The sequence below is a fragment of the Ralstonia sp. Ralssp110 genome (genome assembly GCF_047325135.1).
Taxonomy (GTDB): Bacteria; Pseudomonadota; Gammaproteobacteria; order Burkholderiales; family Burkholderiaceae; genus Ralstonia; species Ralstonia mojiangensis.
In genome coordinates this window covers 1977392-2032701 of the sequence record NZ_CP168610.1, presented here as the reverse complement: position 1 = coordinate 2032701, position 55310 = coordinate 1977392, and the positions used below count along the sequence as shown (strand labels likewise).

Annotated in this window: 58 protein-coding genes (1 of these 58 cut by a window edge); 43 read left to right on the top strand and 15 right to left on the bottom strand. The window is 63.6% G+C overall.

Annotation, left to right across the window (positions count from 1 at the left end):
• The first annotated feature begins 114 nt into the window (after window positions 1-114).
• From ACEN9T_RS18420 to ACEN9T_RS18380, 9 genes are all read left to right on the top strand, one after another.
• On the top strand, window positions 115-891 hold the full coding sequence (locus ACEN9T_RS18420; RefSeq protein WP_092971393.1) for a ferredoxin--NADP reductase: 777 nt from the start codon (window positions 115-117) through the stop codon (window positions 889-891).
• 136 nt (window positions 892-1027) lie between these two features.
• Window positions 1028-2020, top strand: coding sequence for an asparaginase (locus ACEN9T_RS18415; protein WP_413706715.1), 993 nt, complete (start codon window positions 1028-1030; stop codon window positions 2018-2020).
• Window positions 2021-2113: 93 nt separating this feature from the next.
• A complete protein-coding gene (gene rpsF, locus ACEN9T_RS18410; RefSeq protein WP_027677553.1) occupies window positions 2114-2482 on the top strand; it encodes a 30S ribosomal protein S6 in 369 nt (122 codons plus the stop codon).
• 41 nt (window positions 2483-2523) lie between these two features.
• Complete coding sequence (gene priB, locus ACEN9T_RS18405; protein WP_024975888.1) at window positions 2524-2850, top strand: primosomal replication protein N; 327 nt, start codon at window positions 2524-2526, stop codon at window positions 2848-2850.
• Window positions 2851-2862: 12 nt separating this feature from the next.
• Window positions 2863-3141: a 30S ribosomal protein S18 gene (gene rpsR / locus ACEN9T_RS18400; RefSeq protein ID WP_037022304.1), complete on the top strand. Its 279-nt coding sequence runs from the start codon at window positions 2863-2865 to the stop codon at window positions 3139-3141.
• A 24-nt stretch (window positions 3142-3165) separates the two neighbouring features.
• On the top strand, window positions 3166-3618 hold the full coding sequence (rplI, locus tag ACEN9T_RS18395; protein WP_252692676.1) for a 50S ribosomal protein L9: 453 nt from the start codon (window positions 3166-3168) through the stop codon (window positions 3616-3618).
• A gap of 141 nt (window positions 3619-3759) precedes the next feature.
• Window positions 3760-5148, top strand: a complete 1389-nt coding sequence (locus ACEN9T_RS18390) for a replicative DNA helicase (RefSeq protein WP_027677550.1) — start codon at window positions 3760-3762, stop codon at window positions 5146-5148.
• Between the two features lie 149 nt (window positions 5149-5297).
• Window positions 5298-5924 (top strand): DUF47 domain-containing protein, encoded by a 627-nt coding sequence (locus tag ACEN9T_RS18385; RefSeq protein ID WP_092971390.1) that lies wholly within the window; start codon window positions 5298-5300, stop codon window positions 5922-5924.
• 15 nt (window positions 5925-5939) lie between these two features.
• On the top strand, window positions 5940-6950 hold the full coding sequence (locus tag ACEN9T_RS18380; protein WP_092971389.1) for an inorganic phosphate transporter: 1011 nt from the start codon (window positions 5940-5942) through the stop codon (window positions 6948-6950).
• 81 nt (window positions 6951-7031) lie between these two features.
• Here ACEN9T_RS18380 and ACEN9T_RS18375 read toward each other — a convergent pair whose 3' ends face one another.
• The 12 genes from ACEN9T_RS18375 to ACEN9T_RS18320 all read right to left on the bottom strand — a co-directional run bounded on the left by ACEN9T_RS18375 (window position 7032) and on the right by ACEN9T_RS18320 (window position 18912).
• Window positions 7032-7781, bottom strand: coding sequence for a C40 family peptidase (locus ACEN9T_RS18375; RefSeq protein ID WP_413706714.1), 750 nt, complete (start codon window positions 7779-7781; stop codon window positions 7032-7034).
• Window positions 7782-7922: 141 nt separating this feature from the next.
• Entirely contained in the window at window positions 7923-8348 is a 426-nt protein-coding gene (locus tag ACEN9T_RS18370; protein ID WP_092971870.1) for a hypothetical protein, read from the bottom strand.
• A gap of 118 nt (window positions 8349-8466) precedes the next feature.
• On the bottom strand, window positions 8467-10194 hold the full coding sequence (locus tag ACEN9T_RS18365) for a PhoH family protein (RefSeq protein WP_092971387.1): 1728 nt from the start codon (window positions 10192-10194) through the stop codon (window positions 8467-8469).
• A 468-nt stretch (window positions 10195-10662) separates the two neighbouring features.
• Window positions 10663-11127, bottom strand: coding sequence for a peroxiredoxin (locus ACEN9T_RS18360; protein ID WP_413706713.1), 465 nt, complete (start codon window positions 11125-11127; stop codon window positions 10663-10665).
• Window positions 11128-11225: 98 nt separating this feature from the next.
• A complete protein-coding gene (locus ACEN9T_RS18355) occupies window positions 11226-12119 on the bottom strand; it encodes a 4-deoxy-4-formamido-L-arabinose-phosphoundecaprenol deformylase (protein WP_092971385.1) in 894 nt (297 codons plus the stop codon).
• Between the two features lie 23 nt (window positions 12120-12142).
• Complete coding sequence (locus ACEN9T_RS18350; RefSeq protein WP_413706712.1) at window positions 12143-13201, bottom strand: bifunctional UDP-4-keto-pentose/UDP-xylose synthase; 1059 nt, start codon at window positions 13199-13201, stop codon at window positions 12143-12145.
• Between the two features lie 16 nt (window positions 13202-13217).
• Complete coding sequence (locus ACEN9T_RS18345) at window positions 13218-14159, bottom strand: formyltransferase (protein ID WP_092971383.1); 942 nt, start codon at window positions 14157-14159, stop codon at window positions 13218-13220.
• Window positions 14156-15151, bottom strand: a complete 996-nt coding sequence (locus ACEN9T_RS18340) for a glycosyltransferase (protein ID WP_413706711.1) — start codon at window positions 15149-15151, stop codon at window positions 14156-14158. The genes ACEN9T_RS18345 and ACEN9T_RS18340 overlap by 4 nt, the downstream gene beginning before the upstream one ends.
• A 7-nt stretch (window positions 15152-15158) precedes the next feature.
• On the bottom strand, window positions 15159-16319 hold the full coding sequence (locus tag ACEN9T_RS18335) for a DegT/DnrJ/EryC1/StrS family aminotransferase (protein WP_413706710.1): 1161 nt from the start codon (window positions 16317-16319) through the stop codon (window positions 15159-15161).
• 39 nt (window positions 16320-16358) lie between these two features.
• Complete coding sequence (locus tag ACEN9T_RS18330; RefSeq protein ID WP_004626520.1) at window positions 16359-16730, bottom strand: SMR family transporter; 372 nt, start codon at window positions 16728-16730, stop codon at window positions 16359-16361.
• Between the two features lie 126 nt (window positions 16731-16856).
• Window positions 16857-18527: a glycosyltransferase family 39 protein gene (locus tag ACEN9T_RS18325; RefSeq protein ID WP_413706709.1), complete on the bottom strand. Its 1671-nt coding sequence runs from the start codon at window positions 18525-18527 to the stop codon at window positions 16857-16859.
• Window positions 18528-18531: 4 nt separating this feature from the next.
• Complete coding sequence (locus tag ACEN9T_RS18320; protein WP_024975874.1) at window positions 18532-18912, bottom strand: Mth938-like domain-containing protein; 381 nt, start codon at window positions 18910-18912, stop codon at window positions 18532-18534.
• A gap of 296 nt (window positions 18913-19208) precedes the next feature.
• Between ACEN9T_RS18320 and ACEN9T_RS18315 the strand changes: the two genes are divergently transcribed.
• The 10 genes from ACEN9T_RS18315 (at window position 19209) to clpB (ending at window position 31594) form a co-directional block, all read left to right on the top strand.
• A complete protein-coding gene (locus ACEN9T_RS18315) occupies window positions 19209-20450 on the top strand; it encodes a pyridoxal phosphate-dependent aminotransferase (RefSeq protein ID WP_045204177.1) in 1242 nt (413 codons plus the stop codon).
• 113 nt (window positions 20451-20563) lie between these two features.
• On the top strand, window positions 20564-21883 hold the full coding sequence (locus ACEN9T_RS18310; protein ID WP_413706708.1) for a homoserine dehydrogenase: 1320 nt from the start codon (window positions 20564-20566) through the stop codon (window positions 21881-21883).
• Window positions 21884-21898: 15 nt separating this feature from the next.
• On the top strand, window positions 21899-23344 hold the full coding sequence (gene thrC, locus ACEN9T_RS18305) for a threonine synthase (RefSeq protein WP_413706707.1): 1446 nt from the start codon (window positions 21899-21901) through the stop codon (window positions 23342-23344).
• A gap of 4 nt (window positions 23345-23348) precedes the next feature.
• Window positions 23349-23966, top strand: coding sequence for a uracil-DNA glycosylase family protein (locus ACEN9T_RS18300; RefSeq protein WP_413706706.1), 618 nt, complete (start codon window positions 23349-23351; stop codon window positions 23964-23966).
• An 81-nt stretch (window positions 23967-24047) separates the two neighbouring features.
• Window positions 24048-25307: a gephyrin-like molybdotransferase Glp gene (glp, locus tag ACEN9T_RS18295; RefSeq protein WP_413706705.1), complete on the top strand. Its 1260-nt coding sequence runs from the start codon at window positions 24048-24050 to the stop codon at window positions 25305-25307.
• A gap of 12 nt (window positions 25308-25319) precedes the next feature.
• Window positions 25320-25577, top strand: coding sequence for a molybdopterin converting factor subunit 1 (moaD, locus tag ACEN9T_RS18290; protein WP_092971868.1), 258 nt, complete (start codon window positions 25320-25322; stop codon window positions 25575-25577).
• 16 nt (window positions 25578-25593) lie between these two features.
• Complete coding sequence (locus ACEN9T_RS18285; RefSeq protein WP_413706704.1) at window positions 25594-26115, top strand: molybdenum cofactor biosynthesis protein MoaE; 522 nt, start codon at window positions 25594-25596, stop codon at window positions 26113-26115.
• Between the two features lie 15 nt (window positions 26116-26130).
• Window positions 26131-26511 carry a fluoride efflux transporter CrcB gene (gene crcB, locus ACEN9T_RS18280; RefSeq protein WP_092971375.1) on the top strand — a complete coding sequence of 127 codons (381 nt, stop codon included), beginning with the start codon at window positions 26131-26133 and terminating at the stop codon, window positions 26509-26511.
• A 146-nt stretch (window positions 26512-26657) separates the two neighbouring features.
• A complete protein-coding gene (locus ACEN9T_RS18275) occupies window positions 26658-28835 on the top strand; it encodes a 3-hydroxybutyrate oligomer hydrolase family protein (RefSeq protein WP_413706703.1) in 2178 nt (725 codons plus the stop codon).
• A gap of 170 nt (window positions 28836-29005) precedes the next feature.
• On the top strand, window positions 29006-31594 hold the full coding sequence (gene clpB, locus ACEN9T_RS18270; RefSeq protein ID WP_413706702.1) for an ATP-dependent chaperone ClpB: 2589 nt from the start codon (window positions 29006-29008) through the stop codon (window positions 31592-31594).
• A 110-nt stretch (window positions 31595-31704) separates the two neighbouring features.
• On the opposite strand, the gene ACEN9T_RS18265 is transcribed toward clpB, so the two are convergent.
• Window positions 31705-32016 carry a hypothetical protein gene (locus ACEN9T_RS18265; protein ID WP_413706701.1) on the bottom strand — a complete coding sequence of 104 codons (312 nt, stop codon included), beginning with the start codon at window positions 32014-32016 and terminating at the stop codon, window positions 31705-31707.
• A gap of 89 nt (window positions 32017-32105) precedes the next feature.
• Between ACEN9T_RS18265 and ACEN9T_RS18260 the strand changes: the two genes are divergently transcribed.
• The 22 genes from ACEN9T_RS18260 (at window position 32106) to aceA (ending at window position 52425) form a co-directional block, all read left to right on the top strand.
• Window positions 32106-33113, top strand: coding sequence for a sulfate ABC transporter substrate-binding protein (locus tag ACEN9T_RS18260; protein WP_413706700.1), 1008 nt, complete (start codon window positions 32106-32108; stop codon window positions 33111-33113).
• A gap of 38 nt (window positions 33114-33151) precedes the next feature.
• Complete coding sequence (gene ssuE / locus ACEN9T_RS18255) at window positions 33152-33775, top strand: NADPH-dependent FMN reductase (RefSeq protein ID WP_004626546.1); 624 nt, start codon at window positions 33152-33154, stop codon at window positions 33773-33775.
• A 117-nt stretch (window positions 33776-33892) separates the two neighbouring features.
• A complete protein-coding gene (locus ACEN9T_RS18250; RefSeq protein WP_413706699.1) occupies window positions 33893-34885 on the top strand; it encodes a sulfonate ABC transporter substrate-binding protein in 993 nt (330 codons plus the stop codon).
• A gap of 5 nt (window positions 34886-34890) precedes the next feature.
• Complete coding sequence (locus ACEN9T_RS18245; protein ID WP_413706698.1) at window positions 34891-35922, top strand: aliphatic sulfonate ABC transporter substrate-binding protein; 1032 nt, start codon at window positions 34891-34893, stop codon at window positions 35920-35922.
• Window positions 35923-35942: 20 nt separating this feature from the next.
• Window positions 35943-37106 (top strand): FMNH2-dependent alkanesulfonate monooxygenase, encoded by a 1164-nt coding sequence (ssuD, locus tag ACEN9T_RS18240; protein ID WP_413706697.1) that lies wholly within the window; start codon window positions 35943-35945, stop codon window positions 37104-37106.
• 18 nt (window positions 37107-37124) lie between these two features.
• Window positions 37125-37931: an aliphatic sulfonate ABC transporter permease SsuC gene (gene ssuC, locus ACEN9T_RS18235; protein WP_413706696.1), complete on the top strand. Its 807-nt coding sequence runs from the start codon at window positions 37125-37127 to the stop codon at window positions 37929-37931.
• A gap of 19 nt (window positions 37932-37950) precedes the next feature.
• On the top strand, window positions 37951-38790 hold the full coding sequence (locus ACEN9T_RS18230) for an ATP-binding cassette domain-containing protein (RefSeq protein WP_413706695.1): 840 nt from the start codon (window positions 37951-37953) through the stop codon (window positions 38788-38790).
• 70 nt (window positions 38791-38860) lie between these two features.
• Window positions 38861-39076, top strand: a complete 216-nt coding sequence (locus ACEN9T_RS18225) for a TOBE domain-containing protein (protein WP_004626558.1) — start codon at window positions 38861-38863, stop codon at window positions 39074-39076.
• 40 nt (window positions 39077-39116) lie between these two features.
• Window positions 39117-39998 carry an EAL domain-containing protein gene (locus tag ACEN9T_RS18220; RefSeq protein ID WP_413706694.1) on the top strand — a complete coding sequence of 294 codons (882 nt, stop codon included), beginning with the start codon at window positions 39117-39119 and terminating at the stop codon, window positions 39996-39998.
• A gap of 8 nt (window positions 39999-40006) precedes the next feature.
• The gene (locus ACEN9T_RS18215; RefSeq protein ID WP_413706693.1) at window positions 40007-40681 is read left to right on the top strand and encodes an RBBP9/YdeN family alpha/beta hydrolase; all 675 of its coding nucleotides are present in this window, start codon (window positions 40007-40009) and stop codon (window positions 40679-40681) included.
• 119 nt (window positions 40682-40800) lie between these two features.
• Entirely contained in the window at window positions 40801-41715 is a 915-nt protein-coding gene (cysT, locus tag ACEN9T_RS18210; RefSeq protein ID WP_413706692.1) for a sulfate ABC transporter permease subunit CysT, read from the top strand.
• Between the two features lies 1 nt (window position 41716).
• Window positions 41717-42697 carry a sulfate ABC transporter permease subunit CysW gene (gene cysW / locus ACEN9T_RS18205; RefSeq protein WP_413706691.1) on the top strand — a complete coding sequence of 327 codons (981 nt, stop codon included), beginning with the start codon at window positions 41717-41719 and terminating at the stop codon, window positions 42695-42697.
• On the top strand, window positions 42694-43803 hold the full coding sequence (locus tag ACEN9T_RS18200) for a sulfate/molybdate ABC transporter ATP-binding protein (RefSeq protein ID WP_413706690.1): 1110 nt from the start codon (window positions 42694-42696) through the stop codon (window positions 43801-43803). Before cysW ends, ACEN9T_RS18200 begins: the two co-directional genes overlap by 4 nt.
• 41 nt (window positions 43804-43844) lie before the next feature.
• On the top strand, window positions 43845-44804 hold the full coding sequence (locus ACEN9T_RS18195) for a CysB family HTH-type transcriptional regulator (RefSeq protein ID WP_092970634.1): 960 nt from the start codon (window positions 43845-43847) through the stop codon (window positions 44802-44804).
• Window positions 44805-44940: 136 nt separating this feature from the next.
• Complete coding sequence (locus ACEN9T_RS18190) at window positions 44941-45252, top strand: 2TM domain-containing protein (protein ID WP_092970632.1); 312 nt, start codon at window positions 44941-44943, stop codon at window positions 45250-45252.
• Window positions 45252-46526 (top strand): sensor histidine kinase, encoded by a 1275-nt coding sequence (locus ACEN9T_RS18185; protein WP_413706689.1) that lies wholly within the window; start codon window positions 45252-45254, stop codon window positions 46524-46526. The genes ACEN9T_RS18190 and ACEN9T_RS18185 overlap by 1 nt, the downstream gene beginning before the upstream one ends.
• Window positions 46527-46529: 3 nt before the next feature.
• The gene (locus tag ACEN9T_RS18180) at window positions 46530-47366 is read left to right on the top strand and encodes a LytR/AlgR family response regulator transcription factor (protein ID WP_413706688.1); all 837 of its coding nucleotides are present in this window, start codon (window positions 46530-46532) and stop codon (window positions 47364-47366) included.
• A gap of 68 nt (window positions 47367-47434) precedes the next feature.
• Window positions 47435-49171 carry a thiamine pyrophosphate-binding protein gene (locus ACEN9T_RS18175; RefSeq protein WP_413706687.1) on the top strand — a complete coding sequence of 579 codons (1737 nt, stop codon included), beginning with the start codon at window positions 47435-47437 and terminating at the stop codon, window positions 49169-49171.
• 46 nt (window positions 49172-49217) lie between these two features.
• Entirely contained in the window at window positions 49218-49715 is a 498-nt protein-coding gene (gene rraA / locus ACEN9T_RS18170; RefSeq protein WP_027677514.1) for a ribonuclease E activity regulator RraA, read from the top strand.
• Complete coding sequence (locus tag ACEN9T_RS18165; protein WP_045204154.1) at window positions 49712-50131, top strand: gamma-glutamylcyclotransferase; 420 nt, start codon at window positions 49712-49714, stop codon at window positions 50129-50131. Before rraA ends, ACEN9T_RS18165 begins: the two co-directional genes overlap by 4 nt.
• Before the next feature lie 332 nt (window positions 50132-50463).
• Entirely contained in the window at window positions 50464-50727 is a 264-nt protein-coding gene (locus ACEN9T_RS18160; protein WP_092970624.1) for a hypothetical protein, read from the top strand.
• A gap of 393 nt (window positions 50728-51120) precedes the next feature.
• Window positions 51121-52425, top strand: coding sequence for an isocitrate lyase (gene aceA / locus ACEN9T_RS18155; protein ID WP_024975843.1), 1305 nt, complete (start codon window positions 51121-51123; stop codon window positions 52423-52425).
• 151 nt (window positions 52426-52576) lie between these two features.
• Here aceA and ACEN9T_RS18150 read toward each other — a convergent pair whose 3' ends face one another.
• A complete protein-coding gene (locus ACEN9T_RS18150) occupies window positions 52577-53011 on the bottom strand; it encodes a universal stress protein (RefSeq protein ID WP_147216580.1) in 435 nt (144 codons plus the stop codon).
• Window positions 53012-53095: 84 nt separating this feature from the next.
• Entirely contained in the window at window positions 53096-54025 is a 930-nt protein-coding gene (locus tag ACEN9T_RS18145; protein WP_413706686.1) for a LysR family transcriptional regulator, read from the bottom strand.
• Between the two features lie 218 nt (window positions 54026-54243).
• Here ACEN9T_RS18145 and ACEN9T_RS18140 point away from each other — a divergent pair, with 218 nt between their 5' ends.
• Both ACEN9T_RS18140 and aceB read left to right on the top strand, forming a co-directional pair.
• Window positions 54244-54942: a haloacid dehalogenase type II gene (locus tag ACEN9T_RS18140; RefSeq protein ID WP_413706685.1), complete on the top strand. Its 699-nt coding sequence runs from the start codon at window positions 54244-54246 to the stop codon at window positions 54940-54942.
• Window positions 54943-55015: 73 nt separating this feature from the next.
• Window positions 55016-55310: the 5' end (the start) of a malate synthase A gene (gene aceB, locus ACEN9T_RS18135; RefSeq protein ID WP_413706684.1), read on the top strand. 1286 nt of this gene lie beyond the right edge of the window; the window shows 295 of its 1581 coding nt (coding positions 1-295); the start codon lies at window positions 55016-55018; the stop codon falls past the right edge of the window.

Genomic DNA, 55310 nt, shown 5'->3' with positions numbered 1-55310 from the left:
TGCGCAATCCATGCAGGCGCGGCTGCGGGGAATCGCATAAAATCAAGGCCTTGACCGATTTTTGCATTGCCACATAGCCCGATTGAACTCCGTTGGGCTGGCCCGAACGTCACCATGTCCGCCTTCAATCAAGAGACCGTTCTGAGCGTCCATCACTGGAACGACTCGCTGTTCAGCTTCAAGACCACGCGCGATCAGGCGCTGCGCTTCCATAACGGCCACTTCGTCATGATCGGGCTGGAAGTCGAGGGCAAGCCCTTGATGCGCGCCTACAGCATTGCCAGCCCGAACTATGAAGAGCACCTTGAGTTCTTCAGCATCAAGGTGCAGAACGGCCCGCTGACGTCGCGTCTGCAGCATCTGAAAGTGGGCGACAAGCTGCTGGTGAGCAAGAAGCCGGTCGGCACGCTCGTGCTCGATGACCTGCTGCCTGGCAAGAACCTGTATCTGTTCGGCACTGGCACTGGCCTCGCACCGTTCATGAGCATCATCCAAGACCCGGACACCTACGAACGCTTCGAGAAGGTCGTGCTGCTGCACGGTGTGCGCCAAGTGAGCGAGCTGGCCTATGCCGACTTCATCACCCGCGAATTGCCGAATAACGAGTTCTTCGGCGATCAGGTGCGCGAGAAGCTGATCTATTACCCGACCGTCACGCGCGAGCCGTTCCGCAACATGGGCCGCCTGACTGACCTCGTCGAGAACGGCAAGCTGTCCGCCGACATCGGTCTGCCTCCGATGGACCCGGCCGTCGATCGCGCCATGATCTGCGGTAGCCCAGCCATGCTGGAAGACACTTGCAAGCTGCTCGATGCCCGTGGTTTCAAGATTTCGCCTCGCATGGGCGAAGCCGGTGACTACGTGATCGAACGCGCCTTCGTCGAGAAATAATCGACACTGCTTCCGTTCCAAACGCCGGCCTGAGTGCCGGCGTTTTGTTTTCTGGGCGCCCAGGGCAATCCCGCGTCGGCAAAGGCGGGGCGGGCGGATACAATGCGCGCCTTGCCCACAACGCATGTCTGCAACGATGTCCTTGCCTACCATCGCCATCCTCGCCACCGGCGGCACAATCGCTGGCTCTGCTGACGACGCTGGCTCCGCCGCGCGCTATCGCGCTGGCGCCGTCCCCATCGATCAACTGCTCGCGGCCAGCAAACTTGGTTTGGAGCGCATCGCCAACGTGCGCGCCGAGCAGGTCGCCCAGATCGACAGCAAGGACCTGACGTTCGACGTATGGGAAAGGCTGGTCGCGCGTATTCGTCACTGGATCGACGTCGAGCGCGTGGATGGCGTGGTCATCACGCACGGTACCGACACGCTTGAAGAAACCGCGATGTTGCTGCACCTGACGCAGCAGACGGATACGCCGATCGTCCTGACGGCGGCGATGCGGCCGTCGACGTCGCTGTCGGCGGATGGCCCTCTGAATCTGCTGAACGCGGTGCGATTGGCCGCCAGTTCGTCTGCGCGCGGGCGTGGCGTGCTGGTGGCGATCAACCAGCGCGTGCATGCCGCCCGCGATGTGCAAAAGGCGCACACTTACGCGGTCGAGGCCTTTGTTTCGCCGGATGTGGGGCCGCTGGGTTTCGTGCTCGACGCCCAAGTGCAGTTTCAGCGTGCTGCGCAGCGCGTGACTGCAGAGGAAGTTCTGCCGATGCCGCCAGCGGGACAGTGGCCATGGGTGGAAGTGGTGGCGAGCTATGTGCAACCCGATGCGCATGTCGTTGATGCGTTAGTCGCGGCGGGCGTGCAGGGGTTGGTAATTGCCGCAACAGGCGCGGGCTCTATCCATGCGAATCTCGAGGCGGCGTTGAACCGGGCGAGTCAGCAGGGCGTTTTCGTGCTGCGCTCCACGCGTACCGGGGCTGGCTTGGTGCCCGCGCAACCTAGTGGAGAGCGCTGGGCCTCGAGCGGATCGCTGAACCCATATAAGGCGCGTGTGCTCTTGACGTTGCTTCTGGCCTCGGGGCGCGCCCAGGCAGAAGTTGCCTCTCTGCAGCAAGTCATTGATCGATATTGAAAAAATCTCCAAGGCCTGCGTATAATGGTAGGCTAACCAACCTTGCTGCACCGGAGTGTGACGCCCGGGCGGCTTAATCCACAAGGAGCGTCAATGCGTCATTACGAAATCGTATTCATCGTCCATCCGGACCAGAGCGAGCAAGTGCCCGCGATGATCGAGCGCTACAAGAGCACGGTCACCACGCAAGGCGGCCAAGTGCACCGCGTCGAGGACTGGGGCCGTCGTCAACTGGCCTACATGATCCAGAAGCTCGCAAAGGCTCACTACGTGTGCCTGAATATCGAGTGCGGCAAGGAGACCCTGGCTGAGCTCGAGCATGCGTTCAAGTTCAACGATGCCGTGCTGCGTCACCTCATCGTTCAGACCAAGAAGGCTGAAACGGCGCCGTCGCCGATGATGAAGGAAGTCGCACGCGAAGAGGCCAAGAAGGCCGCCGCTCAGACCGAACAGGCCGCCTGATGCCGCGCGGTGCTGCGCAAGCCTGACCGCGCATCACCAGCATGAACGAAACCCACGGGGATAACGCTATCAATCGCCTGCAGCTCGTCGCTACTCTGGTCGAGCGCGAGGTGATGCGATACACCCCAGCCGGCGTACCGATCGTCAATTGTCTTCTGGCATACAGCGGGCAGGCGGTCGAAGCGCAAACAGTGCGGCAGATCGAGTTTTCGATGGAAGCGCTGGCAGCCGGCAAGATGGCTTCCGTTCTGGATCGCATCGCTCCGGGCACTGTCCTGGATTGCGTAGGATTCCTGGCTCGCAAGCACCGCAGCAGTAAGGCACTGGTCTTTCACATCTCCGGATGTAACGTATTCGTAAAGGATTGAATCATGGCATTCATGAACAAGAAGCAGCGCGACGCGAAGAACAAGAAGCGCTTCCAGCAGCAAAACCCGTTGTTCAAGCGCAAGAAGTTCTGCCGCTTCACGGTGGCCGGCGTTGAACAGATCGACTACAAGGATCTGGACACGCTCAAGGACTTCATCGGCGAGAACGGCAAGATCACCCCGGCCCGCCTGACCGGCACGCGCGCGATCTATCAGCGCCAGCTGGACACGGCCATCAAGCGCGCACGTTTCCTCGCGCTGATGCCGTACACCGATCAGCACAAGCACTAATCAGCGGGATAAGGAGAACTCACAATGCAAATTATTCTGCTCGAGAAGGTCGTCAACCTGGGTAACCTGGGCGACGTGGTGCGTGTGAAGGATGGTTACGCACGTAACTTCCTGATCCCGAACAAGCAAGCCCGCCGCGCTACGGATTCCGCCATCAAGGAATTCGAAGCCCGCCGCGCTGAGTTGGAAAAGCTGGCCGCTGAAAAGCTGGCTGCCGCGCAAGCCGAAGGCGAGAAGCTGAACGGTCTGACGCTGCAACTGTCGCAAAAGGCTGGTGTGGATGGCCGTCTGTTCGGCTCCGTCACGAACCACGACATCGCTGACGCACTGGTTGCGCAAGGCTTCAAGGTTGAGAAGGCGCAAGTGCGTCTGCCGAACGGTCCGCTGAAGACCGTGGGCGACCACCCGGTCGTCGTCTCGCTGCACACCGACGTGGCAGTTGACGTGAACGTGTCGGTGCTGGGCGACGCCGCCTAAGCACGCGCGCAGCACCTCGCGGCGCCCGGGTCACCGATCGACGCGAGTCAAGAAGGCAGGGACGAAAGTCTCTGCCTTTTTTGTTGTCCTTTGTATCAGGGGTCCAGATTGAAGACCGAGCAGCGCCGCTATAATCCCGCCATGAACGCGCCCTCCGATCCCCAGCTCGATTCCCTCAAGGTGCCCCCGCATTCCATCGAGGCCGAACAGTCGGTGCTTGGCGGGTTGTTGCTGGATAACGCCGCTTGGGATCGCATTGCCGATTTCATCAATGAGCACGATTTCTACCGCTACGACCACCGGCTGATCTTCCACAACATCGGCAAGCTGATCTCGCAGGCCAAGCCGGCTGACGTGATCACGGTGTACGAGCAGTTGCAGGCCGCTGGCAAGGCGGAAGAGGTGGGCGGCCTGGCCTACCTGAATGCGCTGGCGCAGAACACGCCGAGTGCTGCCAACATCCGTCGCTATGCGGAAATCGTCCGTGACCGCGGCGTGCTGCGCCAACTTGTGACGATCGCAGACGAGATTTCCGCCGGAGCCTTCAACCCGCAGGGCCGCGACGTACGCCAGCTGCTGGACGAGGCCGAATCCAAGGTGTTCGCGATTGCCGAAGAAGGTTCGCGCGGGCAGAAGGGCTTCCTGGAAATCCAGCCGCTGCTGACGCAAGTGGTCGAGCGCATTGACGAGCTGTACCACCGCGATAACCAGAGCGACATTACCGGCGTGCCGACGGGCTTCGTCGACCTCGACCGCATGACCAGCGGTATGCAAGGCGGCGATCTGATCATCGTGGCCGGTCGCCCATCGATGGGTAAGACGGCGTTCTCGCTGAACATCGGCGAACACGTTGCGGTGGAGCAAGGCCTGCCGGTGGCCGTGTTCTCGATGGAAATGGCGGGCACGCAGCTCGCCATGCGTATGCTGGGTTCGGTCGGGCGATTGGATCAGCACCGGCTGCGTACCGGCCGCTTGCTCGACGAGGATTGGCCGCGCCTGACGCATGCCATCCAGAAGATGAACGACGCGCAGCTCTTCATTGACGAGACGCCCGCGTTGAACCCGATGGAATTGCGTGCGCGCTCGCGGCGGCTTGCACGGCAGTGCGGGCAGCTCGGCCTGATCGTCATCGATTACCTGCAACTGATGTCCGGCTCGGGTGGTGGCGAGAACCGTGCGACCGAAATTTCGGAAATCTCGCGTTCGCTGAAAGGTCTGGCGAAGGAGCTCAACTGCCCGGTGATCGCGCTGTCGCAGTTGAACCGAAGCCTGGAACAGCGCCCGAACAAGCGCCCAGTGATGTCGGATTTGCGTGAATCCGGCGCTATCGAACAGGATGCCGACGTGATCTTGTTCATCTATCGGGACCAGGTCTACAACCCCGATTCTCCAGACAAGGGGACCGCCGAAATCATCATCGGTAAGCAGCGTAACGGCCCGATTGGTACCGTTCGTCTCACGTTCCTGGGGGAATACACGAAGTTCGATAACTTCACCGGGGGCAATGCGTTCTTTGACAACGATACGTAACCTGTAATTCGTGTCGGCCCGCCACAACGTGCCACGTATTTCGCGAGGCCGGTTCCGGTAAAATATTGCGTTTTAATGACAGCGCCGGCGGTGATCCCGTCCGGCGTTGTTTTTACGACTCCTGCTTTTTTCCGTTCCCAAGGATCATCATGTTCGGTCGCTTCATGCCCACCGAAGGCAAGTTTTTTGAGTACTTCAACCAGCACGCCGAGTGCGCCGTCAAGGCGGCCCATGCACTCAAGGAGCTGGTCAATGACTTGCCCAATGCCGAAATGCATGCACGCAATGTGCAGAACTTTGAAAAGAAGGCCGATCGCATCACGCATGACACGATCGAGTTGCTGCACAAGACCTTCATCACGCCGCTCGACCGCGACGAGATCCACAAGCTGATCACGACGATGGACGACATCCTCGACCTGATGGAAGACGTGTCGCTCACCATCTCGTTGTATGACGTGACCAACCTGACGGACGAATCGCGCCAGCTCGCCATGATCTGCGTGGCTTGCTGCGAGGAAGTCCGCAAGGCCGTGGCGCTGCTCAGTGACATGAACAACGGCCGTCAGATCCTCACCATCGCCCAGGAAATCGACCGTCTGGAGTCAGAGGCCGATCGCGTGATGCGTGCCGCCATGGCCAAGCTGTTCCGCACCGAAAACGACATCAAGCTGCTGATCAAGCTGAAGGCGATTTACGAGCAACTGGAGAGCGTCACAGACCGTTGCGAGGATGTTGCCAACATCATCGAAGGCATCGTGCTCGAAAACGCCTGACGAGACGACGCCCTCATGCATACGCTTCAGATCAGTCTCTGGGTGGTCGTTCTGCTGGTGGCGCTGGCCATCGTGTTCGACTTCATGAATGGCTTCCACGACGCGGCTAACTCCATTGCGACGGTGGTGTCGACCGGCGTGCTCAAGCCGCAGCAGGCGGTGGCGATGGCCGCAGCCTGCAACGTGATCGCCATTTTCATCTTCCACCTCAAGGTGGCAACCACGGTGGGGCGCGACACAATTGATCCGTCCATCGTTGATCATTACGTCATCTTTGGGGCGTTGGTCGGCGCTATCGCGTGGAACATCATCACGTGGTACTACGGCATTCCGTCCAGCTCGTCGCACGCGCTGATCGGTGGTCTGGTGGGCGCGGCTGTGGCCAAGTCGGGCACGGGCTCGCTGGTGGCCGGTGGCTTGCTCAAGACGGTGGCGTTCATCCTGATTTCGCCGTTGCTGGGTTTTATCCTCGGCTCGCTGCTGATGGTGGCGGTGTCCTGGCTGTTCTTCCGAACGCCGCCATCCAAGGTGGACCGATGGTTCCGGCGCTTGCAGTTGCTCTCGGCCTCGCTGTACAGCTTGGGCCATGGCGGCAACGATGCCCAGAAGACCATCGGCATCATCTGGATGCTGCTGATTGCGGGCGGCTACGCATCGGCCACTGCAACTGAACCGCCGATCTGGGTCATCGTGTGCTGCTATGTGGCGATCGGTCTCGGTACGCTGCTGGGCGGCTGGCGGATCGTGCGGACGATGGGTCAGAAGATCACCAAGCTCAAACCGGTCGGCGGTTTCTGCGCTGAAACCGGTGGCGCCATGACGCTGTTCTTGGCATCGGCGTTGGGTGTGCCAGTGTCGACGACGCATACCATCACCGGCGCCATCGTCGGCGTGGGATCTGCGCAGAAGGCTTCCGCTGTGCGCTGGGGTGTGGCCGGCAACATCGTCTGGGCATGGGTTTTGACGATTCCCGCATCCGCGTTCATGGCGGCAATTGCCTGGTGGATCGGCCGACACGTGCTGTAAGCCGACCGCAGGTCGACATCGAAAAAAACGAAACGCCCACCAAATCGGTGGGCGTTTTGCATTGGGTGAGCGCCGCGTTAGTTATTGCGTTGCGAAGCGCGCGATGGGGTCATCGTCCGCAGGAGCCGTCGCAGCGGCGGGCCCGCGCGTCGACATCAGGTTGTCGGTTTGAGCATCGCGTGCGCGGGCGAGGGTACCCAGGAGATCATCATCGATCGGACGGGGGGGGCTGACGGGTGCCGGAACCATCGGTGCGACGATCGGTGCTGGTGCATCCGGCAGGTTGCTTACGGTCACGACGCGGCGCGCGCCCATGTAGCGGCTTGCCCAGTAAGACTTGGTCATGTCTTCCAGGCGCACGGTGCCACCCGTGGCTGGTGCATGGACAAACCGGTTCTGGCCCACATAGATGCCGACGTGCGAGTTCGGCTGGCCGGTCGTGTTGAAGAAGACGAGGTCGCCCGACGCGACGTCGCGGCGATCCAATAACGTGCCGCGGCGGCCCATTTCGGCGGCGGTCCGTGGCAGATTCACAGAAGCAGCGCGCTGCACGACGTAGCGCACGAGCCCACTGCAATCGAAGCCGCTGTCGGGTGTATTGCCGCCGTAGCGGTAGGGGGTGCCGACCAGCGCCATCGCCTCAATGGAGATTTCTTCCAGACCGGCGCTGGGGTCGTGGATCGGGGCGCCGCGTGTGCGCAGGCCCGCGTCGCGCGAGGCGGTGGAGCGGGTAGGCGTTGACGAGCAGGCGGACAGCAGGCAGACCAGCGCAAGCAGAGCGGTGCCTGCTACTCGGGTATTGCCAAAGGAAGAGCTGTACCGCGTCAGCATGCGCCATCAGGAGAGTCTGGATAGCGAGCATGCTATGCGCGCCGCGTCAGAAAGCCAAACAGCGTGTTGGCGAGGCGCAACGCCAAGCGGGGTGCGGGTCTGCGGATTTTGCCCCGATGGCGTCGCGTTTTGCGGGCAGTTTTACCAGCGTAGCTGGACGCTGCGCGTGCTGCCGGTCTGCACCGTTGCGCGCTTGGTGGCGCCCTGGTACGTGGCGATGACGTTATAGCTGGCCGGCGGGGCCTTGATCAGGCAGCGTGGGCCATCGGCGCGAAAGCTTGCCACCTCCTTGCCGTGTCGCGTGAGCTGTACGTCGACGTCGGCGAGATACTCGCCGCGTGCGCCTTGCGTGAACAGCAGAGACAGGTTGTAGTTGCGCGCCTCGCTGTTCAGCGCCTGCTGCTCGTCCTGTGCAACGCCGCCGCAGACGTAGCTGATCTGGCCGGCGGTCTTTGGCGTGAGGTCGTCGGCGAGCGCAATGGAGGCGCCGGCGGACAGCATCATCGCCAGCGCGGCCGACGTCAGGGTCAAACGCGATCGGGTCTGCAGGTTTTGCTGCATGGGCATCATTGGCCTCCATCGGGAAAAAGAGAGGTGCCCGATCTGCAGCAAAAAAAAGGCCACGCGATTGCGTGGCCTGATGGCACAACGATTTGCGGCAGACAAATTTGTTGTCGCGTGATTTTTACAGCACGTCAGAGGCGTGATCCGCGAGTCGCGAGCGCTCGCCGCGCGCCAACGTGATATGCCCGCTGTGGCTCCATCCCTTGAAGCGATCCACTACATAAGTCAGGCCCGACGAACCTTCCGTCAGATACGGCGTGTCGATCTGCGCGATGTTCCCCAGGCAGACGATCTTGGTGCCGGGGCCTGCGCGCGTGACGAGCGTCTTCATCTGCTTGGGTGTCAGGTTTTGCGCCTCGTCGATGATCAGGAACTTGTTGACGAAGGTGCGGCCGCGCATGAAGTTCATGCTCTTGACCTTGATGCGCGAGCGGATCAGCTCCTGCGTGGCAGCGCGGCCCCATTCGCCGGCGTTGTCGTCGGACTTTTGCAGGACTTCGAGGTTGTCGTCGAAGGCACCCATCCACGGCTGCATTTTTTCTTCTTCCGTGCCGGGCAGGAAGCCGATGTCTTCACCCACGGGCACCGTGGCGCGCGTGATGATGATCTCGTTGTAGAGTTTCTGATCCAGCACTTGCTCGAGGCCTGCCGCGAGTGCCAGCAGCGTCTTGCCCGTGCCGGCTTGGCCCAGCAGCGAAACGAAGTCGACTTCCGGATGCATCAGCAGGTTCAACGCGAAGTTCTGCTCGCGGTTGCGCGCGGTCACGCCCCAGACGTTGTTTTTCTGGTGCGTGTAGTCTTTGAGCGTTTGCAGCACGGCGGTTTTGCCGTTCAGCTCCTTGACCTGTGCATACAGCGGCAGGCTGCCGTCATTCGGCTCCAGGAAAACAAACTGGTTGACCAGGAACGACGGCACCAGCGGCCCGGACAAGCGGTAGAACGTCGTGCCCGTCTTCGGGTCCTGCCAGCTCTCGATGTTCTTGCCGTGCTTCTGCCAGAAGTCTGTCGGCAGCGCCATGATGCCGCTGTAGAGCAGGTCGGTGTCTTCCAGCACGCGATCGTTGAAGTAGTCCTCCGCTGGCAGGCCGAGGGCGCGTGCCTTGATCCGCATGTTGATGTCTTTGGACACCAGCACGACTGATCGGTCCGGACGTTGCTGTTGCAATGCGGCCACCACACCAAGGATCTGGTTGTCCGCTTTGCCCTGCGGCAGGCCATCGGGCAGCTTGATGTCGTTCAGACGCGTCTGGAAGAACAGGCGTCCCTGCGCATCGCGGTTGCCGAGCTTGGCCAGAGGAAGGCCGTCGTCCATGACACCATCGGTGCCAGCCACGAGCTGGTCGAGCGTGCGGCTGACCGTGCGGGCATTGCGCGCAACTTCGCTCATGCCCTTCTTGTGGTTGTCCAGCTCTTCCAACGTCATCATCGGCAGATAGACGTCGTGCTCTTCAAAACGGAAGAGCGATGTCGGATCGTGCATCAGGACGTTGGTGTCAAGCACGAACAGCTTGGCGGGGCCTTCATCGCGGCGGTCGCGCCGGCGGGCAGCGGTTTCGGTCGATTTGCCGGTCGCGCTTACCTTGTCGACGGCCTTGGCGAGGATGCCGGCGTGTTCACGTGAAGTCTCTTTCGCCATGGGGGACGCTTCGCCCGAGCGGGCGCGGGCCGTGCTGGCTGCATTGCGTTTGGGTTGCGCACGGCCGGTTTCTGACAGCGCCTCGCGCTCGAGCGCTGGCACCGGTTTTCGAGGTTCCTGACCCGCCTTCGGCTTTCCGGCTTTGCCGAAAGGCTTGAATTCAGCCGGGTCAAGCAATTGGGCTGGCTGGGTGGGCATGGTCGGCAGCGGCATGCTTCGATTACCTCTCTGGCTGGAACAACGACGAAACACCGTCCGCGCATATGGCGAGGCGGTGCTGGCGGAAAACGCGGGAAAACGGATGGGCACGTCGCGGCGTCTGATGTGCGGACGACGGCCACAAAAAAGCCGCCATGACCTGCGAGAGGTGGGGCGGCCTAGGTGAACGCCACGACAAGCTGCACGATTCGGACGTTCTGCCCGGCCTGCTTGCCGGGAAAAACGCAGAAGCGGTATCAGGCCAACTTGGCCGCCGGTACCGTCGTGGGCTATCGGAATGGCATCCGGGTTTCGTACTCATCGGTTCCGACTGTATCGGAAGCTTTTGTGATTTGCAATCGGTCACATGTGACGTGTGGTGCGGCGCAAACTGGACACGAAGGACGATGCGAAATTGACGAAAAGGCAAACCCCCAAGGGTGCCTGGAGGGCGCTTTTCAGACAGCTTGGCCCTATGTGCAGTTACAGCGCGCGCACCGCGGCCAGCACGTCATCCACATGGTTGGGCACTTTCACGGCCCGCCATTCCTTGCGCAACACGCCCTTGGTGTCGATCAGGAATGTGCTGCGCTCGATGCCGCGCACGTCTTTGCCGTACATCTTCTTCATCTTGATGGTGTCAAAGATGTTGCAGACGGCTTCGTCGGCGTCGGAAATCAGCTCGAACGGCATCTCCAGTTTCGCCTTGAAGTTTTCGTGCGATTTCAGGCTGTCGCGCGAGATGCCGAACACCACGGCGCCGGCGGCCTCAAAGGCGTCGTATTGGTCGCGGAAGTTCATCGCCTCGGTGGTGCAGCCGGGCGTGTTGTCCTTCGGATAGAAATACAGCACGACGATCTTGCCGCGCTGCGATGCCGGCGAGAACGTGATGCCGTTGGTGGCCGGTGCGGAGAAATCGGGAAGAGGCTGGTCGATCGTGACGGGCATGGTGTGTTCCGGAAAACCGCGAGGAGAGAGAGACGGGGAGCTCGTAGACGGGCAAATCTGAGATACCGCGCCCGCCGCCAAACCGGAGATCGGAAAGATCAGGCCGGCTGAACGATCAGGCTGCCGCTGCGGCCGGCAACTTCGCCCCACGTGACGGGCTGCACGGGCAGGCTACTGCGATCGAGCGTCGCGTAGTAATCGCCCATCGATCCTAGCCGATGGCCTTGCGCGCGCCAGCCTCGCAGCAACTCGCGGAAGATCGGGGCGAGTTTCTGCCCTTCAAGTTCTGCATGCAAGGTGAATACCTGATCGCGGTCGGACTCGGTCATCTTCAGGATGTGCCGGGCGACGTTGTCGAGCGTGATGTCTTCCACGCCGATCAGTTCGTCCAGTGTGGGCAGCGTGGTCGGCAATTGCACGTGGTTCAGCGCTTTTCCGTCAACGCTTGGGATATACGGATGCGTACCCCGGCCGTCTGAGGCGTACGCCATGCCCCAGTTGTCGATCTGGCGGAACGCGTGGTCGTTCATCTGCCAGCCGGCGGCGCCGTGCGTCACGGGTGGCTTGCCGAACACCTGGATGAAACGCGCGTGGGCGGCGGTCATCTGGCGCGCGGTCCAGCCGGCATCGCGTTGGCGGACATTGTCTTGCCAGAGCACGTGGTCCCAGGTGTGGATGCCGGTTTCGAAGCCTGCCTCCGCAATGGCGCGCATTTCGGTAGCGGCTTTACGGCCGATGTCGGGGCCGGGCAGCAGCACGCCGTACATCAGCGTACGAAGGCCGTAATGCTCGACAACCGACGTGCGGGAAACCTTTTTCAGGAAGCCGGGGCGGAAGGCCCGGCGCAGCGCCCAGCCGGTGTGATCCGGGCCGAGACTGAAGAGGAAGGTCGCACCTGCCTCGTGCTCGCGCAGCATGCGCGCGAGGTTGGGCACGCCTTCGCGGGTGCCGCGCAGGGTGTCGACGTCGATCTTGAGGACGATGAGAGCCATGAACCTGCGCGAGGGTGTTGCTTTTACTTGTTGCCGTTGCCGTCTTCGACCAGGCTGCGGGCTTCAGCCACGTGCGTGCGATACGCTTCGAAGATGTTCGCCAATGCGTCCTTCATCACGGTGGTCGGCTTCCAGCCGAGGTCTTCCATGGTGTTGGCGATCTTCGGCACGCGGTTCTGCACGTCCTGGTAGCCGGTGCCGTAGTAGGCACCGGAGGTCGTTTCCACCAGTTGGACCTGCTTGGCGGTGTCCTTGTACTCGTCGATGTTGGCGGCTTGTTCCAACATCATGTTGGCCAGCTCGCGCACCGAGTAGTTGTTCGACGGGTTGCCGATGTTGTAGATCTTGCCCGAGGCCACGCCGTCCTTGTTGGCAATAATGCGCACCAGTGCGTCGATGCCGTCATCGATATACGTGAAGGCGCGCTTCTGGCTGCCGCCGTCGACGAGCTTGATGTTCTCGCCGCGCACGATGTGGCCGAGGAACTGCGTCACAACGCGCGACGAACCTTCCTTCGGGGTGTAGATCGAGTCCAGGCCCGGGCCGATCCAGTTGAACGGACGGAACAGCGTGAAGTTCAGCCCTTCCATGCCGTAACCCCAGATCACGCGGTCCATCAACTGCTTCGAGCATGCGTAGATCCAGCGCGGCTTGTTGATCGGGCCGTAGATCAGCGGCGAGGCTTCCGGATCGAATTCCGAATCGCCGCACATGCCGTAGACCTCGGAGGTCGACGGGAAGACCAGATGCTTGCCGTACTTGGCCGCCGAGCGAACGATCGGCAGGTTGGCTTCAAAGTCCAGCTCGAACACGCGCAACGGGTCTTTGACGTAGGTCGACGGAGTGGCGATGGCCACCAGCGGCAGGATCACGTCGCACTTCTTCACGTGATACTCGACCCACTCCTTGTTGATGGTGATGTCACCCTCAAAGAAGTGCATGCGCGGGTGGTTGATCAGGTCGCCCAGACGCTCGGTCTGCATGTCCATGCCATAGACCTCCCAATCGGTGGTCTCCAGGATGCGCTTGGACAGGTGGTGGCCGATGAAGCCGTTGACGCCGAGGATCAGTACTTTTTTCATGAAGGCAAACTCAAGATCAGGAGAGGGCGAGCTGGCTGGTGAGCTGCTGCGCGGTCACGACAGACGTTCCGCTGGCAGCTTGGGGCTCGACGCGCCAGAGCTCGTGGATGGCGATGGCTCCCCCATCGCCGCACACGCCGAACATCGCATTATCCACGACGTGCAAGCCCAGCGGCAAATTCGTAAAGGTTTGATGCGCCAGACGGGCACGCGCGACAACGTAGCGCTGGCTGCCGGCGTCCGTAAAGGCACCCGGGTAGGGCGGTGCCACGGCACGAATCAGGTTATAGACCTGCTGGGCCGGTTTGGACCAGTCGATCCGGCCGTCTTCGGGCTTGCGGCCGCCGAAATAGCTGCCGTTGGCGAGCACGTTCGGGTGCTGCGGAATGTGCCCGGCAATCATCGCGGGAAGCGCGCGCCACAACGTTTGCTCGGCCGCCACGGTGGCCTTTTCGAACACTTCGTGCGAGGTGTCGTCCGGCAGGATCGGCACAATGGTCTGGTCGACGATGTAACCGGCATCCGGCTTTTCGACCATTTCGTGCAGGGTGGCGCCGGTTTCGGTCTCGCCGTGCAGCACTGCCCAGTTGATGGGCACACGCCCGCGGTACTTGGGCAACAGCGAACCGTGCATGTTGAACGCGCCGAATTTGGCAAGGCTCAACAGGCGCATCGGGATCATGTGCCGGTAGTAGAACGAAAAGATGAAGTCCGGCGCAATGGCGGCGATCCGCGCGTGCAGGTCTTCACCGTTTGCGTTATCCGGCGTGATGTATGGGATACCCAATTCCTGTGCGGTGGCGCGTACGCTCCCGAACCAGATGTTCTCGGTAGCGTTGTCCTCGTGCGTGACAACGAGTTCGACCTGAATGCCTCGCGCAGCCAGCACGCGCAGGCAGCGTACGCCGACGTTGTGATACGCGAAAACGACGGCGCGCCGCTTGAGTTCGGAACTCATGCAACCCCCCGCTGCGAGCCCGTCTTCAGATCGGCAGCACCGGCTTCATGCAGATGCGGCGTCTCTTCCAGCACACCCTGCACCAGATAGCGCGGGCGTTCGCGCACCTGTTGATAGATGCGGCCGATGTATTCGCCCAGCAAGCCAATGCCAAACAGCAGCACGCCCATCAGGAAGAACGTGATGGCGAACAGCGTGAACACGCCCTGGACTTCCGCGCCCAGGACGAAGCGTCGCACCACCAGCAGGATGAACAGCACGGCAGAAGCAAACGACAACAGCATCCCGATCGCCGAGAACCACTGCAGCGGCACCACGGAAAAGCCCGTCACCAAGTCGAAATTCAATCGCACGAGCTTGTACAGCGAGTACTTAGACTCGCCGGCAAAGCGTTCTTCGTGGTCGACTTCGATTTCGGTCGGGTTCTTGCTGAAGGTGTAGGCCAGTGCCGGAATGAAGGTGTTGACTTCGCGGCAGCGGTTGATCGTGTCGACGATGGTCCGGTTGTATGCGCGCAGCATGCAGCCCTGGTCCGTCATCTTGATGTGCGTGATGCGCTCGCGCAGCGAGTTCATCGCACGCGATGCGGTGCGGCGGAACCAGCTGTCCTGGCGCACGCGACGGATGGTGCCGACGTAGTCGTAGCCTTCGTCGAGCTTCTCCACCAGGCGGCCAATTTCTTCCGGCGGATTCTGCAGGTCGGCATCGAGCGTGACGACGCGTTCGCCGCGCGCATGTTCAAAGCCGGCCAGGATGGCCATGTGCTGGCCATAGTTGCCGTTGAACAGCACGACGCGCGTGCTGTCCGGGCGCGCCCGGAACTGCTCGGCCAGCATGGCGGCGGAGCGGTCGCGGCTACCGTCGTTGACGAACACGACTTCATACGAAATGCCGAGCGCGTCGAGCGCGGGATACAGACGCGCAAACAGCGCGGCGAGCCCGTCTTCTTCGTTGTAAACAGGAATGACGACCGAGAGAGCGGGTGTCTTCATTATTGGATTATTGGTACTGGGCGCAAAGTTGGCGGACCGCGCTGACCACGCGATCCACATCGGAATCTTCCATGCCGGCAAACATCGGCAGCGTAACGATGGCGCGACCAATGCGCTCGGCCACCGGGAACATGCCCGGCTTCCAGCCGAGTTCGCGGTAGAGCTTGAACAGGTGGATGGGCGGATAGTGCACGCCAGCGCCGATGCCCAGCGCCTTCAGGCCAGCCATGAAGCCGGCGCGATCGACCTCCAGGCGATCCAGCGGCAGCACGATCTGGAACATGTGCCAGTTGGTGTGCGTGAAGTTCTCCACGGGCAGTTCAACGCCGAACGACTCGATATCGGCTGCTCGCATACCTGCAAAGTAGCGGCGGGCCAGCGCAGCGCGGCGTGCGGTCACGGCTTCCAGCTGAGCGAATTGGCCCAGGCCGATCGCCGCATTCACGTCGGTCAGGTTGAACTTGCCGCCAACCAGATCGACTTCCATGCCATCAAAGCCGGTGCGCACGACGCCCTGCAGCCGATATTTTTCGGCCAGCACGGCTTCTTCGGGCGTGTTGAGCACCAGCGCGCCGCCTTCGATGGTCGTGATGTTCTTGTTGGCCTGGAAGCTGAAGCTGACGAGATCGCCGATCTCGCCGATGCGCTTGTCGCCCCAGCGCGAGCCAATGGCCTGCGCGGCATCTTCCACCACGCGCAGCTTATGACGGCGGGCGATGTCGTAGAGGCGATCCATGTCGACGGGCAGGCCCGACAGATAAACCGGAATAATGGCCTTGGTGCGCGGCGTGATGGCGGCCTCGACCTTGTCCAGGTCGATGTTGCGCGTCACGGGGTCGATGTCGACGAAGACAGGCTTGGCGCCGACCGTCAGCACCACGTTGGACGTGGCGACCCACGAGATCGGCGTGGTAATGACTTCATCGCCGGGGCCGATGCCCGCGATGCGCAGCGCGACTTCCATCGTGGCCGTGCCGTTGGCGAATGTGCGAACGATGCGGCCGCCGAAATATTCCGACAGGGCGGCTTCGAATGCCGCGACCTTGGGGCCCGAGGTGATCCAGCCCGAGCGCAGCACATCGGCCACGGCGGTGATGGTCGCCTCGTCAATGGTCGGGCGCACGAAGGGTAGGAACGGGAGTTTGGCAGTGGCGGTGGTTTGCGTCATGACTTGAATAAGGTTGGGTGCTGGGGTGGGCACATCGGCTCACGAGCGAGCCAGCACAAGTACGCCGACGAGGATGATCGCAATGCCGATCAGGCGCTGCACCGACAGCACTTCGCCAAACAGATACCACGCCAGGAAGGCGTTGACCACGTAGCCCAGGGAGAGCATCGGATACGCGATGGTCACATCCACGCGCGACAGGCCGAGAATCCACACCACCACCGAGATGACGTAGCACGACAAGCCGCCAATGATGGGCCACTGCGTTGCAAGCTTGATGCCGATCGGCAGGATGTTGTCGGCCGAAAACGCAAAGCGGCCGATGTTGTTGACGCCCGCCTTGAGCAGCAGCTGAGCGCAGGCATTGAGCATGACGCCCGTCAGGATCAGCCCGAAAGTGACCAGATTCATGTGTTCTTTTGATGTTTTACAGACTGCGGCGGTTTCCCCGTGCGGATGTTCTCAATCCAGCCGCCGGGCCGCATGTTACGACAATTCCGCTTGCGCGCCCCTTTCGAGAATCCGTGGCGGTGAAACCTAGTTGCGCCGGACGATCACACGGCGGGCATCGCGGGCGATCAAGATCATCGGTACGCCCTGGGCTGTCAGCCGATCATAGGTGCCCGGTCCCATCATGGCGACTGCCTGGCCGCCGGCTTTCCAGCGCGCCACGAACGCTTCGGTGGTCGGCACCCACTTGGCCGGCTCCTGTTTGACGCCAAAGGCCAGTTCATCAGGCTCCTGCACCATGATGGTGGGCCTGCCGAGGTAAAACGGCATTGTATGGTCCAGACGCTCCACCGCATAGAACGGCACGTCGGGCTTGAGCCACGGCCGAACGGCCGGCACGAGATCGATGCCCGACATGGAACGCCCGAAGGCTTCGTGGCCGAGCATAGCGGCCGTAAATGTCAGGAACCACGCGCACGCAAATGCGACCACGCTCTCGAAGCGCTTGCCCGCCAAGCGAAGCGCGAGCCACGTGAATCCTGCTCCCGCCGCGAACGCAACAGCCAGGAACATTGCAAACTGGGCAAACACTGCGTTCGGATACATATCCGACGACATTGTCGCCACGTAACCGCTTGCCGCCAGGCCAGCCAGCGCCAGCGCCAGGAAGCCCTTGAGTTGCCAGCGCCATGCGCGCTCGCTGGTGTGCTCCAGGACCAGGGCGCCCAGAATCGCCAGCGCTGGGATGATCGGGAAGATATAGCCCGGCAGCTTCGAATCCGAAATGCTGAAAAATGCAAAGATCAGGATGGCCCACAGGCCGAGCATGAGCGTGGGGCGGAAACCGTTGCTGGCGGTTTCACCGCGTGCGAAGGTCAGACGTGCAGCGCTGGGCAATTGAGCAAGCCACGGCAGGAACCCGGCTACCAGCAGCGGCACAAAGTACCAAAGCGGCGCGTTTCGGTTGTGCACGGTCGACGTGAAACGCTGGAAATGCTCGTGCACGAAGAAGAACCACGCGAATTCCGGGTTGCGCATCGAGATCAGCACGAACCACGGCGCGCCCACGGCAAAGAAGATGATCAGTCCGGTCACAAGATGCAGGCGTTTCCACAAGGCCCAGTCGCGCGCGACCAGCGTGTAGACCACCAACACAAAGCCCGGCAGGACCACGCCGATCAGGCCCTTGCTCAGCACCGCGAGCGCCATTGACGCCCAGCAGGCCCACATCCAGCCGCGTTGTTGAGCGCGCGAGGCATCCGGATGCTGTGCGAGCAGCAGCGCACCCAGCGCCATCGTCATGCAGCCGGCGACGCCCATGTCGAGCGAGTTGAAGTGCGAGCCCACGTTCCACAGCGGCGCGCTCACAAGCACCAGCCCGCTGATGACGGCCGTCCGCTTGCCCCACCAGCGCGCCGCCGCCAGCATCGTGAAAACAATGCCGACGATGCCGGAGAGTGCCGTGAACAGCCGCGCCTGCCAGTCGCCGATGCCGAACAGCGTGTAGGCGAGTGCGGTGCCCCACATCTGCAGCGGCGGCTTCTCGAAATACTTCAGGGCGTTGTAGCGGATCGTCACCCAGTCGCCGGAGACGAACATCTCGCGCGCGATTTCGGCGTAGCGGCCTTCGTCGGTGGGGATCAGGTGCCGGTAGCCGAGCGTGCCGAGCCAGATGGCCAGGAACGCAGCAGCCAGCAGCCATAGGGAGGCGTTGCGCCAGGGGAGAGCGGGCGCTTGAGCGGTGCGGTCGATCGACATGCGGTCAGGCACGCTCGATCAGCAGGGCGGCGGCCACTTTGCGGCCTTCCAGCATCAGAATGTTGTACGTGCGGCCGGCGGCCTGCAGGTCCATGGCGTCTACGCCGATGCGTTTTTCGGTAAGCGGCACCGTCAGCCGCGGGTGCGGGAAGCGCAGCTTGTTGCCGGAGCCGAAGATCACCACTTCGGCCCCCAGTTCGAGCACGCGGGCGAAATGCTCGGGCGTCAGATCCTCAAAGCGCGACACATCCCACTGCACCACGGCGCCCTCGGGCATCACCAGCACCGAGTGCTCGTAGCGCACCTTGTTGATTTCGATATAGCCGTCGCCATAGCCGGTAACGGTATTGAGAATGGTCGACGAATCGGATGAATGGAGCTTCAAGGTGGGAATCCCATCGGGCGCGATGACTGCGGCGCATACGGCGGCACGCTGGCAAAGGCGCTAGGTTTCAGACTTCGGACAGGTTTCGCTGCGTTGCAAAAATGCCCGCCTAAGTCTGTCATAATGGGCTAAATTATATCTTTTTCTCTCCTTCGCCCGCCGCGCCACAAGCGATGTCCGGCAAGGAATAGCGTAGCGGCGCCTGCCGCTGTGTGGCGTTACCGTCGCCGCTTTGCTGCGCCACAGAATGCTCCGTAGTTCCAGCCCGTTCAACGTCGCCACTCGCCGCCTTGCCCGTGAAAACGATCCAGAAATCCGCCAAGCTCAACAACGTCTGCTATGACATTCGCGGCCCCGTGCTCGAAAAGGCCAAGCAGATGGAAGAAGAGGGCCACAAGATCATCAAGCTGAATATCGGCAACCTGGCCGTGTTCGGTTTCGATGCCCCTGAAGAGATCCAGCAGGACATGATCCGCAACCTGCCGAATTCGGCGGCGTATTCGGATTCCAAGGGCATCTTCGCGGCGCGCAAGGCGGTGATGCACTACACGCAAGAGCAGGGCATCAAGAACGTCACGCTGGAGGACATCTATCTGGGTAATGGCGCGTCGGAGCTGATTTCACTGGCCACCAACGCGCTGCTCGATGCCGGTGACGAGCTGCTGCTGCCGGCGCCCGATTACCCGCTGTGGACGGCGGTGACCAGCCTTTCGGGCGGCACGCCGGTGCACTACATCTGCGACGAAGCCAATGGCTGGATGCCGGACCTGGACGACATCCGCGCCAAGATCACGCCCAACACCAAGGGCATCGTCGTCATCAACCCGAACAATCCGACCGGCGCGCTGTATTCGGACGAGCTGCTGCTGGGCATCGTCGCCATCGCGCGCGAACACGGCCTGGTGATCTTTGCCGATGAGGTGTACGACAAGGTTCTGTTCGACGACAACAAGCACACCGCGATCGGCTCGCTGTCGGAAGACGTGCTGACCGTGACGTTCAACAGCCTGTCGAAGAGCTACCGTTCGTGCGGCTACCGCGCGGGCTGGATGGTCGTGTCCGGCGACAAGCGCCCGGCCAAGGATTACATCGAAGGCCTGAACATGCTGTCGTCGATGCGCCTGTGCGCCAACGTGCCGGGCCAATGGGCCATCCAAACCGCGCTTGGCGGTTACCAGAGCATCAAAGATCTGGTGGCACCGGGCGGCCGCATGCGCCGTCAGCGCGACCTTGCGCACGAGCTGATCACAGCGATCCCCGGCGTGACCTGCGTCAAGCCCAAGGCTGCGCTCTATATGTTCCCGCGCCTGGACCCGGCGGTGTATCCCATTGAAGACGACCAGACCTTCATTCGCCAGCTGCTGGAAGAAGAGCGTGTGCTGCTGGTGCAGGGCACAGGCTTCAACTGGCACTCGCCGGACCACTTCCGCATCGTCTTCCTGCCGCACGAAGACGATCTCCGTGAAGCGATTGGCCGAATTTCGCGCTTCCTGGAGCGGTACCGTCAGCGTCACGGTACTGGCATCCGGGCCGCCTGACTTTCGACCATTCGCTCGGTCATCCGACAGATCAGTAACTGCGGGGCAGACCGAAGTGTCTGCCCTGTGTGTTTTTTGCTTCTCCGCTTTTTCGTTTCTTTACGACACGTCTCATGAATCCCATCAAGATCGGCCTGCTCGGGCTCGGTACCGTCGGTGGCGGTACCCTCAAGGTTCTGCAACGGAACCAGGAAGAAATCCGCCGTCGTGCGGGTCGCGGCATTGAAGTCGCCATGATTGCCGTGCGCAATCTCGACCGTGCTCGCGCCATCGTGCAGGAAGCCGGGGCGACCGTGCCGGTGGTGAGCGACCCGTTTGCCATTGTGGATTCGCCCGAGATCGATATCGTCGTGGAACTGATCGGCGGCTATGACCTGACGCGTGAGCTGGTGCTGCGCGCCATCGCCAACGGCAAGCATGTCGTCACCGCCAACAAGGCGCTGCTGGCCCTGCATGGCAACGAGATCTTCAAGGCCGCCCAGGACAAGGGCGTGATGGTGGCGTTCGAGGCCGCTGTGGCCGGCGGCATCCCCATCATCAAGGCGCTGCGTGAAGGCCTGACGGCCAACCGCATCGAGTGGATCGCCGGCATCATCAACGGCACCACCAACTTCATCCTGACCGAGATGCGCGACAAGGGTCTGGACTTCGACACAGTCCTGAAAGAAGCCCAGCGCCTGGGCTACGCCGAAGCCGATCCGACCTTCGACATCGAGGGCTTTGACGCCGCGCACAAGCTCACGCTCATGAGCGCCATCGCCTTTGGCGTGCCAATCCAGTTTGAACGCGCGTATGTGGAAGGCATCACCAAGCTGGAAGCCGTCGACATTCGCTACGCCGAAGAGCTCGGCTACCGCATCAAGCTGCTGGGCATCACGCGCCGTGCCGAAGCGGGCATTGAGCTGCGCGTGCATCCGACGCTGGTGCCAGCCAAGCGCCTCATCGCCAATGTCGAAGGCGCGATGAATGCCGTGGTCGTCAACGGCGATGCCGTGGGCCCGACGCTGTACTACGGCAAGGGCGCAGGCGCCGAGCCGACCGCTTCGGCCGTCGTCGCCGATCTGGTGGACGTGACGCGCCTGCACACGGCCGACCCGGAACACCGCGTGCCGCATCTTGCGTTCCAGCCGGATGCGCTGTCCGACACGCCGGTGCTGCCGATCGACGAAGTGCGCTCGAGCTACTACCTGCGCATGCGCGTGGCCGATGAAACCGGCGTGCTGGCCGACATCACGCGCATCCTGGCCGAAGGCGGTATCTCGATCGACGCCATGCTGCAGAAGGAATCGCGCGAAGGCGAACCGCAGACCGACATCATCATGCTGTCGCACGTGACGGTCGAGAAGCGCGTGAACGCCGCCATCGCCGCCATCGAAGCGCTGCCGACCGTGCTGTCGAAGGTCACGCGCATCCGCATGGAAGAACTGAACTAAGCGCAGGACATGAGCATGCAATACCGATCGACCCGCGGCCACGCAGAGCCGCAGAGTTTCTCCCGCATCCTGCTGGGCGGCCTGGCGCCGGACGGCGGGCTGTATCTGCCTGAGCAGTACCCGCAGGTCAGCGTTGACGAACTGACCCGCTGGCGCGACCTGCCGTACGCCGATCTCGCGTTCGAGATCCTGCGCAAGTTCGCCACCGACATTCCCGAAGACGACCTGCGCGCGCTGACCCGCCGCACCTATACGCCCGAGGTCTACTGCAACGCGCGCGCTGGCGACAACACCGCCGACATCACGCCCTTGCACAAGCTGGGCGAGGAAGGCGGTACCTCGCTGTCGCTGCTGTGCCTGTCCAACGGCCCGACGCTGGCTTTCAAGGACATGGCGATGCAGTTGTTGGGCAACCTGTTCGAATACGCGCTCGACCGTGAGCACGCCGAGTTGAACATCCTGGGCGCCACTTCCGGCGACACGGGCAGCGCCGCCGAATACGCCATGCGCGGCAAGCGCGGCGTTCGCGTGTTCATGCTGAGCCCGCATCGCAAGATGAGCGCGTTCCAGACCGCGCAGATGTTCAGCCTGCAAGACAAGAACATCTTCAACATCGCCATCGAAGGCGTGTTCGACGACGCGCAGGACATCGTCAAGGCGGTGTCGAACGATCTCGAATACAAGGCCCGCCAGAAGATCGGCACGGTCAACTCGATCAACTGGGCGCGCGTGGTTGCCCAGGTCGTCTACTACTTCAAAGGCTACCTGTTGGCCGCCCCCCAGATTGGCGACAAGGTCTCGTTCTGCGTGCCATCGGGCAACTTCGGCAACGTCTGCGCCGGCCACATCGCGCGCATGATGGGTTTGCCGATCGACAAGCTGGTCGTTGCTACCAACGAGAACGACGTGCTCGACGAGTTCTTCCGCACCGGCACCTACCGCGTGCGTTCGGCCGCGCAGACGTATCACACCTCCAGCCCCAGCATGGACATCAGCAAGGCGTCAAACTTCGAGCGCTTCGTGTTCGACCTGCTGGATCGTGATCCGGCACGCCTGGCCCAGCTCTTCCGCGACGTGGACGAAAAAGGCGGTTTCTCGATGACGGGCAAGCCGGAGTTCGACCGCATCGCCGAGTTCGGCTTTGTCTCGGGCCGCAGCTCGCACGAAGACCGCGTCGATACGATTCGCGACGTGTTTGCCACGTACGGCACGATGATCGACACCCACACCGCCGACGGCGTGAAAGTGGCGCGCGAAAACCTGACGCCGGGCGTGCCGATGGTGGTGCTGGAAACGGCGCTGCCGGCCAAGTTTGGCGACACCATTCGCGAAGCGCTGGACCGCGAGCCGGAGCGCCCGGCCGGCTACGCCGATATCGAGTCGCTGCCACAGCGCTTCGAAGTCATGCCGGCCGACGTTGACCGCATCAAGGGCTATATCGCTCAGCACACCGGTCTCTAAAACGATGCAAGCAGTGCCGGATGACGTAGCCGGAGCAGCCTTCGAGCGCTGCCTGCACGACATCCGTGCCTGCCGTGAGTGCAAGGGCGCCTTGGCGCATGAGCCTCGCCCGGTGGTCGTGGCGGATCGCCGCGCCCGTGTCCTGATCATCGGGCAGGCCCCGGGCCGCATCGTCCACGAAACCGGGATCCCCTGGAACGACCGTTCTGGGGACCGCCTGCGCCAGTGGCTGCAGATCTCATACGACGATTTCTACGCTGACAGGCGCATCGCCGTGGTGCCGATGGGTTTCTGCTTTCCCGGCATCGGCGCGAATGGCGATTTGCCGCCGCGCCCGGAATGCGCGCCCAAGTGGCATCGGCCGTTGCTGACCGCGATGCCCGATGTGAGGCTCACGTTGCTGGTGGGCACCTATGCGCAGCGCAATTACCTCGACGTGCCGCGCGACTGGTCGCTGACCGACGTGGTGCGCAATGGGCCCGTGCAGGACGCCGACGGCCGCGTGCTGTTCCCGCTGCCGCATCCGAGCCCGCGCAACCTCGCCTGGTTCAAACACAACCCGTGGTTTGACGCGCACATCGTGCCGGCGCTGCGGGCCGCGCTGGCCGACGCATTCGCTTGATACGCCTGCGCTGATGCATGGCATCGGCCTGGAACCGATACAATCGAAATCTCCTTTTCGATTCCGCTTCCCCATTCCCGCATGTCCGCCAACGATGCTCCCGCCGTCAAACCGTCCTTGCTGACGCTCGATGCGGCGCTGTCGCAACTGCTTGCCGCAGTGCGCGTTTTGCACGAGACCGAAACCGTGTCGACGTTGCACGCCAACGGGCGCGTCCTCGCCGAGGCCGTCCGCAGCAGCTTGAACGTGCCGCCTGCCGACAACACGCAGATGGACGGATACGCCGTGCGCGCGGCCGACATCACCGCGCCGGGCACGCGTCTGAAGGTGGCGCAGCGCATTCCTGCCGGTCATGTCGGCCAGCCGCTCAATGCGGGCGAGGCGGCGCGCATCTTCACCGGCGCATTGATCCCGCCGGGTGCCGATGCGGTGGTCATGCAGGAGCAATGCAAGGCTGACCCGGACACGGGCACCGTCATCATTGATCACGTACCTGAATCCGGCGAATGGATCCGCCGCGCCGGCGAAGACATTGCCGACGGCGCCGAGATCCTGCCGCGGGGCACACGCCTCGGCCCGCAGCAGCTGGGCCTGGCGGCTTCGGTCGGCTGCGCCAATCTGCACGTCGTGCGCCGTCCGCGCGTGGCCGTGTTCTTTACCGGCGACGAACTCGCCATGCCCGGCGAGCCGCTCAAGCCCGGCGCCATCTACAACTCCAACCGCTTCACGCTGCGCGCGCTGCTGGAAAACCTCGGCTGCGACATCACCGATTTCGGCATCGTGCCCGACACGCTGCAAGCCACGCGCGACACATTGCGCGAAGCGGCCGAGGAACACGACCTCATCATCACCTCCGGGGGCGTGTCGGTGGGTGAGGAAGACCACATCAAGCCGGCGGTGGAAGCCGAAGGGCGCCTGAATCTCTGGCAGATCGCCATCAAGCCGGGCAAGCCGCTGGCCTTTGGCGAGGTGCGCCGGCCCGAAGGGATGGTGGGTGGTCCGACCGCGTTTTTCATTGGCCTGCCGGGCAACCCGGTGTCGAGCTTCGTTACCTTCCTGCTGTTCGTGCGGCCGTTCATCCTGCGCCTGCAGGGCGTGGCCGACGTGGCGCCGAAGCGCATCCCGATGCGCGCCGACTTTGCGCTGCTCAAGGGCGATCGCCGCAATGAGTTCCTGCGTGCGCGCATCAACGCCAGCGGCGGGCTGGACCTGTTCCCGAATCAAAGCTCGGGCGTGCTGACCTCCACCGTGTGGGGGGATGGCCTGATCGACAATCCGCCCAATCAGCCGATCGCACTGGGCGATGTCGTCAGCTTCTTGCCGTTCGCGGGTCTGGTGTAAGGAGCGATGGCCATGCAGATTGAACTTCGTTTCTTTGCCAGCGTGCGCGAACAACTCGGAACCTCGCAGGAGCAGGTGGTTGTGCCGGAGGCCGTGCGCACCGTGGGTGATGTGCGCCGCTGGCTGGCGCAGCGCGGTCCGGTCTGGGGCGACACCCTGGCCGAAGGCCGTGCGCTGCGCATGGCGGTGGACCACCAGATCGTGCCGGCCGATACCGCTGTGCATGACGGCTGCGAAGTCGCATTTTTCCCGCCCGTGACCGGCGGCTGAACGGAGCAGAACAACCATGTCCGTCCGTGTGCAGGAAGCCGACTTCGACCTCGGCGCCGAGATTGCAGCGCTGCGTGCCGGCCGCCCAAACATTGGCGCGGTGGCCAGCTTCATCGGCACCGTACGCGACATCAATGACGGCACGGGCGTGTCGGAGATGGAGCTGGAACACTATCCCGGCATGACCGAAAAGGCGCTCGCCGACATCGTGAGCGCGGCCATGCAGCGCTGGGAGCTGATCGACGCGCTTGTCGTCCACCGCGTTGGCAAGCTCAAGCCGCAAGACCAGATCGTGCTGGTGGCAGTGGCGTCCAAACACCGCGGCGAATCCTTTGCCGCGTGCGAATTCATCATGGATTACCTCAAGAGCGAGGCGCCGTTCTGGAAGAAGGAACAGACGCCCGAAGGCGCGCGCTGGGTCGATGCACGTGTCACGGACGACAAGGCGCTCGCCCGCTGGGGCATCGCCACCACCAACGCCGGGGCAAACACGGCCAATCAGCCTGGCGCATCGGCGCAACCCAACGACTACGAATAACAAGGACGCGACCGCATGAGCGGAATGGGCATTCTGGCCGTAGGGGTGGGCGCTGCGCTGGGAGCCTGGTTGCGCTGGGCGTTCGCCATCTTGTGGAACGCCATCAATCCGGCCTTGCCGTACGGCACGCTGGCAGCCAATCTGGTGGGTGGCTACCTGATCGGCGTTGCGGTGGGTTTTTTCGATACGCACGCGGGGCTGCCGCCTGAATGGCGTTTGCTTGTCATCACTGGTTTTCTGGGCGGGCTGACGACGTTCTCGACGTTTTCCAGCGAGGTTGTCGCCAACATCCTGGCTGGCGACAACCTGATGGGCGCGCTGCATATCGTGGCGCATCTGGGCGGCTCGCTGTTCCTCACCATGCTCGGTCTCTGGACGGTGCGCACCTTCAGTTGATCGCAAGGCCCGTCGCGCAAATTGAGTTGCGAATGAGAAGTTGGGTTCACATACTGGTAGTGCCTGCGGTGGCTTAGGGACGTGCAGTATCGAAGGCCGCCGCGGGTTGCTTTGTGTTGTTCCATCCATAACGAGAAGGAGACGCAATGAAACCCACCCGAACGGCGCGCCTGCGACGGCACGTCTCACCAAGCAACCTCATCACTGCCGGTGCCGTGCTGCTGGCGGGCTGCGGCGTGTTGAGCGCTTGCGGCGGCAGCAATGACGGCAACAACGTGCCGGGCAATACCAAACCGGCCTTTGCCGGCAAGGTGACCGTCAACCGGTACGACGGCGTATCCGACGACCTGCTGACCGCCGGCCTGGGCGCAAGCGGCCTGGCTTCGGCCACCGCGCCCGCCATCGCCAACCCCACCGCGCCCACGCCAGCCGAGCTGCGCCGCCTGGCGATCTACGCAAACTACCGCGCGTTGGTCGACACGGCGGCCAAGGGCGGCTACGGCACGCTCTATGGCCCGAACGTCGATGCCAGCGGCAACGTCACCCAGGGCTCCGGCATGATCGCCGGGACGGAATACGTGACGTACTCCGATGACGGCACCGGCCAGCAGAACGTGGTGCTGCTCGTGCAGATTCCGGACAGCTTCGACGTCAACAATCCCTGCATCATCACTGCCACCTCGTCGGGCTCGCGCGGCATCTACGGCGCGATTTCCACCGGCGAGTGGGGCCTCAAGCGCAAGTGCGCCGTCGCCTATACCGACAAGGGCACCGGCGCCGGCCCGCACGACCTGGCCACCGATACCGTCGCCCTGCAGGACGGCACGCGCACCACGCGCAGCGCCGCCGGTTCCAACGCGCACTTTGCCGCGCCGCTCACCAGCAGCCAGTTGGCTGCCTTCAACACGGCCACGCCGAATCGGTTGGCGTTCAAGCACGCACATTCACAGCGCAATCCGGAGAAGGATTGGGGACTGTTCACGCTGCAGGCCGTGCAATTCGCGTTCTGGGCGATCAACGACAAGATTGCGGGAGCCAGCGGTGCGCTCATTGGCAGCGCGCTGCCGGTGCGTCCGGACAACACCATCGTCATCGCGTCGAGCATCTCGAACGGTGGTGGCGCGGCCATTGCGGCTGCCGAGCAGGACACCGGCGGGTGGATCGACGGGGTGGCCGTCGGCGAGCCTGGCCTGAACCTGCCGCCCAACACCGGGGTGCAGGTGGTGCGCGGTGGCACGACGCTGCCGACGACCGGCAAGCCGCTGTTCGACTACGTGAGCTATGCCAACGTGTTCCGGCTGTGCGCGGCGTCGTCTGCGAGCGTTGCCACGGCACCGGCGCAGGCGTTCTTTGGCAGCCTTACGACGTTCCCGGCAGGTGCGCAGGCCAACCGCTGCGCAGCGCTCAAGGCGGCCGGCCTTCTGACGTCCACCACGGCAACTGCCCAGGCTGACGAAGCCCTGCAGAAGATGCGCGCCTACGGCTGGGAGCCGGAGTCGGACCTAGTACACGCGTCGATGTCGTTCTACGAGATCGACCCATCGGTAGCGACCACGTTTGGCAACGCGCTCTCGCGCGCCAGCGTGACCGACAACCTGTGCGGGCTGAGCTTCGCGGCAACTGACGCATCGTTCCATCCGACGGCGGTGAATGCCACGGCGCTTGCGCAGATGGCGGCGGTTGGCAACGGCATTCCGCCCACTTCCGGCGTGCAACTCGTCAACAACAACGCGCAGGGCGGGCCGACGCGCAGCAACCAGTCGGTGGACTCGACCGGCACGCAGGCCGCCAACCTCGACGGCGCGCTGTGCCTGCGGAACTTGCTGACAGGCGCCGATGCGGCTTCGCAATCGCTGCAGACGGGGATCAGCCAGACGCTGCGCACGGGCAACCTGCAGGGCAAGCCCGCGCTGATCGTGCAGGGCCGCAATGACGCGCTACTGCCGGTCAACCATGGCTCTCGGCCGTATCTGGGGCTGAACGCCAAGGTGGAGGGCGGCTCGAGCAAGCTGTCGTATATCGAGGTGATGAACGCGCAGCATTTCGACGGCTTTATCGACCTTGTGCCCGGCTACGACACGCTGTTCGTGCCACTGGTGCTGTATGAGCAGCGCGCGCTGGACGCCATGTACGCGAACCTGAAGAACGGCACGCCGTTGCCGCCGTCGCAGGTGGTGCGCACGACCCCGCGCGGTGGCACGCCCGGTGCTGCTCCTGCCATCAACGCGGCAAACGTGCCGAACTTCACGGGCACGCCGGCCGCGGGCGATCGCATCTCGGTGAGCGTGTCGGGCGGTGTGGCGACGGTATCGGTGCCCAACTGATGCGATAGCCAGGACGATTTTGAAGCACTTGGGACGGCGGCGTGGCCGGCAGGCGCGCCACCGTTTGTTCTGGCGCAAATCTGCATCAAAACTCGCGTTTCCATGCTTGAAAAGCCACCGAAGCTCCCTATCTTTCGGAGCAGTGAAACATTTTCCGCAAGGGGTTTTTAATGCGTTTGGACAAACTGACCACCCGCTTCCAGGAAGCGCTGGCCGACGCGCAGAGCCTGGCGCTGGGCAACGACAATCCGTACATCGAACCCGTCCACCTGCTGCTAGCCATGCTGCGCCAGCCGGATGGCGCGACCAAGAACCTGCTCGCGCGCGCTGGCGTCAACACGGGTGCGCTCGATACGGCGCTGGACCGCGCCATCAAGCACCTGCCTCAGGTGCAGGGTGGCGAACAGGTGCAGGTGGGTCGAGACCTCGGCAGCCTGCTGCAGGCGACAGAGAAGGAAGGCATCAAGCGCGGCGACCAGTTCATTGCCAGCGAGCTGTTCCTGCTGGCCGTGGCTGACGACAAGGGCGAGGCCGGCCGCATTGCGCGCGAACACGGCTTGTCGCGCAAGCCGCTCGAAGCCGCCATCGACGCCGTACGCGGCGGCCAGACCGTCGGCAGCGCCGAGGCCGAAAGTCAGCGCGAAGCGCTCAAGAAGTACACGATCGACCTCACCGAGATGGCCCGGATCGGCAAGCTCGACCCCGTCATCGGCCGCGATGATGAAATCCGCCGAGCCATCCAGATCCTGCAGCGTCGCACCAAGAACAACCCGGTGCTGATTGGCGAGCCGGGCGTGGGCAAGACGGCCATCGTCGAGGGGCTGGCGCAGCGCATCGTCAATGAAGAGGTGCCTGAAAGCTTGAAGAACAAGCGTGTGCTGGTGCTCGACATGGCGGGTCTGCTGGCCGGTGCCAAGTATCGCGGCGAGTTCGAGGAGCGCCTGAAGGCGGTGCTGAACGACATCGCCAAGGAAGAGGGCCGGACCATTCTCTTTATCGACGAGATCCACACCATGGTGGGCGCGGGCAAGGCCGAAGGCGCGATGGACGCCGGCAACATGCTCAAGCCGGCGCTTGCACGCGGCGAGCTGCATTGCATCGGCGCGACCACGCTGGACGAATACCGCAAGTACATCGAGAAGGACGCCGCGCTGGAGCGCCGCTTCCAGAAGGTGTTCGTGGGCGAGCCGAGCGTGGAGGCGACCATCGCCATCCTGCGCGGCCTGCAGGAGAAATATGAACTGCACCACGGCGTGGAGATCACCGACCCGGCGATCGTGGCCGCGGCTGAACTCAGCCACCGCTACATCACCGACCGCTTCCTGCCGGACAAGGCCATCGACCTGATCGACGAGGCGGCTGCGCGCATCAAGATGGAAATCGACTCGAAGCCCGAGGCGATGGACAAGCTCGACCGCCGCCTGATCCAGCTCAAGATCGAGCGCGAGGCCGTCAAGAAGGAAACCGACGAAGCGTCGCAGAAGCGCCTTGAACTGATCGAGCAAGAGATCGAGCGCTTGCAGAAGGAATACGCCGACCTTGACGAGATCTGGAAGGCGGAGAAGGGCGCCGCGCAGGGTGCGGCCGCGCTCAAGGAAGAGATCGACAAGATCAAGCTCGAGATCACCCGGCTGCAGCGTGAAGGCAAGCTCGATAAGGTGGCCGAACTGCAATACGGCAAGCTGCCCGAGCTGGAAGGCAAGCTCAAGGCCGCAACCGACGCCGAGACCGCAGGCCAGAAGCAGCCGAACAGGCTGCTGCGCACGCAGGTGGGTGCCGAGGAAATTGCAGAAGTCGTCAGCCGTGCCACGGGCATCCCCGTGTCGAAGATGATGACGGGCGAGCGCGAGAAGCTGCTCAAGATGGAAGACCGCCTGCACGAGCGCGTGGTCGGCCAGGACGAGGCCGTGCGTCTGGTGTCGGATGCCATCCGCCGCTCACGCGCCGGCATTGCGGACGAGAACAAGCCCTACGGCTCGTTCCTGTTCCTGGGCCCGACGGGCGTCGGCAAGACCGAGCTGTGCAAGGCGCTGGCGGGCTTCCTGTTCGACTCGGAAGAGCATCTCATCCGCATCGACATGAGCGAGTTCATGGAGAAGCATTCCGTGAGCCGCCTGATCGGCGCGCCGCCCGGCTATGTCGGCTACGAGGAGGGCGGTTACCTGACCGAAGCCGTGCGCCGTAAGCCGTACAGCGTGGTGCTGCTCGACGAAGTGGAGAAAGCGCACCCGGACGTCTTCAACGTGCTGCTGCAGGTGCTTGACGATGGTCGCCTGACCGACGGCCAGGGCCGCACGGTGGATTTCAAGAACACGGTGATCGTGATGACGTCGAACCTTGGCTCGCAGCTCATCCAGCAGATGGCGACCGAACCGGCGGACGTGATCAAGGGCGCCGTGTGGCAGGAAGTGAAGACGCATTTCCGCCCCGAGTTCCTGAACCGCATCGACGAGGTGGTGGTGTTCCACGCGCTGGACCAACGCAACATCGAATCGATCGCGCGGATTCAGCTCAAGCGGCTGTCGGCACGCCTGGCGCAGATGGACCTGGCGCTGGAGATCAGCGACGAGGCAGTGGCCAAGCTGGCATCAGCGGGTTACGACCCGGTGTTTGGGGCACGGCCGTTGAAGCGGGCGATCCAGCAGCAGCTTGAGAATCCGGTGGCACGGATGATTCTGGAGGGCAAGTTTGCCCCGAAGGATGTGGTGCCGGTGGATTATCGGGATGGGCAGTTCTCGTTTGATCGGGTTGTGCACTGAAGTTGTTTCTGGGCTTCAAAGAACCGCTCTGGGTTTTTCCAGGGCGGTTTTTTTTTGGTCTTTTTTTTGTTGGTGGCGCGTCTCTTGTTTCGTCCCCCGCCGGGGCTGACTCAAGAGACGCGCCACCAACAAGAAAAAGGCCGCCCCGAGGCAAGGACAACCCTCTCAAGTCTCACCCCCAAACCCTCAAGCTCCACTCTCCAAGACTCGAACTCCACCCTCAAACCCTCAACCTCCACCCTCAAACCCTCAAGCTCCACCCTCCAAGACTCGAACTCCACCCTCAAACCCTCAACCTCCACCCTCCAACACCCAAAGCCGAGACTTTGATCCTCAGGCGCCACGCCCGCCCCCGCGCAAAGCCCCTTCCCCCGCATCCACGCAGCCACAATCCCCGCCCATATGCAAAAACCGATGAACATTCCCTGAAACCATTCGTTCCCCGTACAAGACCCGCTCGGTAGTCTTGCTCCTATTCCAAATCCATCAAGATCAGAACGGAGCGGGCAAGATGATTCGCAAGTTTGTCTTTAACACCATCGCGGCTGCCATCGTGGCGGGGGGAACCATGGGCGCGCATGCGGCAACGACACTGCTGAACGTGTCGTACGACCCGACGCGCGAGTTGTACAAGGAAATCAACACCGAATTCGCCAAGAAGTGGAAGGCCGAAACGGGTGAGGACATCACCCTGCGTGCCTCGCATGGTGGCTCGGGCAAGCAGGCCCGCTCCGTGATCGACGGGCTGGATGCCGATGTGGTGACGCTGGCGCTGGGCTACGACATCGACGCAATCGCCGAGAAAGGTCTGACCGGCAAAGACTGGCAGAAGCGCCTGCCGCACAACGCCTCGCCGTACACGTCGACCATCGTCTTCCTGGTGCGCAAGGGCAACCCGAAGGGCATCAAGGACTGGAACGACCTGGTCAAGCCGGGCATCGCCGTCATCACGCCCAACCCGAAGACCTCCGGCGGTGCACGCTGGAATTACCTGGCCGCCTGGGCCTATGCGCTGAAGCAGCCGGGCGGTTCGGACGCCACCGCCAAGGATTTCGTGCAGAAGCTCTACAAGAACGTGCCGGTGCTCGATTCGGGCGCGCGCGGTGCGACCACCACCTTTACCGAGCGCGGTATCGGCGACGTACTGATCGCGTGGGAAGACGAGGCGCTGCTGGCGGCGCGCGTGGAAGGCAAGGACAAGTTTGACGTGGTGGTGCCGTCGATTTCCATCCTGGCCGAGCCGCCGGTGGCGGTGGTGGACAAGGTGGCCGACAAGAAGGGCACGCGCAAGGCCGCGGAGGCGTATCTCAAGTTCCTGTACACGCCGCAAGGGCAGGAGATTGGCGCGAAGAACTTCTATCGCCCGACGGACCCGGCCGTGGCCAAGAAGCACGAGAGCGAATTCCCGAAGGTGAAGCTGGTGACCATCGACGACACGTTCGGCGGCTGGCAGAAGGCGCAGAAGACGCACTTTGCCGACGGCGGTCAGTTTGACCAGCTCTATCAACCGGGCAAGTAAGGCACCAAGCGACGCAACAACATCGAGTGATCCGCATCATGCAAATCCTGACCATTTCCGGCAGCCCTTCGGCGCAATCGCGATCTGCACGCCTGCTGGGCCACGTGCGTGCGCAGCTCGAACGCGCCGGCGAGCAGGCGGACCACCTGGACCTGCGCAGCCTTCCAGCCGACGCGCTGCTCGGCGCGCAGGTGTCCGACCCCGCCATCGCCGATGCGGTGGCGCGGGTGGAAGCGGCGGGCGTGGTGATTCTTGCCACGCCGGTCTACAAGGCGGCCTATAGCGGGCTGCTCAAGACGTTTCTCGATCTGCTGCCGCAGAGCGGGCTGCGCGACAAAGTCGTGCTGCCGATTGCCACCGGCGGCAGCCTCGCCCACACGCTGGCGATCGACTACGCGCTGCGTCCCGTGCTGACGGCGCTGGCGGCGCGCTCGATCCTGCCGGGCATCTTTGCAGTCGACTCGCAGATCGTTGTGGCAGACGACGGCGTGACCGTTGACCCGTCGCTGCAGCAGCGCCTGGATGACGGCGTGGAGCGCGTGCATCAGGCGCTGGCGCTGGCACGGCATCCGGCCGTGGCGCAGGTGATCGTTTCGAGCCGCAGCGCGGTGCGCGCCACGTTCCAGGCCGCCGACGAAGAACGAATGCGATGTCTGGCGTGATGCGCTGAACGCGCCGCCGTTACACACGCCGCTCACTGCTTTCCCGTTGTTGTCACGCCGCGCAGCCGCTGCGCGCGGATCGTGCCGTCCATACACCCCGCATCGACCGAACTTGCCATGAAAACCCACTCGCCCCTGCGCAGGACTTTGACCATTGCCGCCACGCTGCTTGCCACGCTTGGCGCGCCCGCCGCATTTGCCAACAGCGATGCGCCGCCCCCGACCGCCGCCAAGCAACTGCGCATCGGCTATCAGAAATACGGCACGCTGACGGTGCTCAAGGCACGCGGCACGTTGGAAAAGCGCCTTGCCGCCCAGGGCATCGAAGTGAAGTGGACCGAGTTCCCGGCGGGCCCGCAGTTGCTGGAAGGCCTGAATGTGGGCGCCATCGATTTCGGCACCACGGGTGAGGCACCGACGATCTTCGCGCTGGCTGCGGGGGCGCACCTCGTCTATGTCGGCAACCAACCGCCCGCGCCGGCCGGCGAGGCGATCATCGTGCCGAAGACGTCGCCGCTCAAGAGCGTGGCCGATCTCAAGGGCAAGCGCGTTGCCTTCAACAAGGGTTCGAACGTGCATTACCTGCTGGTGAAGCTGCTGGAAAAGGCCAACGTGCCTTACAGCGATATCCAGCCTGTATACCTCACGCCCGCCGACGCGCGTGCCGCCTTCGAACGCGGTGCCGTCGACGCCTGGGTGATCTGGGATCCGTTCTTTGCCGCGGCTGAACAGCAGCTGGGCGCGCGTGTGCTGGCCGACGGTACGGGCGTGGTCAACAACTCGCAGTACTTCCTGGCCTCGAAGGGCTATGCGGGCGCGCGGCCCGATGTGCTCAACATCGTGCTGGATGAACTGAAGAAGACCGACACCTGGGCCGCGGCCAACCCGAAGGATGTGACGACCATTCTCGGCCCGCAGCTCGGCCTGGAGCCGGCCGTGGTAGCGCGTTCGGTGTCGCGCATTGCCTATGGCATCCAGCCTGTCGGGGCCGAGGCGCTGGCCGACCAGCAGCGCATTGCCGATACGTTCCACGCACTCAAGCTGATCCCGCGTCCCGTCAAGGTGGCCGATGCTGCGTGGCAGCCGACCACCCAACAGGCCGCGCGCTGATTGCCATGACGATCGACATCCAACGCCGTCGCCTGCTGAACGCCACCGTGGCAGGCGCATCGCTTGCCACGCTGGGGCCCATCGCGCACGCAGCCAATGCCGCAACTGCCGCTCCGGCGGCTGGAGCTTTGCCGAAGGTGACGCCGCCCGCCCAACTGCGCATCGGTTTCCAGAAGAGCGCGGTCAACCTCGTCATCGTGAAAGAAAACCGGGCGCTGGAGCAGCGCTTTCCGGGCACCAAGATCAGTTGGCTGGAGTTTCCGGCCGGGCCGCAGCAGCTCGAAGCCCTGTCTGCGGGCAGTCTCGACCTCGCCATCACCGGAGATACGCCGCCGGTGTTCGCGCAGGCAGCGGGCAAGGACTTGCGCTACGTGGGCGTGGAGCCGCCCAAGCCGGACAGCTCCGCCATCCTCGTGCAGCAGGATTCGACGCTCAAGACGCTGGCCGACCTGAAGGGCAAGCGCGTGGCGCTGCAGAAGGGGTCGAGCGCGCATTTCCTGATCGTGCGGGGCTTGCAGAAGGGCGGGCTGAGCTTTGCCGACATCCAGCCCGTGTATCTGACGCCGGCCGACGCGCGCGCCGCCTTCGAGCGCGGCAGCGTCGACGCCTGGGGCATCTGGGATCCGTATTACGCCGCCACGGAACTGGCGATCAAGCCGCGCGTGCTGGCCACCGGGCGCACGTTGTCGTCCAACAACTCGTTCTACTTCGCGCCGACGGCCTTTACGGAAAAGCACGGCGACACCATCGCCGCCATCTTTGCAGAGCTGTCGCGCGCCGATCGCCTCGTGCAGGAGAACCGCAAGGAAGCGGCGCAGCGCATTGCAGATTTCTCCGGGCTGTCGCTGGCGACGGTGCATCTGTTCCTGTCGCGCCGGCCGCCTTCGCCCGTGCGGCCGGTCACGCCCGAAGCGGTGGCCGAGCAGCAGCGCGTGGCCGATGCCTTCCACGGGCTGGGGCTGATTCCGCGCCCGGTCAAGCCGATCGAACTGGTCTGGCACCCGACCCCGGCGCAACTGGCGATTGCCCAACGCTGAATACGATTCGAGGAGTTGTCATGCAAGTTTTCTGGTTCATCCCGACGCACGGCGACAGCCGCTATCTCGGCACCGCCGAGGGCGCCCGCCAGGTCGATCACACCTATCTGCAGCAGGTGGCCGTAGCCGCCGATACGCTCGGCTACGAGGGCGTGCTGATTCCCACCGGCCGCTCGTGCGAAGACCCATGGATCGTGGCCGCGAGCCTGATTCCCGTCACCAAGCGCCTGCGTTTCCTGGTGGCGGTGCGCCCCGGGCTGATGGCGCCCACGCTGGCTGCCCGCATGGCCGCCACGTACGACCGTTTGTCGAACGGCCGCTTGCTGGTGAACCTCGTCACCGGTGGTGACCCGTCGGAGCTGGCAGGCGATGGCCTGTTCCTGGACCACGCGCAACGCTACGAAGCCTCGGAAGAATTCATCCGCATCTGGCGCGAAACGCTGGCGGCAAGCCACGAAGGCGCCGCGCTGGATTACACCGGCAAGCATCTCAGCGTGAAGGGCGCGAAGGTGCTGTATCCGCCCGTGCAGCGGCCGCATCCGCCCGTGTATTTCGGTGGATCGTCGGAAGCGGCGCACGAACTGGCAGCGGAGCAGGTCGACACGTATCTGACCTGGGGCGAACCGCCTGCCGCCGTGGCCGAGAAGCTGGCTGACGTGCGGGCGCGCGCTGCCAAGCATGGCCGCACCGTGCGCTTCGGTATCCGCCTGCACGTGATCGTGCGCGAGACGGACGATGAAGCCTGGGCTGCCGCAGACAAGCTCATCAGCAAGCTCGACGACGACACCGTGGCCCGCGCGCAAGAGGCTTTCCGCAAGATGGATTCGGCCGGCCAGCAACGCATGGCTGCGCTGCATGCCGGCGGCGTCAAACGCACGCGCGCCGATCTGGAGATCAGCCCGAACCTATGGGCGGGTGTGGGGCTGGTGCGCGGTGGTGCCGGCACGGCGCTGGTGGGCGATCCGAAAACCGTGGCAGCACGCATGCTGGAATACGCCGATCTGGGCATCGATACGTTTGTGCTCTCTGGTTATCCGCATCTGGAAGAGGCGTATCGCTTTGCTGAACTGGTGTTCCCGCTGCTGCCGCGCTCGGTGCGCGACAAGCTGCCCGGCAACGTGCTCAACGGCCCGTTTGGCGAAGTGATTGCCACCGGCATCGTGCCGCGCGTGGCGGCAAGCTGAGCCGGGAGGAGCAGGGCAATGGCATCCCAATCAAAACCGAAGGCAAACAACTTCCTGCGTAGCGCCCAGCAACGACTGGCGCCGTGGATCGTGCCGCTGGTGCTGCTGGTGCTGTGGCAGGCGTCCGCCCAATGGGGCTGGTTGTCGAACCGCATCCTGCCGGCGCCGCTGGACGTGGCGAAATCCGCTGTTGCGTTGGCGCGTTCAGGCGAGCTGTGGACGCACGTGGCGGTCAGCACATGGCGCGCGCTGTTGGGTTTTGCCATCGGCGGTTCGTTGGGGCTGGCGCTGGGGCTGCTGACCGGCACCTTCCGCACGGCTGAGACGCTGCTCGACACCACGCTGCAGATGGTCCGCAACATCCCGGTGCTGGCGCTGATTCCGCTCGTGATCCTGTGGTTCGGCATCGATGAATCGGCCAAGCTGTTCCTGGTATCGCTGGGCGTGTTCTTCCCGATCTACCTGAACACGTATCACGGCATCCGCTCGGTGGATCCTGCCCTCGTTGAGATGGCTCGCAGCTACGGGCTCTCGCGTGCGCAGCTGTATCGCGAGGTGATCCTGCCCGGTGCGCTGCCGCAGATCCTGGTGGGTGTGCGTTTCTCGCTCGGCCTGATGTGGGTGACGCTGATCGTTGCGGAGACGGTGTCTGCGCAGGCCGGCATCGGCTACATGACAATGAATGCGCGCGAGTTCCTGCAGACCGACGTCGTGTTGCTCGGCATCCTGCTGTACGCGTTGCTCGGCAAGCTGGCGGATTGGTTGTCGCGCGGGCTGGAACGTTACTGGCTGCGCTGGCACCCCGGGTATCAAGCGGCCGCCTGAGGTTGAATTGGAGAGACGCATGCAAAGCAACGCCACTGAACACGCCGCACTGGCCGGCACCGCCTTGCACATCGAACACGTCGTCAAACGCTACGGCGATCGTGAAGTGCTGCACGGCATCGATCTGGACATTACGCCTGGCGAGTTTGTCGTTATCGTCGGGCGCAGCGGCTGCGGCAAGAGCACGCTGCTGCGGCTGATTGCCGGGCTGGAAGGCATTGACGATGGACACCTGCGTCGAGACGGTGACGCCGAAGACGGCCTGCACGACGATGCCCGCGTGATGTTCCAGGACGCCCGTCTGCTGCCGTGGAAGAAAGTGCTCGACAACGTCGCGCTTGGGCTGCCGAAGACACAGCGTGCGCAAGCCGCAGAAGTGCTTGCACAAGTCGGGCTGGCCGAGCGGGCAGGGGAATGGCCCGCACGCCTGTCGGGCGGGCAGCGCCAGCGTGTGGCATTGGCGCGTGCGCTGGTGCATCGGCCGCGCCTGCTGCTGCTGGACGAACCGCTGGGCGCGCTGGACGCGCTCACCCGCATCGACATGCAGAACCTGATCGAAGGCCTGTGGCAACGCCTTGGCTTTACCGCCGTGCTCGTCACGCACGATGTGGCCGAAGCGGTAGCGCTGGCCGACCGCGTGGTGCTGATCGAAGACGGCCGCATTGCGCTGGATGAACGCGTTGATCTGCCGCGTCCGCGCCACCGTGGTTCGCCCGCGTTTGCCCGGCTGGAAGAAGCGATCCTTAACCGCGTGATGCAGCGCAAGATCGATCCGAACGAAGTGACCGATGTGCGTTCGCACACGGCGTGGGCATCACCCTTTGATGTGTCGGCCACCGCCGTGCGCTGGGCCGTGTAAGGCGCTGCAAACCTTTCTCCTGAAAACATTCATTGGCACGTAGTGCCGTTGTCATCTAAGAAGGAACATCATGAGCATCCAAGCGATTAATGTACGCAACCAGTTTCGCGGGCAGATCAAGGAGATCATCCGGGGCGACGTGCTCTCGGAGATCGACGTGGAGACCCCGGCCGGCATTGTTACCTCGGTCATCACCACGCGCTCGGTCGACAGCCTTGGCCTGAAGATCGGCAGCGAAGTCGTTGCGCTGGTGAAGGCGACTGAAGTGTCGATCGCCAAGTTGTGACGGGGGAGGAGGAGGCGACTTTTTTTAGGAGCCCATCCCGATGAGTCTTATGCACACCACCGCAGTCGCACAATTTCTCGGCACGCTGCCGAGCGCCCCGACGCCGGACCGCCAGTTGTGGCGCGACGCCGCCGGTCGGGTGCAGGGCCAGTTCTTCCATTGCGCGCTGACCAGCCTGTTTGAACCTGTCTGGCAGCTTGCCGCCGATGGCGCGCTCGCACCCGCCGGCCACGAAGCGCTGATGCGCACCTGGACGCGCGACGGCGATCTCGGCCTGAACCCGTGGAAGGTGTTTTCGCTGGCCTCGGATGACGGCACGCTGGTCGAACTGGACCGCCTGTGCCGGCTCGTGCATACGCTCAACTACTTCTCCCGCACCGACGCGCGGCAGCTTGTTGTGAACGTGCATGGCCGGTTGCTGGCGGCGGTGGCTGCCGACCATGGCAAGGCGTTCCATCGCGCGGTGACGGCGCTTGGGCTGCATCCCGAGCAATTCGTCATCCAGGTGCCGTCCACGGCCAATGACGATCTGGGGCTGCTGCTGTTCGTGGTGGACAACTACCGGCGCAACGGTTTTGCCGTGGCGGTGCAGGCATCGGACCCGGCAGAAGCGGGCGCGCTGCTCGTGCATGCCAAGCCGGCGTACCTGAAGTTGGATGCCCGGCGCGATTGGCATACGCGGCACGTGGTGTCGCTGGCCGATTCCGCACGTGAACTGGGCGTGACACTGGCATTGCGGCGTTGCGAACGCCCGAGCGATCTGGAGCTGGCGCGGGCGGCCGGTATCGCCTATGTGCAGGGCAGCATCCTGCCCGCAGCCGAGCCCGAACCGGACGCCGTACCCACGCCACTGGTGATACCGATGGCGCAGGCGCCGCTGGTGCAGCAGCAGTGCGCCGCCGGCATTTCTCTCACGCAATGAGCACCTCCATGGCACGCAGCGCACTCGCAACCGCATCGGACGCACCCGCCTGGCAGTGGCCGGCAGACGCCGTCATCCTGACCGTTCCCGGTTTGCATGGCAGCGGCCCCGGCCACTGGCAGACGCGCTGGGAGCAGCGGTTTCCAAACTGGCGCCGCGTGGAGCAGACCGACTGGTCAACGCCTGACCTGCCGCGCTGGTCTGCCCGCGTGGGCGAAGCGGCACATGCGGCACTGGCCGAGCGTCCGCCGATACGCGCGCGGCGCCCCGTGATCTTGGTGGCGCATAGCTTCGGCTGCCTGGCGGCGCTGCACTGGGCGGTTCAGACAAAAGAGGCTGTGGCCGCGGCGCTGCTGGTCGCGCCGGCCGATCCGGACAAATTCGGTGTGCGCGATCTGCTTCCGGACCACGCGTTGCCATTTCCCGTCACGCTCGTTGCCAGCCGCAATGACCCGTGGATGCCGCAAGGCAGTGCCATCGACTGGGGTGCGCGTTGGGGCGCCGAGTTCATTGACGCCGGCGAGGCCGGCCATATCAACGCCGACTCCAATCTCGGCGACTGGGACGCTGGCTTGACGGTGCTCGATCGCCTGATCGGCCGCGCAAGTGCACAAGACACCACCCGGGACGGCGCCGACTGGCAAGCCCAGTGGGATGTCTTACCGAGCACTCCTTATATCTAAAACGATGATGCACATGCGCAAATATTCGTTTTCGTCATAAGAACAGTTCGCCACAATCGGTTCATCTGCATATCGGCCGCAGTGTTTTTTGCCCAGCGGCCATTTTTATCGGTGCGCTGATGAGCCTGTCTTCTGCGTTTTCTTCGTCCCGGCGGCGTAAGCCCGCCAACGTGCTGCCCGGTTTCGGGCTGGCGCTGGGCTTTTCGCTGCTGTATCTCGCACTGATCGTCCTGATCCCGTTGTCGGCGACCGTCCTCAAGACGTTCACCATGACGTGGGATGCGTTCTGGACGACCGTTACCGCGCCGCGCGTGGTGGCGTCGTACAAGCTGACCTTCGGCGCCTCGCTGATTGCGGCGGTGATCAACCTCGTGTTCGGGCTGATCGTGGCGTGGGTGCTGGTGCGCTATCGCTTTCCGGGCAAGCGGCTGATCGATGCGCTGGTCGATCTGCCGTTTGCGCTGCCGACTGCGGTGGCCGGTATCGCGCTGACCGCGTTGTACGCGCCGAACGGCTGGATCGGCTCGCGACTGGAGCCGCTGGGCCTGAAGGTCGCATTCACGCCGCTGGGCATCGTGGTGGCGCTCACGTTCATCGGCCTGCCGTTTGTCGTGCGCACGGTGCAGCCGGTGCTCGAAGATCTCGAGGCCGAACTGGAAGAGGCGGCAGCCAGCCTGGGCGCCACGCGCTGGCAGACCTTCATTCGCGTGATTCTGCCGACCCTGCTGCCCGCATTGCTGACCGGTTTCGCGTTGGCTTTTGCGCGCGCCACCGGCGAGTACGGCTCGGTCATCTTCATCGCCGGCAACATGCCGATGGTTTCCGAGATCACGCCGCTCATGATCTATTCCAAGCTGGAGCAATTCGATTACGCGGGCGCCACGGCCATTGCCGTCGTCATGCTCGGTATCTCGTTCACGCTGCTGCTGGTGATCAATCTGCTGCAAGCGTGGACGCGCCGCCGCGGCAATCGCAATGACGCCATTGAGCGTGCCCCCGAACCCCCGACCGCCAATGCGGCAGCTGGAGCCTGACATGGCCGGTACTGTTTCCCGTCAACCTGGTCAGGCCCCCGCTGGTGGCCGCCGAGGCGCCACCGCAGAGTCCGCCTGGGTGCGTGCAACGCTGATCCTCGTTTCGTTCGGATTCCTGGCGTTGTTCCTGTTCGTGCCGTTGGCGAGCGTGTTTGTCGAGGCGTTCAAGAAGGGCGTTGATGTGTATCTCGAAGCGCTGATCGAGCCCGATGCGCTTTCGGCGATCACCCTGACGTTGACCACCGCCGCGATTGCCGTGCCGCTGAACGTGGTGTTTGGCGTGGCGGCAGCATGGGCGATTGCCAAGTTCGAGTTTCGCGGCAAGAACCTGCTGCTGACGTTGATCGACTTGCCGTTTTCGGTATCGCCCGTCATTGCCGGCTTGATCTACGTGCTGCTGTTCGGCGCGCAGGGCTGGTTCGGGCCGTATCTCTCCGATCACGATTTCAAGGTCATTTTTGCGGTGCCCGGCATTGTGCTGGCGACGGTGTTTGTCACGTTTCCGTTCGTGGCGCGCGAATTGATTCCGCTGATGCAGGCGCAGGGCAGTGAAGAGGAAGAGGCCGCCATCGTGCTCGGCGCCTCGGGCTGGCAGACGTTCTTTCGCGTGACGCTGCCGAACATCAAGTGGGGCCTGCTGTATGGCGTGATCCTCTGCAGCGCGCGGGCGATGGGCGAGTTTGGCGCGGTGTCAGTGGTGTCGGGCCACATTCGCGGGCTGACCAACACGATGCCGCTGCACGTGGAAATTCTCTACAACGAATACAACTTTGCGGCCGCGTTTGCCGTGGCGTCGCTGCTGACGTTGCTGGCGCTTGTCACGCTGGCGCTGAAGACGCTGGTCGAATGGCGCAGCCGTCGCGAGCTGGCTGATGCAGATGCCGGCGTGGGCGAAGGTCCGGGGCAACGCGTGGCACAACAAACAGTCAATTCGCATTCGCACATCTCCGTGCAATCTCCGCTCGAAGGGAGCGCAGCATGAGCATCCAGGTTCAACACATCACCAAGCGCTTTGGCAACTTCGTTGCCCTCAACGATGTCTCGCTCGACTTCAAGCAGGGCGAGCTGACTGCGCTGCTCGGTCCGTCGGGCTGCGGCAAGACCACGCTGCTGCGCATCATCGCGGGGCTGGAGCATGCGGATTCGGGCAGCATCCACCTGAACGGCGAAGACGCATCGGACCAGCATGTGCGCGAGCGCCAGGTCGGCTTCGTGTTCCAGCATTACGCGCTGTTCAAGCACATGACGGTGTTCGAGAATGTGGCCTTTGGCCTGCGTGTGAAACCGCGTACGCAGCGACCGAGTGAAGCGCAGATCCGCGCGAAGGTGAAGGAGCTGCTGGAACTCGTGCAGCTCGATTGGCTGGCCGATCGTTACCCGCCGCAACTGTCGGGCGGGCAGCGCCAGCGGATTGCCCTGGCGCGTGCGCTTGCGGTGGAGCCGCGCGTGCTGCTGCTCGACGAGCCCTTCGGCGCGCTCGATGCCAAGGTGCGCAAGGAACTGCGCCGCTGGCTGCGCCGTCTGCACGACGATCTTCATGTCACCAGCCTGTTCGTCACGCACGACCAGGAAGAGGCGCTGGAAGTGGCCGACAACGTGGTGCTGATGAACCGCGGCCAGGTGGAGCAGGTCGGCAGCCCCGATGCGGTCTACAACACGCCGGCCACGCCGTTCGTCTACGGCTTCCTCGGCAACGTGAACCTGTTCCACGGCCGCCTGGAAGAAGGCGAGGGCGGCAGCGTGCTGCACGTCGGCGATTCCGCCATTGCTGTGCCGTCGGGTGGCGTGGATTCGTCTCGTGCCGATCAGGCGGTAGCCTTCGTACGCCCCCACGAAATCGATCTGGAGCGCTATGCGCCAGGAGCCGAGGGCATTCCCGTCATGCTGCGCCGCGCGCTCACGCTTGGCGCCATTGCCCAGCTTGAGCTGGAACGCGAAGACACCGACGACATCATCGAAGTCTCCCTGCCCATCGAGCGCTTCCGCGCCGAGGGCTTCCGCGAAGGCGAAACGCTGGTGGTGCGCCCGCGCGCCATTCGCGTGTTTGCCCAAGGTGCACGGCCGGCCGCCGCGCAGCCGACCGCATAACGCGCCGCTCCGACGACAACCAATACGAGAGGACACGAGCCATGAACTTCCAGCAACTGCGTTCCATCCGCGAGGCGGTGCGCCGCCAGTTCAACCTGACCGAAGTCGCCAACGCGCTGTACACATCGCAGCCCGGCGTGTCGCGGCAGATCCGCGAGCTGGAGGATGAGCTGGGCGTGGAGATTTTCGAGCGCTACGGCAAGCGGCTCACGGGCCTGACCGAACCGGGTCGCGAGATCGTCCGCATTGTCGAGCGCCTGCTGCTCGAAGCCGAAAACCTGCGCCAGGCCGGCGAGGAATTTTCGGGCCGCCAGTCGGGCCGCCTGACCGTGGCAACCACGCACACGCAGGCCCGCTATGCCCTGCCGAAGGTGGTGCAGTCGTTCCGCAAGGAATATCCGCACGTCACGCTGGCGCTGCAGGAGGCATCGCCCTCGCACATCGTCGAGCTGCTGCTGACGGGGCAGGCCGATATCGGTATCGCCACCGAAGCCGTGGCCAACGAGCCGGGGCTGACGTCGTTCGAGGCGTACCGCTGGCGCCACGTGCTGGTGGTCAGCCCGGACCATCCGCTGACCAAGAATCCGCTCCCGACGTTGGAAGATGTGGCCCAGTATCCGCTCATCACGTACGACGCAGGCTTCACGGGCCGACGCAACATCGACGCAGCATTTGCCAGTGCTGGCCTGCACCCCGAGATCGTGCTGACCGCCATGGATGCAGACGTGATCAAGACCTACGTGGCGCTGGACGTGGGCGTGGGCATCATCGCGTCGATGGCGTATGACGGGCGCAAGGACGACAACCTCGTCTGCATCGGCGCGGACCACCTGTTCGAACCGAATACCACGCGCGTGGCGGTGCGCCGCGGGGCGTATCTGCGTGCCTATGCGCACGACTTTATCGGGATGTTTGCACCGCACCTTTCCCGCGAGACGGTGGCGGAAGCGGTGGCTTCCACGGTGGTGAGCCAGTCCGCGCGGGAGGCGTTGGCGGCATAGCCACGGCTGCTGTGTGTCGGCGGAGCCGGCTGCGCGCCGTTCATCCGCCCGATTCCGCCATTCGTCGCACGCCCGTGGCGCCTGCCCAGGCGTCATTCCTATACTGCGGACATCTTCGGTTCCACCAGAGACCGCCATGTCCGCCGTGCCTTACACCCCAACTTCCCCATCCATTGAATCCGACGACGCTCTGCTGCGCCGCGCCCGACACCGCGCCGGTGCGCGCCTGGGGTTCCGCATTCACCTGCTGTCGTTCCTGGCCGTAAACGCCGGGTTGGTGGCGATAGCGCTGTCGCGTGGGCAGTTCTGGTTTGTGTGGCCACTGCTGGGCTGGGGGTTGGGCCTGGCCGCACACGGCCTGAGCCTGGCCTGGAGCCAGGGCAACGGTTACCAGCGCATGGTCGACCGTGAACTCGCCCGTTTGCGCCAGCAGGCCGGCCGCCGGTGATGCGGGAAACCCCACGCTTCAACGCCGGAGAACCCTCCGGTAAGATCGCCCGCATGTTCGCCAATGTGTCGTTCCCTTCGCTTGCCGATTGCCTGCACCTTGCCCGGCGCTGGGTGATCCGCTATGCCGTCATCATCGTCATCAATACGCTGATTGCGGCCGTGCTGGCGTTCGGCATCCGGCCGGAAGAGACCTTCTGGAAAGATTTCGTCTTCAGCCAGGCAATCGGGCTGTCGATGTTTTCGCTGATCGGCATCCCGCGCCATGTGCTCTGGGGCGACGGCCCGCCCAACAAGAAGGTGTTTCCGTGGATCATCGTGGGCGCGGTGCTGATCGGCGTGCCGCTCGGGCAGTGGATCGCGCGGACGATCCTGTGCCTGCACAACCCGACCCCGGAACCCTGGCGCGCCGACAGCCTGCGCATGAGTTTCATCATCGCCATGCTGGCTGCGCTTGGCGCAACGTATTACTACTGGTCGCGCGGCAAGCTGGCCGCATTGCAGCGCCAGGCCGCGCTCGATGCGCTGGAGCGTGAAGAGGCCGAGAAGCAGGTTGTGCGTGCGCAACTGATGGCGCTGCAGGCACAGATCGAGCCGCATTTCCTGTTCAACTCACTCGCCCACGTCGATGTGCTGATCGCACGGGACCCGGCCGCCGCGCGGCGCTTGCTGCAGCATTTGATCGGCTTTCTGCGCAGCTCGCTCTCGCACGCACGCGCCGAGCAGTGCACGCTGGCGCAGGAGTTTGCGCTGCTGCGCGCGTATCTCGACATCCAGGCGCTGCGCTTTGGCAATCGCCTGCGTTTCTCCTTAGCGATGGACGATGCCATCGCCAACATCGTCATTCCGCCGATGCTGATTCAGCCGCTGGTGGAAAACGCCGTTGTGCACGGCATCGAGCCCGCGCGCGAGGGCGGGGAAATCGCCCTGTCTGCTCGGCTGGCTGCAGGCAGCGAGGGCGAGCGGCTCGTGCTGGAAGTGCGCGACACGGGCGTCGGTTTCGGCAACGACGGCGCCACGGGATCGGGGCTGGGCCTCACGCATGTACGTGAACGTTTGTCGCGCCTGTTCGATGGAGACGCACGCCTGACGATCACCGAGACCGTGCCGCACGGCGTGACGATCATCGTCGAATTGCCGCTGGCGCACGAAACGGCGCGCGCACCGTCTCAAGCCGACGCGCCGGAATGGCGCTGCCGCTTTTCTCGCTCAACCTCCCGCTCAACCGCCAACGCCACCGGCGCGCTCTCATCGCGCGCATCCGCCGGAACCTGATCGATGCCTGCTTCTCCACGCGTGCTCATTGCCGATGATGAACCGGCACTGGCTGAAAACCTCGTCGCTGAACTGGCGGCGTTATGGCCCGAGGCCACGTTGCTGCCGGCCGTGCACGATGGCCAATCCGCGCTCGACGTGATTGACGATGCGGCTGACGGGCAGGGGCCCGATGTGGTCTTTCTCGATATCCGCATGCCGGGTTTGTCGGGCATTGATGTGGCGCGCGAGCTGTCGCAGCGGGAAGTTCGTCCGCTGGTGGCGTTCGTTACCGCATATGACCAGTTCGCGCTCGACGCCTTCGAGCAAGCCGCGGTCGACTATGTGCTCAAGCCCGTGCAGACCGAGCGCCTGGCCGAGACCGTCAAGCGGCTGAAGGACCGCCTCGGCACGCGCCTGAGCGCCAACGCCAACGCGCCTGCCGTGACCGATCCGGCGCAGACGCTGGCGGAGCTTGTCGAGCGCCTTGCCGGCCTGCAGGGCGCCCCGCAAACGCGGGCCACGCCGCAGGGCGGCTATCTGCGCTTCATCAAGGCGCTGGTCGGGCAGGAGGTGCGCTTTATCCCCGTGGATGACGTGATCTATCTGGAAGCGACCGACAAGTACGTCAACGTGGTCGCCGGCAGTGGCGAATCCCTCATCCGCACCAGCCTGCGTGACCTGCTGACCCAGCTCGACCCTGAACACTTCTGGCAGGTGCACCGCGGTACGGTGGTCAACGTGGCGCATGTGTCGAGCGCCGTGCATCTGTCGCTGGGCCGCCTGGGGCTGAAGATACGCGGGCGCACCGAGACGCTGCCGGTCGCGCGGCAATACGCACATTTGTTCCGGCAGATGTAGTCGCCGCGGCGGCGTGTTCCGCTATGATCCATTGTGTCGTCAACGGATCGAGAGCGAGAGCAGCCGCCATGGAGACACCAGTCGCACGCCACGCCAGCAACGTTGCCGAGCCACGCCACGGCGGCCAGATCCTTGTTGATGCGCTGTTGGCCCACGGCGTCGATTTGGCCTTCGGCGTGCCCGGCGAGAGCTACCTTTCGGTGCTCGAAGGCTTCTACCAGCGCCGCGACCGCGCGCGCTTCATCGTCTGCCGGCAAGAGGGCGGCGCCGCCAACATGGCGGACGCCTACGGCAAGCTCACTGGGCGGCCTGGCATCGTCTTCTGCACACGCGGGCCGGGCGCCACCAACGCCAGCATTGGCGTGCACACCGCGTTTCAGGACTCCACGCCGCTGATTCTGTTCATCGGCCAGGTCGGCCGCGATTTCGTCGACCGCGAAGCGTTTCAGGAAATCGACTACCGCCGCATGTTCGGCCAGATGGCCAAGTGGGTCGCGCAGATCGATAGCGTCGAGCGCATCCCTGAATACATCGCACGCGCGTTCCAGACCGCCACCGCAGGCCGCCCCGGCCCGGTGGTGCTGGCGCTGCCGGAAGACATGCTGACCGAGGTGGCCACCGTGGCCGATGTGCCGCCCGAGGTGGCAACGAAAGCGCGCGCGATGGCGTGGCCCAGCCCGCACGACCTGGCCCGCTTGAAGACGCTGTTGCAGAACGCCGAGCGCCCGATGCTGCTGCTGGGCGGTTCGGGCTGGACGCCGCATGCCGCCGCCCGTATGCAAGCCTTTGCCGAGCGGTGGAATCTGCCCGCGGGCTGCGTGTTCCGCCGGCAAGACCTGTTCGACAACCGCCACCCGAATTACGCCGGCGATGTCGGCATCGCCATCAACCCGAAGCTTGCAGCGCGCGTCAAAGACGCCGACTTGGTGCTCGCCATCGGCACACGCCTGGGCGAGATGACGACCTCGGGCTACACGCTCTTTGATGTGCCCCGGCCGAAGCAGACGCTCATCCATGTGCATGCCGGCGCGGAAGAGTTGGGCCGCGTCTACCAGGCCGATCTGATGATCCACGCGTCGATGCCCGCGATCGCCGAAGCGCTGGACGGCGTATCGCCCGACTCGCCCGACACCCCGCCGCGTTGGTCTGCCTGGACAGAAGCGGCCAACGCCGATTACCTCGCCAACATCGTGCCGCCGCCGTTTGGCGGCAAGGGCATCGACATGGCCCGCGCGATGCGATGGCTGCGCGAGCGTCTGCCGCAAAACAGCATCCTGACCAACGGCGCGGGCAACTACGCCACGTGGCTGCATCGGTTCTATCAATACGGTGCGCTGGCGGCGGGCTCGCGCACGCAGCTTGCGCCCACGAGCGGCGCGATGGGTTATGGCGCACCCGCTGCGGTGGCGGCCAAAATCGTCTGCCCCGACACGCCCGTCATCTGCATGGCTGGCGACGGTTGCTTCCTGATGAACGGCCAGGAGCTGGCCACCGCCATGCAGTACAACGCGCCGGTCATCTTTATCGTGGTCAACAACGGCATGTACGGCACCATCCGCATGCACCAGGAACGCGAATACCCCGAGCACGTGAGCGGCACCGAGCTGCGCAACCCGGACTTCGCCGCGCTGGCGAGAGCCTACGGCGCCGAAGGGCACACGGTTCGCTCGCTCGAAGGCTTTCAGTCGGCGGTGGAAACCGCGCTGGCAGCAAGCGTTGCGTCCGTCATCGAAGTGCAGACCGATCCGAACATCATCAGCCCACGCGCGACGATCGATTCGTTGCGCGCGCAGTCACGGAGTTGATTCCACTTTTATTTTTCGTTTTCGCCAACGCCATTCACCCATTGCCATGACGATGATTCCCGTAACCGACCTGTGCGACATGCACGAAGACAAGCTGGTGTATGGAAGCCTGCGTGTGCTTACGCCGGTGTTCCGCAGCTTTGGCAAGCGCGCCGCGTTTGCCGGCCCGGCTTCCACGCTCAAGGTGTTTGAAGACAACGGCCTGGTACGCGCCGCGCTGGAAGAGCAGGGCGCAGGCCGCGTGCTGGTGATCGACGGCGGAGGCTCGCTGCGCTGCGCGCTGGTGGGCGGCAACCTCGGCAAGCTGGCGGAAGAGAATGGTTGGGAGGGCATTCTGCTCAACGGCTGCGTGCGCGATACGCGCGAGCTGGCCGAATGCAACGTCGGCATCCACGCCCTGGCGGTGCATCCGCGCAAGAGCATCAAGAAGAATGCCGGGCAGCGTGAGGTGGGCGTGCAGATGCCGGGCGCGTACATCCAGTCCGGCGAGTGGGTCTATGCCGATGAAGACGGCGTGCTGGTTTCGCAGGACATGCTTGAATGACCCGCGCCAATGCCATCCACGTATTCGTCTACGGCACGCTGCGTGCCGGTGAGGCGAATGATTTGCGGGTTGCCGCAGCCAAGCGCGGCATTCCCGAACCGGAACTGCTCGGTACCGCCACGTTGCACGGCCGCCTGTACGACTTTGGCGCGTACCCCGGCCTCGTGCTGGACCCGACCGGCACCGCCGTGCGTGGCGATGTGTACCAAATCGACGCTGCGCTCGTTCCCGTGCTGGACGAGATCGAAGAGGTCTACCCCGGCGGCGATGCGCTGTTTCTGCGCGAGAACCACGCCGTCATGCTGGGCAGCGAACCGGTCGACTGCATCGTCTATCCGGTCAGCCCGCAGCACATTGCCGGGCGGCCCGTCATCACGGGTGGAGATTGGGTGGCGCATCGCCTGTCTCGAGGCTGATTCCGATTTGGAGGGGGGAGGGCGCACGATATAATTCGCGCGCTGTTCGTTCGAGCAGCCGGGTTTAGCAGCCCACCAGATGTGCCATCTAGACGGACAATGTCCGGTGCTTGTGCACGCCTATGCTTTACGGCGGGCCGGGCGGTGAGACCTTCGGGTCTGCCGGTTTCTAGATGGCCGGTCTGCTAACGCCGTCGTCAGGCCCGCCACCCTCGTTTAGCAGCGAGCGGCTGGCCTCTTCATCTAGGAGACGTCATGTCTATCGCATCAAGCGGGCATCGCCCCGCGCCACCGCCCTGCATCTCCTGGCATCCGTCTTACGGAGGTGTACGTTGAACGCGCTACGCCACTATCAATCGGGCGCCCTCGCAGCCAAGGATTTTCTTTGCCGTACGCACATTGATGCGCGTGCCGGCCGGCCCTTCGTGGCCATGCGGCTGCGCTCGAAGATCGACGGCATCACGCATGCGCTGCCGCGCGAGTTCCGGGCCGGTTTCATCGATGCGGTCTATCTGTTCGTAGCAGCGGCCCTTCAGGGCAGGGCGCCCGATCTTCTGCAGTGGGATGTCTTGGCGGAAGTAGAACGCACGTCCTGAGTTTCCACCCGATCACCATCCTGAACGCCGCATCTGCGGCGTTTTTTGTGGCATCTCGATGTGATGGGCAAGCGTCTAGGATTTTTCACAATGCGGAAAGGGGTTTTGGTCCGCAAAAATTCTGCATCGCACAGCACCATCACCCTCTTTCATGATAGAAAAAATCTTTCCGCATCATGAAACATCGATGCTAAGTTGTTGAAAAATAAAAAGTAAAAACTTCAATTCCTGCGCATGTTCTCCTTGTTGCGCTGCACTCGCCATTTCTACACTCTTATATAAGACATATGACCTGAGCCACCTGGCTGCGCCCCAAGAAGGTGCGAGCGGCTCAAGGCGCAGAGTGAGTTACCCGGTTTTTATTTGATGGATGCGATCAAACAGGAGAGTGCGATGTCACGCGAACTCGAAGTGCAAAAGCTGCAGAAGGAATGGGATACCAACCCGCGTTGGAAGGGCATCAAGCGTGGTTACACCGCTGAAGATGTCGTGCGCCTGCGCGGTTCGCTGCAGATCGAACACACGCTGGCCAAGCGTGGTGCCGAAAAGCTGTGGGACTTGATCAACAACGAGCCCTTCGTCAACGCCCTGGGCGCACTGACGGGCAACCAGGCCATGCAGCAGGTCAAGGCTGGCTTGAAGGCGATCTATCTGTCGGGCTGGCAGGTGGCGGGCGATGCCAACAGCAACGGCGAGATGTATCCGGACCAATCGCTGTACTCTGTGGATTCGGTGCCCAAGGTCGTCAAGAAGATCAACAACACGTTCCAGCGCGCTGACCAGATCCAATGGTCGGAAGGCAAGGACGACATCGACTTCTTCGCGCCGATCGTGGCGGATGCGGAGGCCGGTTTCGGCGGCGTGCTGAACGCGTTCGAACTGATGAAGGCCATGATCGAGGCCGGTGCCGCCGGCGTTCACTTTGAAGACCAGTTGGCCGCCGTGAAGAAGTGCGGCCACATGGGCGGCAAGGTCCTGGTGCCGACCCGCGAAGCCGTGAGCAAGCTCGTGGCCGCCCGTCTGGCTGCCGACGTGATGGGCGTGCCGACCGTGCTGATCGCCCGCACAGACGCAGAAGCCGCCGACCTGCTGACCACCGATGTGGACGAGAACGACAAGCCGTTCTGCACCGGCGAGCGCACCGTTGAAGGCTTCTACCGCACCAAGCCGGGTCTCCAGCAAGCCATCTCCCGTGGGTTGGCGTATGCGGAAGTGGCCGACCTCGTCTGGTGCGAAACCGGCAAGCCGGATCTGGAATACGCCAAGAAGTTTGCCGAAGCCATCCACGCCAAGTTCCCGGGCAAGATGCTGGCCTATAACTGCTCGCCGTCGTTCAACTGGAAGAAGAACCTGGACGACGTGACGATCGCCCGCTTCCAGAAGGAACTCGGCGCGATGGGCTACAAGTTCCAGTTCATCACGCTGGCCGGCTTCCATGCCCTGAACTACTCGATGTTCAATCTGGCCTACGGCTATGCCCGCAACCAGATGAGCGCGTTCGTCGAGCTGCAAGAGGCCGAGTTCAAGGCGGCGGAAAAGGGCTTCACCGCGGTGAAGCACCAGCGCGAAGTCGGCACGGGCTACTTCGACGCGGTGACGCAGACCATCGAACGCGAGGCGTCAACCACGGCGCTGAAGGGCTCGACGGAAGACGAACAATTCTTCGAAGAAACGGCGCAAGCCAAGAAGGTTGCCTGAGGCTGCCGACGCATCCGGCACCTAGGTACCCGGGCCGGCCGTGCTGACCACACGCCGGCCTCTCGAACCGCGTCCCGTGAGTGGCGCGGTTTTTTTTCGTCTGCGAGATTGCGGCGCGGCACGCATGGGCTTGTCACGTGCCGGTGCGCGCTCAGCGATAGACGATCACCGGAATCTCCGTATGCGTGAGCACCTTCTGCGTTTCGCTGCCCAGCAGCAGCCCGGCCAGCCCGCGCCGGCCGTGGGATGCCATGAAGATGACGTCGCAGCCATGGCGCTCGGCCGCGTCGATGATGCCCATATAAGGCACGGCAAAGCAGCTCATGTCGGTGTCACAGCTGATGCCGGCGCTGACGGCGGCGTCTTCCACGTCCTTGAGCACCACGCGGGCCTGCGCTTCGACACGCTCCTTGAACGCCTGCGGTGTTTCCACGACGATCTCGGAGAACGGCGTGTAGGGGTATTCCTCAAGGCAGGTGTAGGCCGTCAGGCGCGCGCCCAGCGTCTTGGCAAAGTCGAGCGCGCCTGCCACCGCCTTGCGCGACAGCTCGGAACCATCGGTCGGGATGAGGATGTGCTGGAACATGCGGCCTCCTGAGGTGGGATGCGGGAAGACGTTCTTGTCTTGATTGTAGGCCGCATGCGGTGTTTCACCCACTCGGGGTGATTGCTAATCGATCCCGATAACGGCGTCCGCCCGGCGCCAGTAGGCCGGGTTGCCATACGTGTTCTTGAGGAAGTCGATGAACAGGCGCACGCGCAGCGGCAGGTGCTTGCGCTGCGGAAACACCGCGTGGATGCCGATCGGTGGTGCTTCGAAGGCATCGAGCACTGTCACCAGCTTGCCCGTGGCAATGTCATGTCCGACCTCCCACCACGAGCGCCACGCAAGACCATAGCCTTGCAAGCACCACTCGCGCAGCACGGCGCCGTCCGTGCATTCCATCGTGCCGGACACCTTCACGGTGACGGCCTTGCCGCCTTGCTGGAAGACCCAGCCGCGCTGCACGTTGGCGCTGGCGCCGAAGGCCAGGCAGTTGTGCGTCGAAAGCTGCTCCACCTGGGTTGGAACGCCCCGGCGCCCCAGGTACGACGGCGCAGCCACCACCACGCGGCGGTTTTCCCACAGACGGATCGAAACGAGGCTCGAGTCGGGCAGGTCGCCCAGGCGGATCGCGCAATCGAAGCCTTCGTTGACGAGGTCGACGACCCGGTCGCCCAGGTCCAGCGTCATCGAGACATCCGGGTGGGCCTCGATAAAGTCCGGCACCATCGGCGCGACATGGCGGCGGCCAAAGCCGGCGGGGGCGGTCACGCGCAGGTGCCCGCTGGCTTTTACGCCACCGGCCGAGACGCTGGCCTCGGCGTTGTGCAAGTCATTGAGAATGCGTTGGCAATCTTCGAGGAACGCCGAGCCCTCGAACGTCAGCGTGATGCGCCGCGTGGTGCGCACCAGAAGCTTGACGCCCAGGCGTTCTTCCAGCGCGTCGATGCGGCGCCCGATGATGGCAGGCGCCACGCCCTCAGCGGCGGCGGCGGCGGATAGGCTGCCGCGTGTTGCGACGGCGACAAAGGTTTCGAGCTGCTTGAAATGATCCATGCCTGATGTATACCGTGCCGACCGGGGCCTGCGGGATTGTGACGAATATAAAGGTTATCACTCGTCATTCCATCGGTAAAAGTTAAAGATCAAGTGACCATTGCCGTCTTTGTGCGGTGCGTCAGCTTTTCTACAATGGCCCTCGTTGCGAAGGTCGGCAAAGCATTCTGTGTGATAGAACGCGCGAGTGCGAGACCTTCAGGTCCGTGGAGCTTCTGATGAGTTCGATTCGCGCGGTGGTTTTCGATGCCTATGGCACGTTGTTCGACGTGTATTCCGTGGCCGCGCGCGCCGAGCAACTGTTTGCCGGCAAGGGCGAAGCGCTGTCGGTGCTCTGGCGCGACAAGCAGATCGATTACACGCGCATCCGCTCGCTGGCCGGCCCCTCGGGCGAGCACTACAAGCCGTTCTGGGATATCACCGTCGATGCGCTGCGCTATGCGGCGGCGCGCCTGGGCGTAGAGCTTTCCGCCCATGACGAAGCCACGCTGATGCGCGAATATGCGTGCCTGTCGGCGTTTCCGGAGAACGTGCCCGCGCTGCGCCGCTTGCGCGAGATGGGGCTGCCGCTCGGCATCCTCTCCAACGGCAACCCGCAGATGCTCGACATTGCCGTGAAGAGTGCCGGCATGTCCGGGCTGTTCGCTCACGTGCTGTCGGTCGACGCGGTCAAGCTCTACAAGACCGCGCCGCAAGCTTATGCGTTGGCGCCACAAGCGTTTGGTGTGCCTGCGGAACAGATTCTGTTTGTCTCGTCCAATGGCTGGGATGCCTGCGGCGCGACCTGGTACGGCTTCACAACGTTCTGGATCAACCGCCTGGGGCATCCGCCCGAGGCACTCGACGTGGCGCCCACCGCGGCCGGCCACGACATGCGCGATCTGCTGCAGTTCGTGCAGGCAACACAAGCGACATAAGGCATTGCATTCAATCGGCCCAGCCATAGGACCGAACCCGTTCAACCCTCACATCATCCTCTGGAGAACAACCATGGCGCTCACGCTGCCCCAAGGCATGGAGATCAAGGCCGAGATTCTGCCGGCCTACGAAGACATTCTGACCCCCGAAGCACTGGCGCTGGTTGCCAAGCTGCACCGTGCCTTCCAGCCGCGTCGCAAGGAGCTGCTGGCGGCCCGTGTCGAGCGCGCCAAGCGCCTTGACGCTGGCGAGCGCCCGGATTTCCTGGCTGAAACGAAGGCCGTGCGCGAAGGCGATTGGAAGGTTGCTCCGATTCCGCCGGCACTGCACTGCCGCCGTGTGGAAATTACCGGCCCGGTCGATGCCA

Bases quoted from the DNA above. Each gene is read 5' to 3' on its own strand.
- priB (WP_024975888.1), top strand. From the start codon at position 2,524: ATGAACGAAACCCACGGGGATAACGCTATCAATCGCCTGCAGCTCGTC.
- ACEN9T_RS18390 (WP_027677550.1), top strand. From the start codon at position 3,760: ATGAACGCGCCCTCCGATCCCCAGCTCGATTCCCTCAAGGTGCCCCCG.
- ACEN9T_RS18195 (WP_092970634.1), top strand. From the start codon at position 43,845: ATGAACTTCCAGCAACTGCGTTCCATCCGCGAGGCGGTGCGCCGCCAG.
- cysT (WP_413706692.1), top strand. From the start codon at position 40,801: ATGAGCCTGTCTTCTGCGTTTTCTTCGTCCCGGCGGCGTAAGCCCGCC.
- ACEN9T_RS18420 (WP_092971393.1), top strand. From the start codon at position 115: ATGTCCGCCTTCAATCAAGAGACCGTTCTGAGCGTCCATCACTGGAAC.
- ACEN9T_RS18325 (WP_413706709.1), bottom strand. From the start codon at position 18,527: ATGTCGATCGACCGCACCGCTCAAGCGCCCGCTCTCCCCTGGCGCAAC.
- rraA (WP_027677514.1), top strand. From the start codon at position 49,218: ATGACGATGATTCCCGTAACCGACCTGTGCGACATGCACGAAGACAAG.
- ACEN9T_RS18310 (WP_413706708.1), top strand. From the start codon at position 20,564: ATGAATCCCATCAAGATCGGCCTGCTCGGGCTCGGTACCGTCGGTGGC.
- ACEN9T_RS18150 (WP_147216580.1), bottom strand. From the start codon at position 53,011: ATGTTCCAGCACATCCTCATCCCGACCGATGGTTCCGAGCTGTCGCGC.
- ACEN9T_RS18275 (WP_413706703.1), top strand. From the start codon at position 26,658: ATGAAACCCACCCGAACGGCGCGCCTGCGACGGCACGTCTCACCAAGC.
- ACEN9T_RS18365 (WP_092971387.1), bottom strand. From the start codon at position 10,194: ATGCCGCTGCCGACCATGCCCACCCAGCCAGCCCAATTGCTTGACCCG.
- ACEN9T_RS18245 (WP_413706698.1), top strand. From the start codon at position 34,891: ATGACGATCGACATCCAACGCCGTCGCCTGCTGAACGCCACCGTGGCA.
- moaD (WP_092971868.1), top strand. From the start codon at position 25,320: ATGCAGATTGAACTTCGTTTCTTTGCCAGCGTGCGCGAACAACTCGGA.
- ACEN9T_RS18230 (WP_413706695.1), top strand. From the start codon at position 37,951: ATGCAAAGCAACGCCACTGAACACGCCGCACTGGCCGGCACCGCCTTG.
- ACEN9T_RS18350 (WP_413706712.1), bottom strand. From the start codon at position 13,201: ATGAAAAAAGTACTGATCCTCGGCGTCAACGGCTTCATCGGCCACCAC.
- ACEN9T_RS18375 (WP_413706714.1), bottom strand. From the start codon at position 7,781: ATGCTGACGCGGTACAGCTCTTCCTTTGGCAATACCCGAGTAGCAGGC.
- ACEN9T_RS18355 (WP_092971385.1), bottom strand. From the start codon at position 12,119: ATGGCTCTCATCGTCCTCAAGATCGACGTCGACACCCTGCGCGGCACC.
- crcB (WP_092971375.1), top strand. From the start codon at position 26,131: ATGAGCGGAATGGGCATTCTGGCCGTAGGGGTGGGCGCTGCGCTGGGA.
- ACEN9T_RS18345 (WP_092971383.1), bottom strand. From the start codon at position 14,159: ATGAGTTCCGAACTCAAGCGGCGCGCCGTCGTTTTCGCGTATCACAAC.
- rplI (WP_252692676.1), top strand. From the start codon at position 3,166: ATGCAAATTATTCTGCTCGAGAAGGTCGTCAACCTGGGTAACCTGGGC.
- ssuE (WP_004626546.1), top strand. From the start codon at position 33,152: ATGCAAATCCTGACCATTTCCGGCAGCCCTTCGGCGCAATCGCGATCT.
- ACEN9T_RS18220 (WP_413706694.1), top strand. From the start codon at position 39,117: ATGAGTCTTATGCACACCACCGCAGTCGCACAATTTCTCGGCACGCTG.
- ACEN9T_RS18300 (WP_413706706.1), top strand. From the start codon at position 23,349: ATGCAAGCAGTGCCGGATGACGTAGCCGGAGCAGCCTTCGAGCGCTGC.
- aceA (WP_024975843.1), top strand. From the start codon at position 51,121: ATGTCACGCGAACTCGAAGTGCAAAAGCTGCAGAAGGAATGGGATACC.
- clpB (WP_413706702.1), top strand. From the start codon at position 29,006: ATGCGTTTGGACAAACTGACCACCCGCTTCCAGGAAGCGCTGGCCGAC.
- ACEN9T_RS18260 (WP_413706700.1), top strand. From the start codon at position 32,106: ATGATTCGCAAGTTTGTCTTTAACACCATCGCGGCTGCCATCGTGGCG.
- ssuC (WP_413706696.1), top strand. From the start codon at position 37,125: ATGGCATCCCAATCAAAACCGAAGGCAAACAACTTCCTGCGTAGCGCC.
- ACEN9T_RS18385 (WP_092971390.1), top strand. From the start codon at position 5,298: ATGTTCGGTCGCTTCATGCCCACCGAAGGCAAGTTTTTTGAGTACTTC.
- rpsR (WP_037022304.1), top strand. From the start codon at position 2,863: ATGAACAAGAAGCAGCGCGACGCGAAGAACAAGAAGCGCTTCCAGCAG.
- ACEN9T_RS18140 (WP_413706685.1), top strand. From the start codon at position 54,244: ATGAGTTCGATTCGCGCGGTGGTTTTCGATGCCTATGGCACGTTGTTC.
- ACEN9T_RS18340 (WP_413706711.1), bottom strand. From the start codon at position 15,151: ATGAAGACACCCGCTCTCTCGGTCGTCATTCCTGTTTACAACGAAGAA.
- ACEN9T_RS18330 (WP_004626520.1), bottom strand. From the start codon at position 16,730: ATGAATCTGGTCACTTTCGGGCTGATCCTGACGGGCGTCATGCTCAAT.
- ACEN9T_RS18250 (WP_413706699.1), top strand. From the start codon at position 33,893: ATGAAAACCCACTCGCCCCTGCGCAGGACTTTGACCATTGCCGCCACG.
- ACEN9T_RS18215 (WP_413706693.1), top strand. From the start codon at position 40,007: ATGGCACGCAGCGCACTCGCAACCGCATCGGACGCACCCGCCTGGCAG.
- ACEN9T_RS18200 (WP_413706690.1), top strand. From the start codon at position 42,694: ATGAGCATCCAGGTTCAACACATCACCAAGCGCTTTGGCAACTTCGTT.
- rpsF (WP_027677553.1), top strand. From the start codon at position 2,114: ATGCGTCATTACGAAATCGTATTCATCGTCCATCCGGACCAGAGCGAG.
- ssuD (WP_413706697.1), top strand. From the start codon at position 35,943: ATGCAAGTTTTCTGGTTCATCCCGACGCACGGCGACAGCCGCTATCTC.
- ACEN9T_RS18165 (WP_045204154.1), top strand. From the start codon at position 49,712: ATGACCCGCGCCAATGCCATCCACGTATTCGTCTACGGCACGCTGCGT.
- ACEN9T_RS18370 (WP_092971870.1), bottom strand. From the start codon at position 8,348: ATGCCCATGCAGCAAAACCTGCAGACCCGATCGCGTTTGACCCTGACG.
- ACEN9T_RS18190 (WP_092970632.1), top strand. From the start codon at position 44,941: ATGTCCGCCGTGCCTTACACCCCAACTTCCCCATCCATTGAATCCGAC.
- ACEN9T_RS18225 (WP_004626558.1), top strand. From the start codon at position 38,861: ATGAGCATCCAAGCGATTAATGTACGCAACCAGTTTCGCGGGCAGATC.
- ACEN9T_RS18380 (WP_092971389.1), top strand. From the start codon at position 5,940: ATGCATACGCTTCAGATCAGTCTCTGGGTGGTCGTTCTGCTGGTGGCG.
- ACEN9T_RS18285 (WP_413706704.1), top strand. From the start codon at position 25,594: ATGTCCGTCCGTGTGCAGGAAGCCGACTTCGACCTCGGCGCCGAGATT.
- ACEN9T_RS18335 (WP_413706710.1), bottom strand. From the start codon at position 16,319: ATGACGCAAACCACCGCCACTGCCAAACTCCCGTTCCTACCCTTCGTG.
- ACEN9T_RS18415 (WP_413706715.1), top strand. From the start codon at position 1,028: ATGTCCTTGCCTACCATCGCCATCCTCGCCACCGGCGGCACAATCGCT.
- ACEN9T_RS18145 (WP_413706686.1), bottom strand. From the start codon at position 54,025: ATGGATCATTTCAAGCAGCTCGAAACCTTTGTCGCCGTCGCAACACGC.
- glp (WP_413706705.1), top strand. From the start codon at position 24,048: ATGTCCGCCAACGATGCTCCCGCCGTCAAACCGTCCTTGCTGACGCTC.
- ACEN9T_RS18360 (WP_413706713.1), bottom strand. From the start codon at position 11,127: ATGCCCGTCACGATCGACCAGCCTCTTCCCGATTTCTCCGCACCGGCC.
- ACEN9T_RS18180 (WP_413706688.1), top strand. From the start codon at position 46,530: ATGCCTGCTTCTCCACGCGTGCTCATTGCCGATGATGAACCGGCACTG.
- cysW (WP_413706691.1), top strand. From the start codon at position 41,717: ATGGCCGGTACTGTTTCCCGTCAACCTGGTCAGGCCCCCGCTGGTGGC.
- ACEN9T_RS18265 (WP_413706701.1), bottom strand. From the start codon at position 32,016: ATGTTCATCGGTTTTTGCATATGGGCGGGGATTGTGGCTGCGTGGATG.
- ACEN9T_RS18185 (WP_413706689.1), top strand. From the start codon at position 45,252: ATGCGGGAAACCCCACGCTTCAACGCCGGAGAACCCTCCGGTAAGATC.
- thrC (WP_413706707.1), top strand. From the start codon at position 21,899: ATGCAATACCGATCGACCCGCGGCCACGCAGAGCCGCAGAGTTTCTCC.
- ACEN9T_RS18175 (WP_413706687.1), top strand. From the start codon at position 47,435: ATGGAGACACCAGTCGCACGCCACGCCAGCAACGTTGCCGAGCCACGC.